Below are 57,671 nucleotides of genomic sequence, written 5' to 3' on the forward strand. Positions count from 1 at the left end.
CCTACCACCGCCGTCGACGCCAACGATCCCTGTCCCGGTTGACCCCTATCGAGTACGAGACCATCATGACCCCACCGGCCAGTCAGGCCGCGTGACTGAAACTGTCACCTATCGGTGCAGCAGACCCACCGACTCAAGGGCATGCTGACCGACCGCGACATCGTGGTGAAGGTGCTGGCCGAGGGGCGCGACCCGGCCAACGTGACAGCTGGTGAGCTGGCCCAGGGCGAGGTGGTGACCATCGGCGCGGACGACGACGCGGCCGAGATCCTGCGCACCATGGGCCAGTACAAGGTCCGCCGGCTGCCCGTGATCGACGGCCAGGAGCTGGTGGGCATCGTGGCGGTGGCCGACGTGGCCCGCTCCCTGCCGGAGCGCCCGGTCGGCGACCTCATCGAGGCCATCTCCGAGCGCGGCTGACTGTCGTGCCTGTCCCTGATCGCCGCCGCCGGTCCACCGGTCGGCGGCGATCGCGTTCTCGCGGCACGTTGCCGAGGTCAGACCGGCGGGGTGAGGGGCAGGGTTTCACCGCGAGCAATGGTGCGTACCTGCTTCACCCAGCCGCGCCGGCGGGCCTCCTCGACGAAGTGGGCCAGCGGGGAACGGAACACCCCGTAGTCGTCGTAGTGGATCGGCACGGTCAGCTTCGGTCGAACCAGCTCCACCAGGTCGGCGCCCTGCTGGGCGTCCATGGTGAGCAGGATCCCGGCGACCTTCGTGCCGCCGAGGTGGATCAGCATCGCGTCGATGTCCGGGTACCGCTCGGGGATGGCGGTGAGCAGCGGCCGGTTCAGCGTGTCACCTGTGACGTAGAGCCGGAACTCGCGCTGGCCGGCGCGTTCCACGTCGATCATCGTGCCCATCACGTCGGGCAGCAGCCGGTCCAGGGCGCCGGGGCCGTGTCTGCCCGGCATCGAGGTCAGCCGCACCGTCGTACCGTCGCGGTGCAGCTCTCGCGACGACCAGGTCGGCAGGCCCTCGGCGGCCCGGAAGCCCCAGCGGCGCAGCTTTCGCTCGGCGGCGGGCGTGGTGACGATGGGCAGTTCGCGGTCCAGTTCCCGGCGGGCGACCCGGTCGAAGTGGTCGCCGTGCAGGTGGGAGAGCACCACCGCGTCCAGCTCGGGAAGTTGGGCGACGCGCAGCGCCGGGTCCGTGCGTCGGCGCGACCACAGACCCTTGCCCAGGTACGCCCGCTGGCCCCGGTGCAGGAAGTTCGGGTCGGTCAGCAGGGTGAACCCGCCGAGCCGCAGCACGGTCGTCGCGGTGCCGACGAACGTCACCTGTGGTCGCTCAACCATCGTGGTCACCTCCTCTGGCTGCGGTACCCCGGCTGCCGGCGGCCAAGCGGAGGAGCGGTGGTCAGTTCGCGGAGTGCCCGGCGGCGGGCCGCGCCTGCGGCAGGTGCTCCACCAGCCTGGTGAGCGCGCCGTTGGCGAAGGTGGCACCGAGCGCCGATCCCGCCCCGATGGTCCAGCCGACCGGCCCGAGTGGGGTGCAGCCGAAGAACTGACTGACCCCCGGAGTCTGCACCACGACGACCAGCACGCCGAGTGACGCCGCCGTGGATGCCAGCACAGCCGGGCTGGTGCCGCCGGCCAGGATGGTCTGGCCGAGCTGGGTGCCGACCAGGGAGACCAGCGCGACGGTGCCGGCCCGTCGCCGCCGGCCGGTGTAGCGGGCCAGCGTCCAGCCCGTGGTCGCCCCCAGCGTTGTCGCGGCCGCCCGCAGGCTGATCTCCCGGGTGAGGGTTTCGCCCAGGGACACGTCCGGGCCCTCCAGCAGCAGGCGATCGGTGCGGTCCGACGCCGGTGGCCGGACGGCGATGGCCAGTGCCGGCGCCAGGTCGGTGAGCAGGTTGACCAGCAGGAGTTGCCGTCCGGTGAGCGCGGAACGGCCGGTCGCCGCCGCGCTGAGCACACTGAACGCGATCTCGCCGAGGTTGCCGCCGACCAGGATGCTGAGCGCGTGCCGCACCGACGACCACATCGCCCGGCCCTCGACCAGCGTGGCGATGATGGTCTCCAACCGGTCGTCGGTGACCACCAGGTCGGCGGCGGCGCGCGCCGCCGGGGTGCCCCGTTGACCGAGGGCGATGCCGACATCGGCCAGCCGGATCGCCGGGGCGTCGTTGGCGCCGTCACCGGTCATCGCCACGGTCCGTCCGCACTTCTGCAACGCCTGGATGATCCGTACCTTGTGGGCCGGGGTGCAGCGGGCCACCACGTCGGTGTTCGCCAGCCGCTCGGCGAGCGCCTCGTCGTCCAGTTGGTCCAGTTCGCCGGCGGTCACCACCCGCTGCTCGTCGTGTTCGCTGATGGTGGCCGCGATCGCCTCGGCCGTCGCCGGATGGTCCCCGGTGATCATGATGGTGTGCACGCCGGCCCGCCGGATCCGCCGTACCGCCGGCGCGGCGCTTTCCCGCACCCCGTCCGCGAGGGCCAGGAAACCCACGAAGGTCAGACCCCGCACGTCCCCGTCGGTCACCTTCGGGTCGTCCACCGGGCACTCGGCGACGGCCAGGATCCGGTGCCCCGCCCCGGCCCGGTCGGCGAGTGTCCGTTGCAGGTCCGCGCGGCCCGCGTCGTCCAGCGGCTCCTGGCGGCCGTCGGTGCGCCGGGCCGTGCACCGCGGCAACACCGTCTCCGGGGCACCCTTGACGCTCAACAGCAGGTGACCGTCGGACTCCCCGATGGTCGCGTGGTAGCCACGGGACGGCTCGAACGGCAGCCCTCCGGCGGCCCGCCAACCGGCCGCCCCGGTCTGCTCCACCACCCCGGCGGTGGCCGCGCCCCGGCGAACGGCACGGTCGGTCTGCAACGCCAACTGCTCCGGGTCGGCCGCTGCGGGAGTGGCCCGCAGCGCGGCGGCCAGCGTCAACCGCAGCCGGTCGTCGAGGCGGTCCGTCGGCGCGTACCGGTCGCCGACGCCGTCACCGACCCCGGCGAGCAGCAACGTGCCCTCGGTGAGGGTGCCGGTCTTGTCGAAGCAGAGCACGTCCACCCGGCCCAGCGCCTCGATGGTGCGCGGGTTGCGGACCAACGCGCCGTGCTCGGCGAGCCGCCGGGCCGCCGCCAGTTGCGCCGCGCTCACCAGGAACGGCAGCCCCTCCGGCACCGACGCCACGGCGAGGTTCGCGGCGGTCGCCGCCGTTTCGGCAAGGGGTACGCCCCGAAGCAGGCCCGCGCCGGCCACCGCCACCGCCGAACCGGCCGCCAACGGGATGGCGGCGCTTGTCAACGAGCCGAGCCGGGCCTCCACGCCGCTCGTCGGGGGTGCCTGCCGTACCAGCGCCAGACTGCGCCCAGCCTCGGTGTCCGCGCCGGTCGCCACGACCACGGCACTGCCGTGACCGGCGGCGACGGTGGTGCCCTCGTACAGCATCGAGTGCCGGTCGGCGACGGCGGCCGCGACCACCGGTCGGTCGGTCTTGGCTACCGGCAGCGATTCGCCGGTCAGCGATGACTCGTCCGCCTCCAGCCCCACCGATTCGAGCACCCGACAGTCGGCGGGCACCGAGTCGCCCGGCTCCAGCACGATGACGTCCCCCGCGGCCAGGTCCTCGGCGGCGACCACCCGTTCGGCCCCGTCCCGGCGGACCCGGGCGGTCACCGCCGAACGGGACAGCAGATCCGCCAGGGACCGTTCCGTGTTGCGCTCGTGCACCGCCCCGATCAGAGCGGATCCGCCGACCACACCACCCACCAGCGCGGCGTCGACAAGCGAGCCGAACGAGGCGGAGAGCACCGCCCCGGCGGCCAGCACCGGGGTCAGCGGGTTGGACAGCTCGTCCACGAACGCGCGCAGCAGGCCACCACGTCCGGGCGCGGCATCGCCGTTCCCGCCGGAATCGTGGTGCCGGCGCTGCGCCTCCGCGCTGGACAGACCGTCGCGCGTGGTCCGCAGATGGTCGAGGACGGTGGTGACGGGCATCAGATGCCAGGCGGTCGCCACCGGCGTCGGAGCCTCCGACCGGTCGTGCAGCCGGCGGGCCTGCCAGACCCCGTTCGCGAAGGCCAACCCGGCTGCACCGCTGCTCGCCACGAGCGACCGTTGGGGCAGTCGGGCCGGCGGCGCGGTGAGCGCGCCGAGCGCCCCCAGACCGGCGCCGGCCATGGCCAGCCGGATGTTCTGCTGGGCCGTTCGCCGGGCCACCCCGGTCGCCTCGATCACCAGGGCGACCAGCCGCAGGTCGGCGCCGACCAGCAGGTGCGCACCCCACGGCGGCAGGTCCTCCGGTGGGGCGAACCCGAGACCGCAGTCGGACGCACCGAGCGCCCTGCGATCCCCGGACACCAGCATGACCACCGCGCCGTCGCGCTGCAACGCGCGTACCGACTCGCACAGCCGGTCACCTCCGGGCAGGATCGCGTCGGCCAAGCCGTGCCGCTGCTCGTCGCCCCCGGCCACCACCAGCCGCAGGCCGGCCCGGCGGGCGGCGGTCGGCAGGCCGTCGACGCCCGGGGCGGGTTCCGGCTCGACCCGCAGCAGTGCGGCGAGCCGGCCGTCGTGGGACAGGCCGAGCAGCTGCCCACCGGCGGCGCGGAGCCGTTCCCCGTCGGGGATGTCGCCGGTCGGTGGATGGTCCAGCGGCTCCAGTCGCCAGCCTTCGGCCGACCGGGAGCCGGCCGGATCGTCCGGGTCGAACAGCGCGAACGCCCGCTCCGCCACTTGGTCGACGTCCGCTCCCGTCGCCGGGGCCAGATCGGCCAGTACGCCCCGGTCCGAGCCGAGCACCGCGGCGTCCAGCACGAGGGTGTCGATCCGGTCCAGTTCCCGCAGCACCCCGCGGTCCATCGCGATCACCCCGCGGCGGGCGAGGATCCGGCCGAGCTGCGCTGCGTACCCCTCTCGTCCGCTGCCCGGGGCCTTGGGCAGTGTGGACAGGCCCAGCGCGGCAGCCCGCTTGGGACCGGCGAACGGTATCGCCGCCGCTCCAGCCGCCACGCCCGCGGCGAGCGCCCGGTCGACGTACCGCTCGACCGGTCCCTGCGGCTTCGGCCGGGGACGGTCGGACACCGGCCACCTGGCGACAGCCCGCTCCGGGTCGCCGGTCAACCGTGGCTCGGCCTTCTCCCAGGCGGCAAGTTGGGCCCGGTCCTCGCCCCACTGCACGAGCCGCTGGGCGCTGTCGAGGACGAGGCCGGGCCAGCGGCCGGACAGGCCCTGCACCACCGCCTCGGCCAGAGGGAAGAGGACATCCGCGCGGGGGTCGGAACGCAGCGGTTTGCCGAGCAACGCGTGCAGCTTGGGCTGCAGGTCCACCGCCGCCAGCAGGCCGGCCACCTCACCGGGCAGCGGTGCGAACGGCAGGATCCGGGTGGCCGCCCAGAGGCTCAGGCCCAGCGCGTCCGAGGCGAGCGCGCCGAGGGTGCGGGGAGTGCGCGGCCCCTCCTCCGGCGGGTGCGGCGGCGGGATCTCCGGGTCCGGCTCGTGGTCGCAGGTGCGTTCGACACGGCTGATCGTGGCGATCAGGTCCCGCAGCTTCGGCTGCGGGGACTGCACAGCGACCACCACACGGCCGGACGGGGCGTTCACCCGGGCCCAGGCGACCCCGGGCATCCGCTCCAGCGCGCCCTCCACCTGACGGGCGAGCTGGTCGCCGCCGTCCTGGCAGACACCGTGCACCTCGATGTGGTGGCGACCCGGCCGTGACCAGACCCGGCGCCGGCTCAGCCCGACCTGCCGGGCGACCCGGGTCGCCGCCGCCCCGACGGTCCGGGACGCCTCGCCGACCAGGTGCGGCACACCGAGGGACGGCAGGATGCGTCCCGCTGCGCGACCCGCCGCCGTCATCGAGGCGTACGGCTGGACGGACGCCGGCCCGGCTCCCTGTTGCTGCTGGTGCTGACCTCGGCCATCTCGCCCTCCCACCGCCCTCACGTCCGGCGGCCTGGCTTCCCGACCTACCGTCCGTTATGCCCTTCCAGCAGCGGAAGTTTCCGGCGTCGTCGGCGCATGGACGAGGTGGGCTGTGGAATTCGGTGACTGTCACCGGACATGGGGAGGCCGGAATGAGCGCACTCAGCCGACACCTGAACGGGCCGCGCGAGAACGTCAGGATGTACAGCCGGCGGATGGACCTGCCGATGCTCGGCGAGGTGGCGGTGCCACCGCCGGACCGGATCGCCTACTACGCAGGGATCGGGGTGCTCGTCGCGCTCCAGGTCATCGAGTGGCCGCTCGCCCTGGCGATCACCGCTGGGCATCTCCTCACCGACCAGCACTTCTCCGGCCTCGTCGGCGGCATCGGCGAGGCGCTCGAGGAGGCCTGACGAGAGCTGGGTCACCGCCTGCTTGACCTGAATCCGGGTTGAGGTCGCAGGCTCGGTGCATGCCGAGTCCCGCCACCGTCGTCGCCGTACCGCCGTCCGCGCCCGGTCTGTTCGCACCCCGGCTGCGGGCGATGACCGTGGGCAGCGTCGCGTTGATCTCGCTGCTCGCGTTCGAGGCGTTGGCGGTCGGCACGGCGATGCCGACGGTCGCCCGCAGCCTGGACGGGCTGGCCCTGTACGGGATCGCGTTCGGTGGACCGTTCGCCACGAATGTGCTGGCCATGGTGGTGTCCGGCATCTGGTGCGACGCCCGCGGACCCCGGGGACCGATGTGGCACGGCGTCGCCTGGTTCGTGGTGGGACTCCTGATCGCCGGGACCGCGCCGGTGATGGGCGCGCTGGTCGTCGGCCGGGTGGTGCAGGGCTTCGGCTCCGGGCTCCTCGCGGTGGCGCTCTACGTGATCGTCGGACACGCGTACCCGCAGGACCTGCATCGGCGGATCTTCGCGGCGTTCGCGGCGGCGTGGGTCGTACCGTCGCTGGTCGGGCCGGCGGTGGCCGGCTTGATCGTCGAGCACCTGAGCTGGCGGTGGGTCTTCCTGGCGGTGCCGGCGGTGGCCGTGCCGGCTGTCCTGCTGATCCACCCCGGCCTGCGGTCGCTCGGTCAGTCGGCGCGGACCGGGGTGCCGGCGGGCGCGGCGGCGCGGATCGGTTGGGCGTGCGGGGCGGCGGCTAGCGCCGCACTGCTGCACATCGGGGGACAGCAGCGCGGCGCCACCGCCCTGGCGCTCGTCGCGGGGGCCGTGGCCGGCCTGCTGGTCTGCGCCCCACGTCTGCTGCCGGCCGGCTTCCTCCGGGCGGCCCGCGGCCTGCCCACCGTGATCGGGCTCCGAGGGCTGGCCGCGGCGGCGTTCGTCGGCGCCGAGGTGGTCATCCCGTTGATGCTCTCCCGGGAGCGGGGCCTGTCGCCGACCGGCGCCGGGCTGGTCCTCACGGTCGGCGCGCTTGCCTGGTCGGTGGGTTCGTGGATCCAGGGCAGGATTCCGGTGCCGGCGTCCCGAGCCAGCCTGCCCCGCGCCGGGTTGAGCTGCATCACCGTCGGCATCGTCACGGTGGCGCTGGCCGTACGGCCCGAGCTGCCGGTGGCCGTCGTCGTGCTGGGCTGGGCGGTCGCCGGTCTCGGCATGGGGCTGCTCTACCCGTCGTTGTCGGTGCTCACCCTCGAGTTGTCCGCTCCCGGCGAGCAGGGCCGCAACAGCTCGTCGTTGCAGCTGGGCGACTCGCTCTTCGCGGCGACCGTGCTGGCGCTCACCGGGGCGGTGCTGGCGGCCGGTAGCGCCCCTGGCCCCGCCAGCTACGCGTCGACGTTGGCGGTCGCCGCCGGCCTGGCGCTGCTCGGCGCGCTGCTGGCCGGGCGGGTGGTGGGCGGTAACGCGTCCCCGGCCGGGTGATCCCCCGGGTTCGGTGACGTCCGGGCCGGTCGGGCCGGGACGATGGCGGAGCGATGAACTTCCTGACCGTCCTGCCCCTGGCCGTGGTGATGGTCGCCGGGACCCAACTGGTCGTGGCGGTCTTCCTCGCCTCGTCGGATCGACCACGGGCGGCGTCGGTGGGTTTCCTTGCCGGCGCCGGACTGGTGGTCACCGCCGGGGTGACGGTGACCTGGCTGCTGACCCGTGTGGCGAGTGGCCTGGCCGCCGACGCCAGCAGGATCGCCGGGAAGGTCGATCGCGGTCCCGCCATCGACATCGTGGTGCTCGTCCTGCTGGTCAGCCTGGCGATCATCGTGTGGGTACGGCGGAACCGGTCCGGCCCGCCGAAGTGGCTGGGGAGCCTCGGGCACGCCGATCCACGTTGGGCGCTGCGCACCGGTGCGCTGCTCTTCGTGGTCACGCCCACCGACGACCTGACCATGGCCGCGGTGGGAGCGAGTGTGGCCCGTCACGACCTGCCGTGGTGGCACCTGGTGCCGTTCGTGCTGCTCACCGTGCTCCTGCTCGCCCTGCCCCTGCTGGCGTTGGTGCTGCTCGGAAGCAGGGCGGCGCGGGTACTGGCCCGGATGAGGGAATGGGCCGAGCGGCACGCCTGGATCGTCAACGAACTAATGATCGCGTTCTTCGCGCTGCTGACGGTGCTGGATCTGATCCGATCGGGGTGAGCCGGACGCACGCCCGGTCACAGCGGGCCTGGTCGTTTCGTCAACCACCGTCCGGCAGCGACGCGTCGCGGGTTCGCGACAGAACGGGAGGACGGATGAAGGTTCTGGTCACCGGGGCGGGCGGCCACCTGGGTGGTGCCGTGCTGGCCCGGCTGCGCGACGACGGAGTCGGCGTCCGGGCCGCCAGCAGGCGGCTACGCGACGGGTCGGACGTGGAGTGGGTGGTGACCGACCTGGCCACCGGGGACGGGGTGGTCGAGGCGGTGACCGGAGTGGACGCCGTGCTGCACCTCGCGTCCTCGCCGCGCGGCGGGCACACCCACCAGGTGGACGTGCTGGGCACCCGCCGGCTGGTGGTGGCCGCCGGGGCGGCAGGTGTGGGCCACATCGTCTACATCTCGATCGTCGGAGTGGACCGGGTGCCGATCCCGTACTACCGGCACAAGCTCGCCGCCGAGCAGGTGATCGCCGCGGGCCCGGTGCCGTGGTCGGTGCTGCGGGCCACCCAGTTCCCGCAGTTCCTGGACGACCTGCTGGCCAGCAGCGCGCGGTTGGGGCCGGTGATCGGTGACCGGGCGGTGCTCGCCCAACCGGTCGACCCGGACGAGGTGGCGGCCCGGCTGGCGGCCCGGCTGGTCGCCGGCCCGCTGGGCGGCATCGAGGAGTACGGGGGGCCGCAGGTGCTCCGCTTCGACGAGGCGGCCCGGGCCTGGCTCACGGCCCGGGGCTCGCGCCGGCCGCTGCTGCCGGTGCGGATTCCCGGTCGACTCGGACGGGAGTTGCGCGCCGGTGGGCTGGTCACCGAGGCCCTGCCCCGAGGCGTCCGGACCTGGGCCGACCACCTCGCCGACACGTACGGGGGAACCGGGCGGAGATGAGAGCGTCAACCGTTCACGTTCGTCTTACCGTGGCGGCATGTTCGTTGTCGTCACCACGGTGACCCTCTACGTCTTCGGCTTCGTCTTCCTCTACGGCGTGATCCGGTTGGGTGTCCGGCACGCGCTGGAGGATCTGGAGCTACAGCGGGCCAAGGCCCGGCGCGAAGAGGAACTGGCCGCTGCCCGCGACCGTTCCTTCATGCGCGACAACGCGTTCCTGGCGGGCAGTTGAGTCCCGGTACGGGGGTGACGTCCGAGGGTGGCACGGGAGTCGCCGGGCGGTCCGTCGCGGCGGATGCGAGGATCGCACCCGTGATGGGAACGCTGAAGACCGAACCGGCCCGCGCCCGCCTCGACCTGCTCGCCCCTCCCGTCGCGGAGGCCATCGCGCAGTGGCCCGCCGAGGCGCCGGTGGACGTCGACGACGTGCTGGCCGCGCCGATCGACGCCGAGTTGGCCGACACCGCCGCGTTCTGTGCCGCGTACGAGGTGGGGCTGGACGTGTCGGCCAACTGCGTCGTGGTGGCGGGCAAGCGCGAGGGCGTGGTCCGCTACGCGGCCTGCGTCGTCCTGGCCACCACCCGGGCCGACGTGAACGGGGTGGCCCGCCGCGCGCTGGACGTACGCAAGGCCAGCTTCGCCCCGATGGACGACGCGGTCGAGCTGACCGGCATGGAGTACGGAGGCATCACCCCGATCGGGCTGCCGGCGCAGTGGCCGATCCTCGTGGACTCGCGGGTGATCGCCACACCGCACGTGATCATCGGATCCGGCGTACGCCACAGCAAGATCGCCCTGCCGGGGCCGGCGCTTGGCGCGCTGCCCGGTGCGCAGGTGGTGGAAGGGCTGGCCCGACCGGCCTGACCAGGCATAGGCATCGATGCCGTTGCACGTGAAACATCGCGGCGGTCGATGTGATCAGTCGGTGGCGGCCTCACGCTGCTCGACCTCGGCGAGTGCGGCGAGCAGCGTCTGCGCCTCCTGCGCGCCGGACACCGCGTACTTCCCGGCCAGCACGAACGTCGGGACGCCGGTGATGCCCAGGTCCCGGGCGGTGGCCAGGTCTGCGGTGACGTCGGCGGTCCGCTCGTCCGAGTCGAGGAACCGGCGTGCGTCGGCGGCGTCCAGGCCGATCCCGCCGGCGACGGCGGCCAGCGCCTCCCGCGAGCCGAGGTCGACGCCCTGGGTGAAGTGCGCCTGGTAGAGCGCCTCCACCATCTCGCCAGCCCGACCGTGATCGGTGGCGTACGCGACCAGTCGGTGCGCGTCGAAGGTGTTGGCGATCACCGCCCGATCGAAGTCCAGCCGCAGCCCGTCACCCGCCGCGACCGCGGTTACGTGGTCGAACATCTGCCGGGCGCGCTCCGGCCCGCCGAACTTGGCGGACATCGCCGGCACCAGCGGAAGGGGCTCCGCCACCGGCGACGGGTCGAGCTGGAACGGCCGGTAGCGGACCGTCACCTCGCCGTCGTAGCTGGCGAGGGCCTGCTCCAGCCGGTGCTTGCCGATGTAGCACCAGGGGCAGACGAGGTCCGCGTAGATCTCGATCTCCATGACCGGTGGCAACTGCCAGGTCAGCCCAGTTGTTCCCGGACCTGCCGCTTGAGTCGGCCCAGGATCGCGGTGCCGCCGCGTACCCGCAGCGGACTGATCGCCTGCGCCAGGCCCATCCGCTGGTAGAGGTCGTCCGGCACGGCCAGCACCTCCTCGGCGCTCGCCCCGGCCAGCCCTTCGGCGAGGATGCCGGCGAACGCCCGGGTGGTGGGCGCCTCGGGTGGGCAGTCGAAGAGAGTCTCCACGGTGCCCTCCGGCGTCACCCGGGCGCGCAGGAAGAACGCCGTCTGGCACTCCGGCACCTGCTCCATGCCCTCGCGGTCGGCGGCGCCGTCGGGTAGCGGCGGAATGGCGTCGGAGTATTCCAGGAGCATCTCCAGCACCAGGTCGCGCGGCGCGGCGGCGAACTCGTCGACGATCTCGGCCAGTCGGGCCGGCATGTCAGCCATGCGTCGAGGCTACCGCCGGCCGTTCCTAGACCGTCGGGGACTGCTCGCTGATCTCGCTGAGGGCGCTTGTCGGGTCGAGCTGCATGGCCAGGTCGCCGAGCGAGACGATCCCGACGAGCTTGCGGTCGCTGTCACAGACCAGCACCCGCCGGATCCCCCGGTCGCGCATCAGCGCCGCCGCCTCGCCCGCCGTGCAGTGCTGCTCGATCATGACGACCTCGCGGGTGATGATCGAGCCGATCGTGGTGGCCGCCGGGGAGCTGTTCTCCGCCACGGCCCGCACGACGATGTCCCGGTCGGTGAGCATGCCGGCGAGACTGGCGCCGTCGGTGACCACCACGTCGCCGATGTCCGCCTCCTTCATCACCCTGGCCGCCTCGTCCAGAGTCGTCTCCGCCGGCAGGTACACCACCTGCTTGGTCATCACGTCGCTGACCCGGTAACCGGTCATGAGAGCCTCCGAAGCATTTGCACCCGATCGAACTGCACTACCCCGTGACGCGGCCGCTACACCAGGTTCGCACGCTCCCGGCGCACCTCGTCGACGATCCGCTCGACCAGACCTTCCACCGGCAACTCCGCGCGCCCGTCACCGGCCCGCTCGCGCAGCTCCACGTACCCCTCGGTGAGACGGCGGCCGACCACGACGGCGCGGGGGATGCCGATCAGCTCGGCGTCGGTGAACTTGACCCCGGCCGAGACGTGCGTCCGGTCGTCGACAAGCACCCGCAGACCGGCGGCGGCGAGGCGCCCGCCGAGCTCCAGCGCCGCGTCGAGTTGCGGCCCCTTGCCCGCCACCACCAGGTGTACGTCGCACGGCGCGACCGCCGCCGGCCAGACCAGCCCCCGGTCGTCGTGGTGCTGTTCGGCGATGGCCGCGACGGCCCGGGAGATCCCGATGCCGTAGCAACCCATGGTGGGCCGGACCGGTTTGCCGGCCGGACCGAGCACGTCGACCGCGAACGCGTCGGTGTACCGGCGGCCGAGCTGGAAGATGTGCCCGATCTCGATGCCCCGCCGGATGGTCAGCTCGCCGCCGCCGCAGGCGGGGCAGGGATCCCCGGCGCGCACCTCGGCCGCCTCGACCGTCCCGTCGGGCGTGAAGTCCCGCCCGCAGACCACGCCTGTCGCGTGCCGGCCGGGCTCGTTCGCGCCGGTCAGCCACGCGGAGCCGGGCACCACCCGGGGATCGACGAGGTAGCGGATGCCCAGCTTGTCGAGCACCTGCGGGCCGATGTACCCGCGTACCAGTTCCGGATGCGCGGCCCACTCGTCGAAGACGGCCGCCTGGGCCGGCTCCAGCGCGGCGCCGAGCCGCTTCAGGTCGACCTCCCGGTCACCGGGCAGCCCGACCACCAGAAGCTCGGCCCGTTCGGCACCCGGTTGGCGGACGGTCAACACGACGTTCTTCAGGGTGTCGGCGGCGGTCCAGCCGTCCCGACCGCCGAGCCGGCGGGCGTTGGCCAGCTCCACCAGGCTGGCGATCGTCGGGGTCTCGGGGGTGTCGTGCACCTCGACGGCCGGCTGCGCGGCCGGGTCGCCGGCGGCGGGCACCCGAGTGACCACGGCCTCGGTGTTCGCCGCGTAGTCGCAGGTGGTGCAGCCGACGAAGGTGTCCTCACCGACAGGCGTCGTGGCCAGGAACTCCTCCGACGCCGAGCCGCCCATCGCACCGGACATCGCGTGCACCACCGTGTGCTCCAGCCCCAGCCGGTCGAAGATCCGCTGGTACGCCACCCGGTGCCGCGCGTACGCGTCCCGCAACCCCGCCTCGTCCAGGTCGAACGAGTACGCGTCCTTCATCAGGAACTCCCGGCCGCGCAGCACACCGGCCCGGGGCCGCGCCTCGTCGCGGAACTTCGTCTGCACCTGGAACAGCGTCACCGGGAAATCCCGGTACGAGGTGAACAGGTCCTTGACCAGCAGCGCCGCCATCTCCTCGTGGGTGGGCGCCAACAGGTGCTCGGCGCCGCGCCGGTCGGCGAGGGTGAAGAGGAGGTCGCCGTACTCCGTCCACCGGCCGCTCGTCCGGTACGGCTCGGCGGGCAGCAGCGCCGGGAAGTGCACCTCCTGGTCGCCGATCGCGGTCAGTTCGGTGCGTACGACCTCGGTGATCCGGTCCAGCACCAGCTTGCCCAGCGGCAGCCACGTGTAGCCGCCCGGCGCGGCGCGACGGATGTAACCGGCGCGCAGGAGCAGCCGGTGACTCGGCACCTCCGCGTCGGCCGGGTCCTCGCGCAGGGTCCGCAGCAACAGGGTCGACATGCGTAGCAGCATCCGCGCAGCCTATGACTGGTGCGGCAGGATCAGCGATCCATTTCGGCCCGACCCGGGCCCGCCGGCGGCAACCATCGGTGTCCCTGCCGACGTCTGGATGGGCACCAAGCCCGCGCACCCCTGACCTGAAGGATCGGCCCGTGTGGACCCTCTGCTGAGTGAGTTCGACTCGTTCGTCCGTACCCGCACGCCGGCGCTGCTGCGCTCGGCCTACCTGCTCACCGGCGACCAGCACCTGGCCGAGGACCTCGTCCAGTCCGCGCTGGCCCGGACCCACCGCTCCTGGAACCGGCTGCACCACAGCGGCAACGCCGAGGCGTACACCCGCAAGACCATGTACCACCTGCAGGTGTCCTGGTGGCGCCGCCGTCGGGTACCCGAGTCGATGCCGGGCGACCTGCCCGAGCCACGCGGAGGCGACTCGGCCCCCGACCACGCCCACCAGACCAGCCTGCGGCTCACCCTGCGGGCGGCACTGGCGAAGCTCTCGCCGAAGCAACGAGCCGTGCTGGTGCTGCGGTTCTTCGAGGATCGCACCGAGGCGGAGGCCGCCGAACTGCTCGGGGTCGCGGTCGGCACTGTCAAGGATCGTTAGATACTAGGGTTGATGTTGCCAGGCAGGGGCGTCGATCTAGGGGGACGGTCTGATGGTACGGCGGAAGGCCCGATCGGGAAATCGGGGCCGGTTCGACAGCAAGGACGCGTTGTTGGCCGGTGGCGCGGATGTGCGGGCGTTGCGATATCAGCGTGCGAGTCAGGACAAGAAGGAGCAGGGCAAGAGTGTTCACGACCAGGGAGTTCTTAACCTGGCGGAGATCACGAAGCGGTCCTGGGCTGACGCGGGGTCGTTCACGGACAACCACCGCTCGGCGAGCCGGCGTGCGACGAAGGAGCGTGAGCAGTTCGAGTTGTTGATCGAGCAGATCCTCGCCGGCAAGGGTGACGTGCTGGTGGTCTGGGAGATCTCCCGCAAGGAACGTGACCTCGCGGTGTTCGTGAAGATCCGGGACATGTGCCACGAGGTCGGTCTCAACTTCTGGCTGGTCGGTGGGGTGCTGTATGACCTGCGGGACAAGAACGACCGGATGATGCTCGGTTTCCAGGCAGTGCAGGCCGAGTGGATGGCCGACTCGATCCGCGACAACGTGCTGCGCGGCATCGTCGGCGCTGCCGAAGCCGGCCGCCCGCACGGCAAGGTCACCTACGGGTACCGGCGGATTTACGACCAGCGCACCAGAGCTCTCCTGCGCCAGGAGCCCGACACTGAGATCCGTACGGCCGTGGCGGCGGATGGGACGGTGACGGAGTATTCCCACGCGCAGGTGGTGCGGGACAACTTCCGCAATATCTCCGAAGGCACGCCGCTGACCGCTATCGAGGCCGAACTCAACCGGCTCGGCATCCCCGCCTCCGAGGGCGGACTTTGGCGGCGCGGCATCCTGCGCAAGCAGGTGATGAACCCGGCCTACATCGGCAAGCGGGTGCTGCGAGGCGAGATCGTCGGCGACGGGATCTGGCCCGCCCTCGTCGACGAGGAGACGTACTGGTCGGTGGTACGGATGCTGGGCGACCCGTCGCGCACCACGACCCGGCCCGCCCGAGCGGTGCATCTGCTGTCGTACCTGGTGCGCTGCGGAGTCTGCGACGGGCCGCTGTCATCGCAGAAGGTGAACCGGCACGGCTGGACGGGGCAGGTGTACTCCTGCCTGCACAAGCGGTGCGCCGCGGTGAAAGCCGAGTTCCTCGACGAGTACGTGCAGCGCACGGTAGTGGCGTGGCTGTCGCGCCCCGACGTTTACGACATCCTCACCGCCGCCAGCGCCACGGACGAGGAAGTCGCCCACGCCCGCGCCGAAGCCCAACGGCTGCGCGGGGAGTTGGAGGACTGGCGCAAACTCGGGGAGGAAGGCGAGGTCACAGCGATCGCCTACGCCCGAGCGGAGAAGGGCCTCACGGCGCAGATCGCCGAGTACGAGCAACGCGCCGCCGACGCCGGGATCCCCGCCGTGCTGCGCGGGCGCATCGGGGACCAGGCGGTGCAGGCGTGGCAGGAACTGGGCGACGACATTCCGGTCAAGCGGGAGATCATCCGCCTCGTCGCCGACATCAAACTCCTGCGCGCCGGCTTCAAGGGCGAACGCCGCACCTTCGGCCGCCACCGCCTTGACTGGCGGTGGAAGTTCGGTCCGCAGGACGACCAGTAATCGGCCTGAGTCGCGGCGGCCGACAGGTGTAGGGGTCGGTGGACGACTTGATCTTTCGGCCGGCGTGAGCGTCGATCGTGTCCACCGCCTGTGCTCTGACCTGCTGGGGCCGGGTGGTGTGACCCTTCGACGGAAGGTGGACGCCGTGTTTCGCGAGCGGCTCAGCGCCCTGGCCGTGGTTCCGGATGACTTGACCGATCCGCTGCTATGGCGGCTCGCGCTCGACGTCGCCGCCGCACATCAACCCAACGAGCGCGGTGACTGCCGGAACCTGCAGTGCGCCGGCCAGCGGGACAAGTGCGCTGCGGCGTGTGACGCCCGCCGCGCCATGACGCTGGCGCGTCGGCCCCGCCCGGTCGTCGCGAGGCAGACCCCGATGGCGTTGCGGGACCACCGCCGCGCCGTGGCCGATGTCGGGGCTCCCACGTCGTTTCGCGGCTGGTTCACCCCGATGAACTGCCGAACGGCCACCAAAGGTCGAGGGCGGCTGGCGGCATCGCAGCCTCCGCCGCTTGGGGCGGTTGGGTAGAGGCCGTCGGCTGCAGTGGGGTCATGCGCTCCCGGGGGAATGCCTGCCCCGCGTGCCGTTGCGGAAAGAGCCAGTTGGTGATCCGGCCGAGACGGGGTGCCGGTAAGAAGCGTGTCATCAGTAGCAAACGAGATGTCCACGCTGGTGCCCCAGATCGTGCTGGCCATGACCTCGCGCCTGTTGGTGTCCGGGCATCGTACCCGGACGCCTCGATGCCGTTGCTTCGCGGCGATCCGCGCTCAAGCGCGCGTCTTGATCGGGAAAGTTGTCATACAGTGCGCCTACCCTGGCAGCCGTGGTTTCTGACTTCACCGCAGCGTGGGTGCCGTATCAGCCGGGCCGGGAGTTCGCCGCCGCTGCGGTAGCGGCGATGCGCTGGGCCGAGGATCAGGCCGCGCGGCGCGGCCTACCCGCGGTGCTGGTCACCGACCGCAAGGGTGAGTACCACGGCGAGGCGCTGTTCGAGCCGTACCTGAACGGCCGGCACGCCTCGCCGCGCTCCCCGCGCGTCAACGTGCGTCCGGGGGCGGTGATCGCCCACGTACCCACTCCCGGAGCGCTCGAGGTGGCCACCCGGCTGGCTCGTGGCAACGCCTTGGTCGTCGTCGAGCATCCCAGCCCATGGCGGCTGGCTGGCTGGGCCGGCGTCGTCGGCGCGCTCGACCTCGACACCGGCGAGCCCACCACACTGGACCCACGGCTGCACAAGCACCTGGACGAGTTGGTGCGCTACGGCAACAACGGCTACGCCCGCGGGTACGGCCGCGACGGCGCCCACCGGGTGCTTGCCGAGATGGCCGGCGCGGGCCTGCTCGATCGCGACGTCGTGCTCAGCGCGCTGAGCGCCTACGACGTCTCCCCGGCCGCCCAGCTGGTCGTCAACAGCCTGATCGACAAGGTCGCTCCGCTATTGAACCGCCGCTGACCTGCACAAACGCTCGCCCTAAAAATCTTGGAAAAAGAGTGGCGGGTAATTGGGGCGGCCGCACATAGGAGAGGACGTCCGGTGGGTCCCTTCAGCGGACACACCGAACCGAGAAGAGCCTCATGCACCCGGAAGCCGAGGAGCCGACGGACGAAGTGGCGGGATCGGGACTACAACGGGAACCGACCCGCCGCGACGTCGCTGTCCCCGTTTCCTGGCTCGCCGACTTCGCCGGCACCCGTGAAGATCACGACTTGGACGAGACTGTCCGCGCGCTGCGCCGGCGCGAGCGCCTCGCCGAGGACGCCGACCTGGTCGACTGGCTGCGTCGGTCCGACTTCTCCGGCAACGACTATGAAATGTTCGCCACCGAGCTGGCCCGCTACGGCTACGCCGTCACGGTGGCCTGGATCCGCAAGGGCGCCATTTTCGGCAAGTGCCGCGAACGCGGCGCGGGGCTGCCCGAGCCGCCGCCCGGAGCGCTCAACCGTCCCGATGTCGCCGAGGAACTCGCCAACGAGACCGTGGCCACCGCGCTGAGGTCCTTCCGCAACACTGTGCTGATCCCTGGCCGCTGGAACCCCACCCGCGGCGCTTCACTGAAGACGTTCTTCATTGGCCAGTGCCTGTTCCGCTTCCCGAACATCTACCGCGCCTGGCTACGTACCGAAGTGCATCACCAGGAGCTGCTCGTCGATGAAGTCGCCGTCTTCGATCGGCCCGTCACCGGCGGCGGGCCCGTGGACCCGGCCCAGCTCGTCGCGCTGCGCCAAGAGGTCGGCGTCCTGCTCGCCGACGCTCCGCCGCGCACCCGCAGCATGATGGCGCTCATCTGGGCCGGCTACACCCAGGCCGAGGTCGCCGACCTGCTGAACCTCACAGAGAATGCCGTCCAGAAGGCACTGTCCTACTACCGCACCCGACTGACCCGCCTGCCCGACCGCCAACCCGCTCAGACTCGAAGGGGGGCATGACCGCCCATGCCACAGCCCGCCCCGGACCATCCGCAATCATCCTCAGCAACCGCCAGGTCGGCGAAATCGACCATCCAAACCAAGATCGAGCGCTCGTCGCTCGGCACCGCCGATGCCCGTGCAATGCGCGCCCGCACCTCCACCGCGACCGCCCGCGCCATCGTCGCCCGGGCGGCCGGCACCACGGCCCGGACCACCAACACCAGCCTCAGCCGAAAAGCCGGTAGAAAGAGTGGCGGGTAATCAGCCCACCAGCACATACGCCTACGGCAGGAGCGGTCCAACCGAGACCGCCGAACCGAAGGAGATGATCCACATGGCTCGAGGCGGCTCCCGCAGCGTGTCCCGCAGCGCCGGCACCGGCCGGTTCGTCAGCAGCCGCACCGCGGCCCGCTCGCCGCGGACCACCACAACTGAGCGCGTCGGTCGTGGTACCAGCAACAGCCAGACCGTCAACCGCAGCGCCAGCACCGGCCGGTTCGTCACTGCGGCTACTGCGGCCCGGCACCCGGGCACGACCATCACCCAGCGCGTCTGAGGCGAACCGACCGGCTGAGCCCTCTTCCCACCCGGGGAGAGGGCGCAGCCGGTCGGGGTTCGGTAGCTGGTAGCTGTTCAGCTCTCGTCACGGCGTCGGGCGGCGCGGCGGCGCAACGCGTGCGCGCCAGGACCGGTACCGACGTCCAGCGCCTCATGCCCGGTCCACGGTCCTCGGTGCCGCCCCAGCGCGTGCACCGCCACGCCGATTCGGCTGGCTCACCTCGAATTACTTTTTTTGCAGCGATTACCGGACGGCAAGGGACTGTGGAGTAACGCAGCGGACTCCATAGCACTGCATCGGACCGGCGGCAAGGCCCTGCGATCATTCCGTTACAAACTAGAGGTTGACTCCAACGGGTTTCCGGGGCGTAATGGAGTGACGTTCCCGCAGCGCCGGTTGGCGCGGTCGGCCACACACGCAGCGGGTAGGCATCCCGGACGGGGTGCCTGCCGTTGTTCGTGCCGACGCCGCGCGGGGGCGTGCAGAGATAGGAGGCCCCACATGAAGGATCGCCCGTCGGCGAAGTGAGCCGCCGCACCACCTGAACGCCTTCGTGGCGCTGGCGGTGGTGAGTTCCGATCTGTGGCTCGGCTTGGCCGTCTGCCCTATGCCCGCGCGTCGAAACGCAGCCCGCTGAGCGGGTTGTGGCGACGCCTGCTGCCTGGTGCCTGCCCCTGCGCGGGGTGGGGCGTGCTTGTTGACTCGACCATAGCGACTTGTTGCCGTCCCCTGCACACCTGAGGGGTCCGCCCGGCCGGGCGTCACCCGGCAGGGTCGCGCCTGCCCGGAAGCTGACCGAGTGGGCAGGCGTGACCCGCGGCCGATCCTTCCCATGCCCGCATCTGCAACCTACAACCTGATCGAGGAGCAGAACTTGATGTCGCACCACACCAACCTGTCCGAGACGAGGGCTAACGTCCCCGACCACCTTCACCCAACGCCTACCGCGGCCGTGCATGCGCCGCCAAAACCGAGGTGGTGGGCTGTTGGCGACACCTGACCAACGACACCCCGGCACGCCGACCCTGGTGGCTACGAGGCGGGGGCGGTGGGAGGACCGCGCCCAGGTGGCGATCATGCTGCTGATCGGCGGCGCAGCCGGCGCGGCGTCGTTCACCCACGTGCACGACGTCGCCGCCGCGCACGGCCAGCCGGGCTGGCTGGCCTGGGCCGACGCGATCGTGCTGGAGTTGATGTCGATCGCCGCCGGTCTGGAGCTGCGCCGCAAGCGGCGCCTCGGCACGTCGGTCGCCTTCCCCGCAGCGGTGTTCGTGGTAGCGGTGCTGCTGTCGCTGGCGGCGCAGGTGGTGGAGGCGGAGGCGTCGGTGATCGGCTGGATCGCTGCCGCCCTGCCGGCCCTGGGCTTCCTGGCGATGGTGAAGATCGCCCTCGCCCGCGCCGACTTCCACCCGGCCAACCAGACCACTCAGCTCGAGCGGACGAAGCCCGGACCGCCGCCCGTTGTCGACTCGTCGGCCCCGGACATCCACCCGCCGGTCCCCGTCACCGCCACCGCGGTCCCGGACTCCATGACTGCGGTCCCCGCCGTCACGGACCAACCGTCGGCGGTCCCGGACCGCCGGGACACCGAGGCCCCCACAGATGACGACGGACCAGAGGTCGCCGCGCTGGTCCCGGCCGCCCGGACCGCCGCCCGCACCCTCAATGCCAAGGGGGCACCGCTGTCCCGCAAGGCCCTCGCCCACCAACTACGCGCGGACGGGCACCAGCTGTCCAACGCCACCGCCTCCGCGCTCGTGCGCGCCCTGCGAGCCGAGACCACCCCGCCCACACCGGATCTGTCAGCGCGGGAGGCCGCGTGACAGAGCCTCGACTCACGTCTTCTGTCAGAGCAGGCCAGCGCTGTCAGACCCGCATTCACATCTGCCAGGAGACCCGGCAGCTGACACCACCTGACCAAACCTGTCAGCGCGCTCCCGCCCGCCGCAGCGGTCGGCCCACGCATTGCACTCCCACCACATCTTCGACCTTGGAGCAACAACGATGACGACCCAACCTGACGACCTCCACGGGCGTCGCCGACAGGATGCATGCCAACTCTCACGGCACCGTCGCACGGCACCCGTTGTGCCCGGCGGTTCAGCAGTCAGTACCGATCTCCGTTCTACCGTCCGCCTTGATCCTGACCCCCAACCCGACCCCTCACAGCCGCTCACAGCCCAGGTCAACCCCGCTCCCAGCAGTTTGGGACCGCTCCAGACAGACCCTCCAGTCTCGGGTCTCCCCCCAGCGGCTTCTGCCCATGGGTAAACACCTACCGACCGCGGATCCGCTGCTGCGCCTGCAGGCCAGCATCACCGCCCGCGACGACCGGCTCCTCGGTTGGCTCTACGACCACGGCGTGCTCACCACCGACCAGATCGCCGCCGCCCTGTTCCCATCCCTGGACTTCACCCAACGCCGCCTACGCCGCCTCACGGCGCTGCGGGCGTTGGACCGGTTCCGACCCAACAAAGCCGACGGCGGCTCCCACCCCTACCACTACGTCCTCGACCAACTCGGCTACGACCACGTCCACGCCCAACGCGGACTCCCACGAGGCCGCCGCGACCAAGCCCGCCGCCGCAAACACTCCCTCACCAACCGACCGGACCTGCCGCACCTGCTCGGCGGCAACCAGGTCTTCATCGACCTCGCCGCCCACGCCCGCACCCACCCCGACGGCGACCTGGTCCGCTGGGAGCCCGCGTCGGCCTACCACGAACCCGGCACCCTCTACCGCGAAGGCGCCAACCCGAACATCATCCTCGCCGGAGCGACCGGCTTCCCCCGCCCGGACGGCGCCGGGGTGTGGACCGAGCACGAACGGTCCGTGCCGTTCTTCCTCGAGTACGACACCGGAGGCGAACACCTGCAGATCCTCATCGACAAGGTCATCAAGTACGAGCGGCTGTACAGGATGAGCACCTGGGCATGGCCGGTGCTCTTCCACGTTCCCTCCGCACGGAGGGAGGCGAACCTGCGCCACCGCCTCGCCGCCGCTCCCGACCTGGCCATGCTCCTCGCCACCACCACCGCCGAACTGCGCACCGCACTCGCGGCCAGCCCCGCTCACCAGGTTTGGCAACTCGCCGGCCGCGCCGGTCGTCACCGCCTCATCGACCTGCCCTACATCGACGCCGACCACGACGACGAATACCCCACCCACGACCAGCCCGGATGAGCGGCCCGCCTGATGAGTGGAAGCGGGACACGTGGCGTGTGCGGCCTGAAGGCCGCACACGCCACCGAACCCCGCCCGCACGCGCAAACTCCGCGCCGGGCGGTGCCGTCGCCACCGCGAGGGCATGCACCGAGGCGACCGGAGCGGACTGCGCGCGCGTCGGACGGGAGCTGTCAGAGTCTGTCAGCCGCGCCGTGCGTCGCAGCGTTCGCACTCGCACTCACACCAGCGGCCCGCCGCTGTGAGTCGCGGTGAGTGGCGAACATCTTCACTTCCGTGGCCACCAGAGGTACCGTCCGCAGCCCTACACACACGTCGGAGCCACCGCCGACTCCGGCCGACGGAATCCGGCGATCGATCCCCAGCGAGTCCTAAAGCTAAACCGAAGGAGATGCCCATGGCCCCACACGTTGACCTCACGCCACGAGCCGTCCTGGGAGGGACATGGCCGCACGCCGTGACCAGAGATCACGCGCGAACACACTCCACCCGTCGCCGCCGACCCCGCCGACCCCGCCCACGCGGACAGCCGACGGCGAGGCCCCGACCGCGAACCCCGACTCCGAACCTGCCGTTCTCCCGGGGACGCTGTCGATGGCCCGCTACCTGACCGATCCCGACACCGAAACGGAGATTCAAGCACTGGCCGCCGAAGCCGGCCTTCCCACCGTCGACCAAGCCGCCACACTCGCCCGCCTGCTGCGCCTGCACCAACCTGCACCGCCACGCGCCGCGTGAGCTGTGCCCGCCCCCGTAGGGGCGGGCGCAGCTCGTCTCACCCTGAACGCTGGTCCCGTCTACATTGCGCGGCAGAGGGTGACCCCCGCTGCGCGGCCACACCACTATGCGAGTCCTGGACGCCCCAGGCCGACGCGAGAACGCCTACTACCTGTCGCCCAAGCTGCGTGACCAGAAGACCGCGCCGGAGCAAGTCTTCGGCCAGCCCCGCCCCGGCTGCAACATCGTCAACCTCCACACTGCCAGCGGCGACCAGCTAGCGCGGCAGGCGCTGGAGATCGGCCTCAGCATCCAAGATCGATGGTCGCGTACGGCTCCCACACGTACATCCCCTCGTCGCGGTTGAGGACGATGAGCTGGCAGGAGTTGATCATTGCGTTCGCGCTGAGGTTTGGAGCGGAGGAGAGAGCCTCGATGAGCGGTGCCGCAGGGCCGTCAGTGTTGGTGTAGGCCAGGCTGAGGTGAGGGTTGTAAGGCTCGGCCGGCTCGGGTACTCGATCCTGTCCCCAGACGTCCGCGATGGCGGCACGGATGGCGGCGCGTAGCTGCCGCACGGGCTCGACCGGGTCGACGGCGATCTGGATGGACTCGGGATCTACGTGGGGGGTGCCGATGGTGATCTTGAAGGGTGCCAGGGGCGCGCAGCGATTCTTGGCGGCAGCAACGATGGCGTCGACGTCATCGATAGCGACGTCTTGAACGAAGCCGATGCCCTGCATGGTGAGGTGCAGCCATCGGTTCGGGATGACATCAAGGCTGGGCTGCGAGGACAGCAGGGACCGGTACTGGTCGGCGAGTTCCTCGACCTCGGGTTGCCCATCAAAGGTGATGTGCCAGGTGTAGAAGCGGGAGCCGATTCCCCAACCCGGTCGCCAGTACCAGTGATTACGGACGTCGGTAGCGTGCGGGACTGCCATGGGTTCTCCAGGTATCACGGAAGTTGGCGGGCGGCGCCGGTGGCGCAGAACTCGGTGATGGCTGCTTGGACACTGCGGGCCTCGACGCTCGTGCGCAGCGACGGGTCGCCGGCGAGACTTCGGCCGACGCCGCGCAGGCGGTGCACCAGCGGGTCGAGTCGCTGTTCGGGTGGCAGAGCGAGCACCGGAGACAGGACCGACACCGCGCCGTCGAGGCTGCCGGCTTTGAGGTGCGCTGCGGCGGCCCAGATGCGGATTTGCGCCAGTGTGCCGTACGCGACCGAGGGATCTGCGGCGGCTTCCGTGAGGGCGTGCAGGGCGTGCTCGATGGCGTTGGCGGCATCGCCGATGCGAAGCAGCACTGAACCGGCGTAGTTGTGTTGGCGCACCGTGCCGCAAGCTAGGAGGCCACCTACCGGGTCACGGCTGGCATGTTGGCGGGCCTCCTCAGCCCGTTGCAGTGCCGCTCGGGCCGGCTCGGCAGCGCCGATCTCCGCCCACGCGTCGGCTTCCTGGCAAGCCAGCATGATCGCCGCGCTTCCCTCGGCGGCGTGGCCGTAGCCGCGTACGGCGGCGTTGGCCGCGTCCTCGAACCGCTGCTCCCACAGGTGAATCTTGCTGATTGTCGACAGGACCCAGGCGCGGAGCGTGTTGTCGCGGACGGTTTCAGCGCACATCCAGGCGGTGCGGGCCTGGGACTCGGCGGCGGCTGGGTGACCGAGGTCGCCGGCCATCCAGGCGAGCAATGTGCACAGGTAACCCGCCCAGGTGTAGAGCTCCCGAGTCTGGTCGGGATCCTGACGTCCGGTCTGCAAGAGACGAAACACGCGATCCGCCAAGAGGCCGGCTCGGGCGTAGACGATGACGGGTGGCTCATTCAGATAGTCGACAGCGATTCTGCGGGTGGAGGCGGCGACATCGTCAAGGGTGAAGGGCCCGACGTTGGAGGCTTGCGCCCATTCTCCGAAGCTGGCCGTACGTTCTGACACCGCTATCACCAATTCCGTCTCGTCCTGCAGAGCGCCGAGGTCCCACCGCAGAGGCTCAGTCATCGCGCCACGTGCTGCTGAGGCTGCGACGGTTCGATTGGGCATCGGGGCGGCGTTCCGGCCGCTCAGAACCTCTCGGTCCGCGTCCGGCATAGCGGCCAAGTCGTCGAGGTCGACCAGACAGCTCGGTTCGGTCCCGAAGACATGCGCCAGGGCGTTCAAGGCGGCCAAGGTGGGTCGACGACCGCCGAAGGGCCACCGCTCGTAATCGCTGATCCGTGCCCCGGTGAACGTCGCCGAACCGGTTCCATTGGTGTTCAGCTTCTCTGCCACCGCGTCCTGGGTCCAACCGTGAGCCTGTCGAAAGGCATCCCGAGGACGCAGTCCAAAGCGTCGCTGCAGCTCGGCCGCGATGGCGGTCGGCGTCGCGCCGAATCCGGCCAGTGTCTGGCGGACGTGATCGCGCTGTGCCTTGGTGCCAGTCGTCCTCGCCATCGTCGGACACCTCCTCCGTGTGGCCTCCCGTCGCACGGTATCGCCGCTCTGGCCAGGTCCGGTACGGGTCCTGGCGAGGCCAACGGCCCTCGGCTGGGTAAATCCACCTCAGTTGATCAATATTCGTGCAGGTCACAGGCGCGGCCGGGTGGGGGAAATTCTCGCCACTCGTGGGGATCCATCTGCATGGATGCGCTTGGCAAGCTTGCCGCACCGGATCACCGTCGGTCCGGATGTAGCCACCACCGGTGACTACATCAAGTCGCTGCCAAGCACTGTCAATCGGAGCGCCGCTGCCGTCAGGTTTCTCTCGGCCACCCGGCAGACCTCTCCCCGCTCGTGCTTCTCACCCTCGTGAGGATCCTCATGACAACTTCGAATGATCTGACCCGCTACGGCTATCGACAGGAACTCAGCCGCCAACTGCGATCGCGGGACCTGGTCGCGTACGGACTGGTGTACATGGTGCCGATCGCGCCGATGGCGATCTTCGGCAGCGTCTACGCCGGCTCCGGGGGCATGGTCACTCTTGCGTACGCCGTCGGTGTGGTGGCGTTGGTGTTCACCGCCTTCTCCTACGCACAGATGGTGAAAGCGTTCCCGATGTCGGGCAGCGTCTACAACTACGCCGGTCGGGGCATCAGCCCACCGGTTGGTTTCCTGGCCGGCTGGGTGATCCTGCTCGACTACGTGCTCGTACCCGGCCTGCTGTACCTGGTGGCGTCGGTGGCGATGCACTCCACCGTGCCGGCGGTGCCGGTATGGCTGTGGCTGCTCGGGTTCGTCGCGGTCAACACGATCATCAACTCGGTCGGGATCCGGCTGACCGCGATGGTGACCCGGGTGATGCTGGTCGGCGAGTTGATCGTCCTGGCGGTCTTCCTCGCTGTCGCCGGCTGGGCTCTTGCCTCCGGCAAAGGCAGGTTCAGCTGGGACGCCTTCTACAACTCCGACACCTTTACCTGGTCTCTCGTCGCGGGGGCGGTGTCGATCGCGGTGCTGTCGTTCCTCGGCTTCGACGGCATCAGCATGCTGGCCGAGGAGGCCAAGGGCGGGTCCCGGCAGGTGGGTCGTGCGATGGCCGGCGTCCTGATCCTGGCCGGGGTGCTGTTCATCGCGCAGACCTGGCTCGCGGCGATGCTCGTCCCCGCCCCCGACGCGCTGCTAGCTGAGGGCGATGTGAACGGCACTGCCTTCTACGACGCCGCCGCGGTAGCCGGCGGAGGGTGGCTGGCCACCTTGTGCGCTGTTGCGACGGCGATCGCGTGGGGGTTGCCGAACTCGATGGTCGCGCAGGTCGCCACGTCCAGGCTGTTGTACGCGATGGCCCGCGACCGACAACTCCCGGCCTTTCTGGCGAAGGTGTCGGTGCGCCGCAGCGTGCCGATCAACGCCACTCTGCTGACCGGCGCCGTGTCCCTCGCCCTCGGCCTGTACATGGCGACCCGGGCGGACGGGATCACGCTGCTGTCGTCGCTGATCAACTTCGGGGCGATGGTCGCCTTCCTCGTCCTGCACGTCTCCGTGGTCGTGCACCATCTGATCCGCCAGCGCAGCGGCAACTGGTGGGCGCACCTGGTCATGCCCGGCATCGGGTTCGCCATCTTGGCGTACGTGGTGGTGAACGCCAACATCGCCGCCCAGCGTCTCGGCTTGGCCTGGCTCGCCCTCGGCGTGCTGGTCCTCGCCGGCCTCTACCTGACCGGTCGGCGACCCGTGCTATCCGGCATGGCAGCCACTGAGGCCGCCGGGCGCGACATGGCGCGGGTGTGATCGCGATGGACCAGTTCACCTACCGGCCCGCCCGCGACGAGCTGGCCTACACCTTCGGCGGGCGTCTCCCGGTCGCGCACGTCCGCTCCGGGGACATCCTGCGGGTGCACACCGAGGACTGCTTCGGCGGCCTCGTACGGGGACCTGCGGACCTGCCATCGCAGGTGTGCCGCATGCCATACCTGAACCCGGTGTCGGGGCCGTTCTTCGTCGAGGACGCCGAACCCGGCGACACCCTCGCCGTGCACATCGCCTCCATCGTCCCCGCGAGGGACTGGGGCGTGTCGGCGACGTTCCCCTACTTCGGGGCGCTGACCTCGACTTCGCACACGGCCACCCTGCAACCGCCGCTCGATGAGCGGGTGTGGGTGTACGACATCGACCGTGCTGCGGGGGTGGTCCGCTATCACGCCACCGAGAGCGAGCACACTGTCGACCTGCCGCTGGATCCAATGATCGGCACCATCGGCGTCGCCCCAGGTGGCATGGAGTCCCGGTCCACGATCGTCCCCGACCACCACGGCGGGAACCTCGACACCCCCGAACTCCGTGCAGGCACCACCCTGTACCTCGGGGTCAACGTGCACGGCGCGATGCTGGCCCTCGGCGACGGACACGCCCGACAGGGTCAGGGAGAGGCGTGCGGCGTCGGCGTGGAGATCGCCACCATGACGACCCTGGCGGTCGAGGTCATCAAAGGTGCCGACACCGCCTGGCCACGTTTGGAAACGGACACAGCGATCATGTCGGTCGGCTGCGCGAGGCCCCTGGAGGACGCCTACCGCATCGCCCACCAGGACCTCACCGCCTGGACCGTCGACCTGTGCGGCCTACAGACCCTGGACGCCTACCAACTCATCTCCCAAGCCGGGCAGGCACCCATCGGCAACGTCTGCGACCCCAACTACACCGTCCTCGCCGCCGTCGACAAAGCCCTGATCCCGCAATCGCTGCCCGCCTACCGCGACGCACACGCCCGGCTGCGGAACCTTGCCGGCGCTCGGGAGTAGGGACATCTGATGACCGCCTCGATACCCCAACTGCCGCTGCGGGATGAGCTGTTCCTACTCGGACACCACGACGACACCGGCCAACCCCACCTCCACCGCCAAGCGCTGGCCCTGGGCATGGCCGGCGGCGTTCTGATCGACCTGTTCCTCGCCGGGCGTATCACCCTCGATTCCTACGCCGACCGCCCGGCCGCGGACCGGTGGCTACGCCTCAACTCCGAGCAGCCGGTCGGCGACCTGATCGCCGACACCGCCCTCGCCGCAATCCACTACTCGCGCGCCACCCCGACCATGAAGGCGTTCCTGCGCAGCTTCGCCGACGACCTGTACGAGCGCACCCGCGCCGGACTCGTTGCCGCCGGGATCCTGCACCACACCGCCCGCCGCCGCCTCGGCGGCCTGGTCCGCGCCGACGCCTACCTCGCCACCGACACCAAGTGGGCCGTCGTCGCCCGCTCCCGGCTGCGCTACCTCGCCGCCGGCCGTGAACAACCGAACAACCACACCGCCGCGCTCGCCGGACTCTTCGCCGTCCTCGGCCTCGCCGATCACCTCTACCTCGACGACGACGCCGCTACCCTCACCGCCCACCTGAAGACCATCGCCGCCCAACACCACCGACCCATCCGGGAAATCACCGCCGCCGTCGACGCAGCAGTCGGTGACCTCGCCACCGCCACCTACCGATGACCGCCGAGGAGACAACACCACCGTGGACCCCAGCCTTCGTATCCGTGCCGCCCGCTGGCCAGACAGGCAGACCGTCGCCGCACTGATCGCCGACGCCCTGCACCCCAGCCCGCTCGCCGCCTGGCTGGTCCCCGACACGGTGCAGCGCCGCCAGGTGCTGACCGACGTCCTGGCGGTGTGGGTGGAGCACGCGATGTTCTTCGGCGACGTACACCTCGCCGACGACCTCACCGCCGCCATCGTCGGCTTTCACCGCTACCGACCGATCCCGCCACCGGCCAACTACACGACCCGCCTCGTGAAGGCCGCCGGATCACATGCTGACCGCTTCATCGCCCTTGAGGGCCTACTCGCGCAGCAGCAGCCCACCGAGCCGCACTACCACTTGGCGTTCCTCGCCGCATCCCCAACCCATCAGCAGACCGGTCGCGGCGGTGCCCTACTCGCTCACCACCGCGCCCGCCTCGACCGCATCGGCCTGCCGTCCTGGACCGCCGTTCCCGCGGCGGCGGAGCACCTGCTCACCCGCTACGGATACACGCCCCGCCCGCCCCTCACCATGCCGGACGGGCCGAGCCTGCGCCCCATGCGCCGGAACCTTCACCGAGCCAGCGGCCCGACGCCGATCAATCCCACGCGACCGGTGGGCAACCGCTGGCAAGACCAGCACGCCTAACCCGTCCACCCCTCAACGGACAGAGGCTCAACCATGTCCCTCCATTCCGTCGGTGACTTACCAATTGCCCCTGACCAGCAGTGTTGTCCAATGCTGCCCGGCTCAGACCTGATCATCAGTACGTTCGATGGCCACCCAGAGGTTCCGCCAAAGGGTTGGGCGGTACCCCTCCATGTGGCATCCCGGCTCGCCTCGCACCATCGCGAACAATGGGCGGCGGAGACGATCTCCCGCGACCCATCCGCTGACGATCACGCAGTGGCTGACGCCAAGAGGTCGATCGACCGCCTCAACGCCACCCGCGTCGCTCTCATTGGTGAGATCGACTCATGGGTCGAGCAGGTGATCCGGCCTCCGCGCGGGGCACCGTTGCACACCGAGACGATCGGCTCCGTGATCGACCGCCTGGCCATCGCCTGGGTTCGGTGGAGGAGATTCACGGAGACCGCCCACCTGGGCCTGCGCGACGTCGATCCTCCGCTGGCGCTCCAGCAGTTCACCGAACTCACCGAAGCCTTCGACACCCTTGTGCTCGACATCCATGAAGGCCGCCGCCGAGTTCCTCCCTGGCGCACGCTGAAGAGCTATCGGGAGCCGCGATGAGGATCGCCGTCACCCTCAACGGCGCCGACAACGTCGGCAAGACCACGAATGCCCGCTGGTTAGCCTCGTCGATGCCGGACGTCGAGTTCACCGGGACAGTCGATCGGTGGGACCGGCGATGGGCCGAGGTGTCCCGACGAGACTTCAGTCAGTGGTGGTTCGTCGACAGCACCACCGACGAACACATCGACCTCGTGTTCAGCTCCCATGCCGCGCGGTGCGCCGGTGGTGGTCCCTTGGCGTTGGAGGACCGCGGCTGGCCGATGCTTGTGGCGACCTGCGCCGCGACAGCGGCCGTCAAGGACGGCATCTCCACCGCCGAGGCGCTCGCGCAGGTCGCGACCAAAGCACGTCGCTACGCCCCTACGCCGCGCCGTGAGCTGCACCTGCTGCTGCGCCACAGCAACCAGCCGGCGGCCGAGGCGCACCACGCCATTGCGCGTGAGGTTGTGCCGACCACCGAGCGCTACGTCGAGTATCAGCGGCGGCTGGCCGAGGCGATTGATCTTCAAGTCGATGGCGGGGAGTACCAGGCCATCGTGGTGCGCGGGGACCGCCCGCTCCTTGATGTGCAGCGTGAGATCCGCGAAGCCGTGGCGCAACTCGACGTGCCCGTCGCCCCGCTCCCACCGGACCGGATCGAGCACCTATGGGTGCTCGCTGGCATGTCCGAGAGCGGCAAGAGCACTGTCGGCGAGTTGCTCCGCACGGAGCACACAGCCACCCGCCTGAAGATCGGCTACCTCATGCAGCTTGCCGCCGATCGGCTCGGTACGGCAGATCCGTATCGCGAATGGGACGAGCTGACCCAGGCGCAGATGCTCACAGAAGAGATCCTGCGGTTCGCCGCGCTGAACTCGGGTTCACACCGGATCAGTCTGGAGAGTGCCCACCGCTTCGACGCCACCGCACACCTCCGCAGGATCTGGGGCCAGCGCTGCGAGATCCTGTTCCTTCGCCTTCCGGACGGGCTTCGCGCGCAGCGCGCCACCGAGACCATGGAATCGCTCTCCGCCCGCGACGCGATCAAGCAAAGCCGGGGCGGAGACCGGATCGCGTTGATCGCCGACACGGTCATCGACAACGGTCGCAGCCTGGCCGCGCTGAAGAGGGTGGTCACGGAAGTTGTTCACCGCAGGTCCGGGACCAAGGTTCCGCCGCACACTGACACGGCCATCCCTGAGTCCCTGCAACCGGTGCTCGCGGACTGCGTCGCCAGACTGACCGATTCTGAGACCGCGCTCGTCGCCGCCACCGGGAGCCTCGCCCATCAGGGCTGGCAGCCGGGATGGAGCGATATCGATCTTCTTGTCGTACGCGACACGCTGCCGCTGCACTGGCTCCAGACCAGGCGTATACCCCAGAGCGGACCGGCGGGGGAGAAGATCGCGCTGTCGTCGTTCACCACCCGGGAAATGCTCACCGGGTCGGTCCCACCCCGAGTACTACACGCGCTGCGACAGATAGCCCACGACGGCTACGGCGTGCTCTACCGCCGAAGTGACCTCGTACTCAACGCCTTCGACGCACCAACCGACGACCGCGCCTCACGCAACGAACTGCCGCTCGTGACGATGGTGCTGCGGCGACTCGCCGCGAACCCCGAGCCCGATGTCCGCGCTGTCTACAAGCACGTCGTACTGACCATGAAGATCATCCTGCGCGCCGACGGGGTGGACCTCGACGGCAGCGAGGAGGTTCGCCTCGCCTTCACCACCAGCCATCCGGACGCCGATGTCGACCTCCCGGCAGTGGCCGAGGTCAGCGGCGACCGCTGGCGACAGGACGAAACCCTGTCCCATCGGGTCCGCGGAGCCGCCGCCCAAATCCTCGCCTACCACGACAAGCTCGGCCGCACGGCCGCCTCTGACACCCCCAAGACGGAAGGATCAGATCTTCCATGACTACTGCCTTTGATGAGGTTCTTCACGCCGAGCGAGTGACCCGGCTCGGGGTGGGAGACACCACTCGTCCGGTCCGCGTCGTCCACGGTCTCGATGGCATCCGCACGGACGTGGCCGCGGAACAGGTACTTGCGACGGGGCGCAGCTTGTGGCAGCGATGGTGCGAGCACCCGGCGTACCGGCCGCACGATCTTCTCCTGGGCCTCGACGCCGGCGGCATCGTGCCAACGATCGCGCTGGCCTGGGCCAGCGGTAGCCAGTATCGGCTTGCCTGGAAAGTCAACCTCGACCTACCCAGGAAGCTCGTGTTCCACGAGCCGCATGCCCGGCGTCTTGAGGTCTTCGCCTACGGCGACTTCACAGGACTGCGCGTCCTCATCGTGGACGACGAGATCACCACCGGACTCACTCTGGCCAACCTCGTCGAGGCGCTTCGCGCGGCCGGCGCCGACATCACCGGCGCGCTCTGCCTCGTCGAAGACACCGCCGGAGAGGGCCGACAGCTACTCGAGCGCAACGGGGTCCCGCTGTGCGTACTGACAACGCTGTGACCCTCGCCGAGGAACCGGTGCGCCACCGCGGCGGGCGGTACCTCGTCCGACGTGAACAGGCACCGCTCGGCTGGCTCCTGCCGTATCGCCGGGCCAACGGAGAGACCCCGCCCCGACGGGCACGCCTCGACGCGGTACGTGAGACCGGGTGGCGCGTCGACTTCGGCTCTCGCGGACTCGGCGACCTGCTGCTCGGCCTCGCCATGGCACAGGCGCTTCACGACGCCACTCACGATCAGTTCGGAACCCTGGAGTACGCCGGCAGCCGGGCGGACCTGATCGCCCGGTGCACCCTTCCAGTCACGGTCACGGACGGCAACGGGCAGCAACTGGGCACGCTCGGCAGCGACAACGTCTTGAAGTTCGACGCGGTCCCGGAAGCACCGCCGACGCTGCTCGACCTCATCGACGCTGACATTGTCGAGGTCCATGCCGCGTTGCCGATGCGCTACTACCTCGACATCGAGCAAGCCCTCGGCGTCAGGCTCCCCGCATCCGACGACCCATGCCCCAGGTTCCGGTCGACCGTCACAGCGCCACAGCCACTGCACGTGGTCTTCGTGGCCACGACAAGTCGCCCCGACCGCAAGGACTACGGCATCGATAACTTCAGCGCCGTCGCCGAACACCTGATGACCCGCCACTCGGGCGCCTGGCGCTTCAGCCTGGTGACACCACCGGGCCACCAACCTGCGGCATCCGTAGGGCAGATCGAAGTACTTCACGGACCAAAGGCGGTCGACTGCATTGACCTCTTCGCCACCGCCGAGCTGGTCATCGGCAACGACACCGGCCTGACTCATCTCGCCGCGCTCACCATCCGACCGAACGGCACCCAGCCGCACGTGGTCGGCCTCTACGGACGACACGGCTACGCCAAGTGGATCACCGGATCGCCACACCACCACGCGGTGGCCACCCCGTTCTCGCACCTGATGTCGCTCGCCGACGCGTGTCCCGTGCGGGACCGCTACGACGACACCGTCTGGTCCACCGCGAGCGACCTTCGGGCCATTCCCGCCAAGGACATTGCCGACTTCGCGGGGCAGTGCGCCGGGTGGTGGCAACGATGATCCGGGTCGCCCGCTACCGCCGCTTCACCATGAACCGCACGTTCAACCTGGACATCGGCTCACACCGCCTTTTCGCCAAAGTGAACCCGAACCCGGTGGAGGCCGCCGCCGAAGCCGCCGGATACCAACGAATCCGCCACCACTACCGGGTACCAGGGCTGCATTCCCAACACCGCATCGGGCACTGGACCCTCACCCTCTACGACCGCCACCAACCAGATCTTCCGGACACCGGCCTGCTCCTCGACGCTCTCACATCGACCGACGCAGACAGCACGGCCAACCTCGATCGCGGGCTAGACGCGATCTTCCAGCACTACCGCCGAACCATCGACGCGACAATCTGCCGCGTCCCCGCCTCGCGCACCAACGGCAAGCTCTACCGCGACCGGGTCCAGCCCCGCGGCAGGCTGGACCACTACTACGGCCACGACCCGATCGTGCTCAAACTGGCCGACGCCGACGGTCTCCGACCCTCCGAGCTGCGAGAGACCACCCTCATGGTCAACGGACAGCCCCGACGGCTCGACTTTCCTGCCCTTGTCAGCGAGCTACGCGACGCCTTCCACCCCGACGAGCAGGTCTGGGCCGCGATGACCCAGGGCGACCCCACCGACTTCAACATCGGCCTCGACGCCGACAACCAGCCCGTCTGGTTCGACTACGACACCGCAGGCCTCAACGCGCTGCCCGGCGAGATCGCCTGCTTCCTCTGGTACCAGAGACTGCACGGCGCCTGGCTCGTCCCTCACTACAACACCGATGCCTACGCCGACCACCCGAAGGCACTCGCCGAAGCTGTCGAACCCACCGTACGGCTCAAGAGACTCTTCGACCGATCGGTCGGCATCGACTACCAGCACCAACCATCGCCGGCCCGGCAGCAAGCCATCACCCGATACCTCACGACGCTCGCCCGGCCACTCGCACTCTCCGCCGCCACGGATCTGCTCACCTGGATACGTTCGTACCTCGCCATGCGGATCCTCGCCGTCTACCCACTACAGCTCCTGGAACCTCGCGACGCCGCTCTGTCGCTGGGCCTGCTCGCCGACCTCTACGCGCCCGACGCCGACCTGGAGCAGATCCTCGGACTCACCACTCAGACGCTAGCGGAGCCGCCAACATGAGCCGCCCCATCGCCGTCATTACCGGAGCAGGCACCGGCATCGGAGCGGCCATCGCCGCCCGGCTGTCAGCCGCCTTCGACCTCGTCCTGACTCACCTGCACGACGACGCCGACCTCGCTGCGGTCGTCGAGGCCGCCCGCCGCCACGGCGCGCAGACCCACACCATCACTGGAGACCTGACCGCCGCCGACACCCAGACCGCACTCCGCGCCGCGATCGAGCAACACGCCACCCGACTCACGGCCCTGATCAGCAACGCTGGCGCGTACCCCCGCATCCCGTGGAGCCAGACGGACCCCGACGCCCTTCGCGACCAGCTCGAACTCAACCTCGTCACGCACGCCGCTGTCATCCGCGCCGTCACGGCCGCCTTCATCAACAACAAATACGGGCGCGTCGTCGCCGTCTCCTCAGTCATGACCCAGCTCGGACGCGTCGACCTCGCCGGCTACATCGCCGCGAAAAGCGGCCTGGAAGGACTCGTCCGCGCGCTCGCCCGCGAACTCGGCCCCCACAACATCACCGTCAACACCGTGCGGCCCGGTTCAATCGAGGTCCCCGCAGAACATCACGTCGTACCCGACCACGACGCCATGGTCCGACGCCAGCTCGACCGACAGTGCATCAAACGACGGGGCCAACCCTCGGACGTCGCCGCCGCCATCGCCTTCCTGGCCACTCCGCAAGCCGGATTCATCACCGGTCAAGCGATCAACGTCGACGGCGGCTGGCACCTGTCATGACCACCCTCTGGATCCGCCATGGAACCAGCCTCGACGGAATCACCCGACCCCACGCCCATGCCCGACCCGACAAGCCGCTCACCGCGCGCGGCGCGGCACAGATTGCCGCCACCGCCCACGCACTTCGTGACCGCGGTGTCCGGCCTGCGATCGTGTTGACCAGCCCGCATCCGCGCGCCACCACGAGCGCGCATATCGTGGCTGCGCTGCTCGGCGTACCGCTCGCCGCGCCGAACCCGCTGTACGCCGAGTGGCGTCCACCCAATTGCGTCCTCGGCAAAGGACCTGACGAGTACCCACTCGAGTACCAGACCTGGCGCAGGGACCGGTTCCGCGACCCGGACTCGGCCCTGGCCGGGGGCGAAAGCCTCACAGCGCTTTACGAACGGGCGACGGCTGCTTCGGCGATCCTCGGACACCCGGTCGAAGGACACAACGCCTTGATCGTCTCGCACCGAGTACTCATTGGTGCCGTCGCGGCGATCGCCGCTGGCGCGAGTTGCCCCGAGGACGTGTTCCAAGCCGCGCGCCGGTTCACGCTCGCACCGGCAGGGATCTGGCCCGATTCAGGTCAACTCCGATAGCAACGCGTCAGTGTTCGCGAGGATGAACTCTTTCAGGGCCTCAGGCTTCAGATCCACCTCAGGGAGGCGGTCGACAGCCACCCGATCCAGGGCATAGCCACCCCGCCCTGGATCAGTGAACTCCGGACCCGTACGGGCACTCTCGTCAACCCGTCTGAGCCGGCAGGAGACGAAGTGTTGTACGGACACCCCCTCGCCCGACGGCGAGCTGAACAAGAACACCTGGCTGAGCTGCTCTGCCTCGGCGCCCAGCTCCTCCTGCAGCTCACGGCGCAGGGCTGCATCGAGGGATGCGTCCGTCGGCTCAAGACCGCCACCGGGCGCAGTCCAGTACGGGGCTTGGCCGGGCTTCGTTCTCTTGATCAACACGAGCTGATCGCGTTCGTCCCACAGGATCGCTCGTACCGACCGACGCAGAATCTCACGCATGTAGACCCCTATCAACAGCTACCACGGCCTAGGCGAGTCGAAGTTACACCGTGAGGCCTTGCCAAGGACGAAGCCCTGGCTTATGCCGAAGCGTGCTTTAGCTCCGACTTGGGCGCTGGTCCCCGCCGCCTTTCTGACCTGCGTGGTACCTCCTGCGGGTCGAACTACGAGGTTGTCGGCTCCGCCTGAAACTGGATTTGAGCCAGAGTTGGAGGGGCGTCCGCTCCGTCCGCCACCGGCCCACCGGCCCGGCTCCACAAAGCCCGACGTTTCCCCGCTGCTTCACCGTCAGGTAGCGAACCCATCCGGCAGACGATGCTGATGACGCAGGGGCAAGGGCGTTCCGCAAACGATTCCGGGGCGTTCCACACCTTGACGGTGCTTCTCGAAGTCCGCACGGCAACTCATAGTCGGTCACTAGGAGGATGCGGAGAGTAGGCTTGATCGACTAGCCTCTCTGGGTTGTGGGGGCAATGTCTAGCGATGTCCGGCTTCAAGCAGAGCAGCGGGCCCGGGTCCTGATCGATCGGCAGCTTCGAGATGCCGGCTGGCTCGTGCAAGACCGCTCCGAAACGAACCTCTTCGCGGGCGCGGGTGTGGCCGTTCGTGAGGCGATCATGGCGAAGGGCCATGGCCGGGTCGACTACCTCCTGTATGTCGACCAGCGGGTCGCCGGGGTGATCGAGGCCAAGCCGGAGGGAACCCCGCTGTCAGGGGTGGAGTGGCAGTCGGCCATGTACGCCGAGGGCCTTCCTCCCCCGGTGCGGCTGAAGGCGCTGACCCGCGACGGACGGCTGCCGTTCGTGTTCGAAGCCAGTGGCTCGGAAACCCACTTCACCAACGGCTACGACCCCCAGCCCCGGGCCCGCCGTGTCTTTGCCTTCCCGCAGCCCGGCACCCTCGCCAGGATCGTCCGTAATGCGGAAGCCGACCCGAAGCAACCGACGTGGCGAGCTAAGGTCCGTCACCTGCCACCCCTGGATACAGCTCCACTGCGCCCAGCGCAGATCACTGCGATCGAAGGCATCGAGCGGTCGCTGACCGAGCAGCGGTTCGACCGGTCGCTGGTGCAGATGGCCACCGGCGCGGGCAAGACCTTCACGGCCGTGACCGAGTGCTACCGGCTGCTCAAGCACGGCGGCTTCACCAGGGTGCTCTTCCTGGTCGACCGCAACAACCTGGCGGACCAAACCTTCGCCGAGTTCCAGAACTACCGCACGCCGGGTGACGGGCGGCGGTTCACCGAGTTGTACAACGTCGACAAGCTCACCAGCGCCGGCATGCTGGGCAGCTCCAGCGTAGTGATCTCCACGATCCAGCGGGTCTTCAAGGTCCTCGCTGGCGACACCGCTCCCGAGGGCGACGACCCGGGCCTCGACGGCTTCGTGCCTGACGCCCCGGTCAGCGTTGTCTACAACGCTGGGATGCCCCCGGAGATGTTTGACCTGGTGATCGTGGACGAGGCGCACCGCTCGATCTACGGGGTTTGGCGAAGGGTGCTGGAGTACTTCGACGCGCACATCGTCGGCCTGACCGCCACCCCCGGTAAACAGACCTTCGGGTTCTTCCGGCAGAACCTCGTGTCGGAGTACACCTATCCGCAGTCGGTGGCCGACAACGTCAACGTCGACTTCGACCTGTACCGGATCAAGACCCAGATCAGCAGCCAGGGCTCGAAGATCGACGCCGGCACAGTGGTGCCGAAGGTCGACCGTCGCACCCGCGTCCAGCGGCTGGAAACCCTCGACGAGGACCTGGAGTACACCCACAAGCAACTCGACCGGGCGGTCACCGCCACCTCGCAGATCCGCCTGGTGCTGGAAACGTTCCGTGACAAGCTGTTCACCGAGATCTTCCCTGGCCGGCACACCGTCCCCAAGACGCTGATCTTCTGCAAGGACGACGCCCACGCCGAGGAAGTCGTCACCACCGTCCGCGAGGTGTTCGGCAAGGGCAACGACTTCGCCGCGAAGATCACCTACAGTGCTCGCGACCCCAAGGGCCAGTTGCAGGCGTTCCGCACCTCGGCGAGCCTGCGCATCGCGGTCACCGTCGACATGATCGCCACCGGCACCGACGTCAAGCCGCTGGAATGCGTGTTCTTCATGCGCGACGTGCGCTCCGCAGCGTACTTCGAACAGATGAAGGGCCGCGGCGCCCGCACCATCGCCCCGGCAGACTTCCAGGCCGTCACCCCAGACGCCACCCAAAAGACCCGGTTCGTCATCGTCGACGCCGTCGGCGTCACCGAGCACGACTTCGTCGACCCACCCCTAAACCGGGACAAGGGCGTCTCCCTCAAGCAACTGCTCGACAAGGCCGCCACCCTCACCCTCACCGAGGCCGAAACCGCCACCCTTGCCTCCCGCCTGGCCGCACTGGAACTGCAACTCACGCCCGACGAGCGCACGGAACTTGACGCCGTCGCCGGCGGCTCAGTGCGCGACATCGTCCGCGGCCTGGTCGACGCCGTCGACCCCGACACCCAAGCCCGCGCTACCGCCAACGCCACCGACCCCGCAGCCGCCGTCCAAGCCCTGCTCGACACCGCGGTACGCCCCATCGCGGCGAACCCACAGCTGCGGCAGCGGATCTTGGAGCTACGCCGCGCCCACGACCGGGTCATCGACGAGGTCAGCGTCGACGTGCTCCAAGACGCCTACGGCGTGGTCGACACCTCCCGCGCCCGGTCGATAGTCGAGTCCTGGCGGGCGTACCTGGACGAGCACCGCGACGAGATCACCGCGATCCAACTGCTGGCCGAGGCGCGCGAGCGGAGGATCTCCTTCGCCGACATCAAGGAACTCGCCGAGCGCATCCAGCGCCCGCCCCGCAACTGGACCATTGACCTCATCTGGGCTGCCCACAAAGCCATCGAAGCTGACCTCGTCCGGCACAGCGACCGGCACACCCTCACCGACCTGGTGTCGCTGATTCGGTACACGATCGGGCAAGATAACGAACTCGTGCCGTACGCGGAGAAGGTCCGCGAGCGGTACGCCGGCTGGCTTCGCCAGCAGGAGCAGGCCGGGGTGACGTTCACCGACGCGGAGAGGTGGTGGCTGGACCGCATGGTCGAAGTAATCGCCGTGTCGGCTGGCATCAGCCCCGACGACCTGGACAACGCCCCCTTCACCGAACGCGGCGGCATCGACGGTGCCATACGCGAACTCGGCCCCCGCACCGCCACTCTCATCGACCAACTCAACACGGAACTGACCGCGTGAGCCAGCCTCCGTCGCACTGGAAACCCACGACACTCGGAGAAATCATCGAGCGAATTGAGGCGGGTCGCTCATTTGCTGGCGAATCGAGGCCAGCGAACCTTGACGAGTGGGGCATTATCAAGGTCAGTGCCATGACGTACGGCACGTTCCGTGAGAACGAAAATAAGGCGGTCCCGGCCGACGCCGACTTCTCCCCGGTTGTTGAAATACAACCCGGGGACCTGCTCATCAGTCGAGCCAACACTCGTAACTACGTTGGCGCCTCGGTCCTCGTGGGCAATTGCCGCCCACGCCTGTTGCTCAGCGATAAAAGCCTGCGGCTTCACCTCATTGGCGCAGTGGATCGGCGCTGGCTTTGGTACGCACTTAACACGCCGAGTGCTCGAAGATATCTGAGTGATGCCTCGACTGGCGTTAAGTCTGGAATGCGCAACATTTCGCAAACCTCGCTGCGGGCAATGCCTCTTATGCTGCCGCCGCTCGATGAGCAGTGGCAGATCGTCGAGATCCTTGAAGACTACCTCTCCCGTCTCGACGCTGCTGAAGGGTTGGTATCCACGGGAAGGCGGAAGCTCCTCGCCCTGCGTCGGTCAATTTTAAGGGCGGTGATTAATCCGGCTGATCGGCCGATGGTGCCACTGCGGCAGCTTGTGGAGCGGATTGAAGCCGGCAAGTCCTTTGGTGGTGCGGCTGGTCCGGCAGCACCGGAGCAGTGGGGGATTATCAAGGTAAGTGCTATGACGTGGGGAGAATTTCGGCCGGAGGAGAATAAGGTGGTCCCGGCGGCAGCCGTTAATCCTCAGCATGAGATTCGTGCTGGCGACCTACTCGTTAGCCGCGCCAATACCGGTGACTATGTGGGCGCTTCTGTCCTGGTCGGTCAGGTCCGTCCCCGGCTGCTGCTTAGTGACAAGAGTCTCCGAGTGGTGCCTTTTGGCAGTGTTGATCTACGTTGGCTTTGGTTCGCGCTTTCTTCTCCTCATTCTCGCTCGCAAATATCGGCCAAGGCGACGGGCATCAAAGATTCCATGCGAAACATTTCACAGGCAAGCCTACTGTCAGTTGAGGTCCCGGATGCGCCGCCGGCCGAGCAAGCAGCGGATGTTGCCAAGCTGACGACGCATTTCGATGCAATCAAGGGTCTTGCGGACTCGTTGGCCGGTGCAGCCCGGAGGCAACGGGCACTGAAACGTGCGTTGCTTGATGCTGCGTTCTCCGGGCGGTTAACAGGGCGGGCTAGCGACATGGACATCGTTGAGGAGATGGCGGGTGTCTGACGCACGGCGGTTGGTCGACAAGCTGTGGTCGTACTGCAATGTGCTGCGCGACGACGGGGTCGGCACGATCGAGTACACCGAGCAACTCACGTACCTGCTGTTCCTGAAGATGGCGCACGAGCGCGAGACCCGGCCGCTGAAGCCGGAGCAGGTCGTGCCACCGCACTGCTCGTGGCAGCGGCTGCTGGACGCCGAGGGCGACGACTTGGAGTTCACCTACCGGCGCACCCTCGAAGACCTCGCCCGCCAGCCCGGCACACTCGGCACGATTTACCGTAAGGCGCAAAACCGCGTTCAGGATCCGGCCAAGCTCAAGCGGCTGATCGTCGACCTGATTGACAAGGAGAACTGGTCGGCCGCCGGCACCGACATCAAGGGCGACGCGTACGAGGAACTGCTGTCCAAAGGTGCGGAGGACATCAAGTCCGGCGCCGGCCAGTACTTCACACCTCGTCCGGTGATCCAGGCGGTGGTCGACTGTATTCAGCCGACCGTCTGCGACACCGTGATCGACCCGGCCGCCGGCACCGGCGGCTTCCTCCTCGCCGCACATGAGTATGCCTCCCGCCACGCCGAGACGCTGACCCCGGCCGAACGCGCCCACCTGCGCGACACCTTCGTCCACGGCGTCGAGTTGGTCGATGGGACCGCGAGGCTCGCCGCGATGAACCTGCTGCTGCACGGCATCGGCACCCCGACCGGTGAAAGCCTCATCGAGGTCAAGGACACGCTGATCGCCGACCCGGGCCAGCGGTATTCGGTAGTGCTGTCCAACCCGCCGTTCGGCCGTAAATCTTCCCTCACCATGTTCGGCGCGGACGGCCGGGAGGCACGCGAGGAACGGGAGATCGAGCGGCAGGACTTCGTCGTTACCACCGCCAACAAGCAGCTCAACTTCGTCCAGCACATCGCCACGATCCTCGACATCAACGGCCGCGCCGCCGTCGTCTTGCCAGACAACGTGCTGTTCGAGGGCGGAGCGGGAGAGACTCTGCGGAAGCGGCTGCTGCGCGACTTCGACCTGCACACCATGCTGCGCCTGCCTACCGGCATCTTCTACGCCCAGGGTGTCAAGGCCAACGTGCTGTTCTTTGACAAGAAGCCCGCTGCGGAGCGTCCGTGGACCAACCGGCTGTGGATCTACGACCTGCGGACCAACCAGCACTTCACGCTTAAGCAAAACCCGCTACGCCGCCACCACCTCGACGACTTCGTCGCCTGCTACCTGCCCGGCAAGCCGCGATCCGAGCGAGTCGAGACCGAGCGGTTCAAGTCCTTTACGTACGACGAGCTGCTCGGCCGGGACAAGGTCAACCTCGACATCACCTGGCTGCGAGACGACTCCCTGGAGGACATGGAGAACCTCCCAGCACCCGAGGTCATCGCCCGAGAGATCGCCGAGGACCTCACCGCGGCCCTTGCCGAGTTCGAGGCGGTCGCCGCAGCGCTGGAGGCCGCCGCGTCCGAGAAGGCGCGACTCCATTAGCAGCAAATGATCTTCCGTCGCTCTCGGCACCGCTGTGAGCAGTCGGTGGGACCGAGGGTGTTGATCCCCGTCTCCTGTCCGCCAGCGAATTGGACATTGGCCAAGGCCTGGGGACGGTGAGAAAGGTGTCGAGGCAAACGTGACGGCGTGGCCCGAGCGCGAACTGGCATCCGATCGCTAGCGTTCCCTCATGCCCATTCGCTGGAGCGCCCATCCATCAACAGCCACAACTTGGAGTTTAACTCTGGTGGGTCAGAGCAACTCGCGCTGCGGTGAACCGGTCCGCCTGTGAAGCGAACTGGACTAGACTCATAAGCAGCGGTGTGGCAAGGGCGTGACCATGCTGGGCGACAAGGCCGCGATAGGTATCAGCCAGCACGGGTTCCACCGGATCGGTAGTATCGGAACGTTCTTTCATGGCGGCTCTGATCCCGCGGAGCACAACCGGCAATCGGTCCGGACGCATCCAGGATTTAGTTAGGCAGAGCCCCAGCAAGATTCGCAGGTTCATGCTTGCCGCGGCCTCGTTTGGTGCGCAGCGGACCAAGCCAACGGCTGCGGCCGAGATCCAGCCCTCGACGTCGTCGAGCGCTATGTCGGCGCGTTGCTGCACTGCGGCGAAGGTGAATTCGAGGACGTCGTTGGGGTCGGCCCATGCGGCGGCGCGGCTGATGGCGAATGCGGCACCCCGCGGCCTCCACGCGTCCATCGTGGCAGCGAGGTCGAACGCAGCACGGCTGAAGCCGAGGTCGGCGTAGTAGTTGTAGATGAGGGTTGCTTCGATCACTGGCAGTAGGTCGCGTTGCAAGCGTCCCTGGTTGGCGAGGTGTCGCAGCAAGTCGACTGTGCCGAAGGTGAGTACTCCGAGGTCTGCAGCGACGGTGCGAAGCACCGTGTCGTCGCACCAGAACGGGACGCCATCGGTAGCCGCCATGTCGAGCGATGCCAGCCAATCAGATTGACCCGGCATCTCCTTGAGGGTTTTCAGCTGCGGCCACGGTCGCCGCACGGCGTCGCGCAGGATATTGCACACCTGTTCGGCCTGATCGGCTAGGCCATCCGCTTCGGACTCCTCGATCGTGACGACTCTGGGCTGGCCAGCAGCGGGATCCCAAGTTATCGACGTCGTGGACCGTAAGCCCAAAGATTCGTGCCCGTGTAAGGCATCACGGTAGGCCGGGTCGGCCGCTAGAACCTGCCCGAACACGGCTAGGAGACGGGAGCGAGTACCGGCATCCAGCAGGGCCAATGTGTGTGCTGCGGTGGTGTCGAGAACCACGGGGTGATCTAGCGCGACCGCCACGGCCGCTCGGCATGGCGCCTCGTGGACGGGGCTGTGGGAGCGGACAAAGCCCGCCCCGCGTTGCAGGGATACCTCGGCATAGCTGGCGCCGGTCGCTTCCGCCAGCAGACCCACGGGCAATTCCGCGTTGTGGACCTTCGCGAAAATGTCCTCTAGGGCTTCATGCCGAGCGCGAAGATCCGGGATAAGGGCGGTTAGTGGGCGATCTTTAGGGATTTGAACCGCTTTGAACACGGTACTGTCGGGGAAACGCTGTGTGTAGCCGGCGGTCGCTGCGTGTAGCGCAGCTAGGTCCTCCGTCGACGGCGTGAGTTCCTGTCGTCGCAAGCCGGCGTAGAGCTGGGCGATGAAGACGCCGACCAATTGCTCGTCATCAGGCCATCGGCCCATCGTCGACAAGGCGCGCGGCACGAACTGGGGACTGGCGTCGTACCTAGCCGCGAGACTGATCGAGGTCATCGCGTCGTGGCGGTCACGGGGCGGCACTGGGTCGCCGTTGGGCGTGAGGGCGCTCCAGGCCGCTGGGAGGTCGTTTCGGCGGACTAGTGAGTGCACCAGGGCCCAGCGGGCATTTGAGTCGTAGGGATCGAGCGTCACCAGGGCACGCGCTTGTTGGGTGGCCTGCTCCCAGTCACCGGACTCGTCATGGATTTCGAACAGAAGGGCTCGGGCACTGAACTGTCCCGCCCATCCCGGACCGCCCATAGTCAGAGCGGACTCCGCAGTCCGGCGTGCCGCCTCCAGGTCACCCGCATCTCTGAACTCGCGGGCAGCCATCAGCATCATTCGGGGCTCCGTCCAGCGCTCGGCACCGGCTTTTAGGACTTCGGCGGCTAGCCGCGGTTCGTCTCGATCTCGGTGTCGTTCGGCTAGGGCAATGGTCAAGGTGGGGCTTTTCCCGGCCCCGGTCCGGAGCGCCTCCATGCTCCCCCCGTCTGCGCTCATGGCCTGCTGAATGACCCTTATCTCGTGAACTAGGTCCGGATGAGTCCTTTCGAGGCCACCGAGATCGGGTACTGACGCACCAAGCTCAGCCAAGCTTCTGGCCGCGATGAGGATTTCCGCATCGTCATTGGCCCTGCTCAGCGCAGTCTCCCAGGCTGTGATCGCCTCGGACGTATTATTCTGGGCGGCAAGTTCGAGGGCGAGAATTTCAGCTTCAGTAAATGGGTCGTCAAGGCCCTCAGATGCTGCGCGAGCCTGATCGAATCTTCCGGTCCATGCGGCGAGTTGCGCGGCCTCGCGTCGCAGCCGTGGATCGGCTGCCTCGGCATCGCTTGCGTCGCCATCAGGCAGTGGTTGAGTTAGTTTCCATGCTTCGACGTGGTTGCCCCCCAACGCCGCCGCCTTCACAGCGACCAGTATCGCTGCGACGCTATCGCCTTGCCATGTGCGACGGGCATTGCGTGCCCGGATGGCCAAGTCCCCTGCCTGCAATGCATCAGCCAGGCGATGGACCGTCTGCCCGTAACGCCCCCGCGATAGCAGCAACTCCGCCGCCAGGAGAGCACTTCCACTGGCACCCTCGATTTCGGCGGCCTCCAGCGCCAGCGTCACACCACCATTTAGGTCCCCGACCCGGACCGTCAACCGTGTCAACAGTTGTAGTTTCAGGGCCCGATCACCTGGTGACTCGACGTTCCAGGCCGATATCGCCCTGATGGCTTCCTGCCATTCCTCCCGATGCGTGGCGAGCAGACAACTTGCCAGGGGGTGCTGTGCCGTTGCGGCCTCCAGAATGCGTTCCGCTTCCGGCGGGTCAACCTCGGACAGGCACATCGCGCGACGTGCCTGCCAGTAACCGGCGGGGAACGCACCTCTATCCAATCCGGCGGCAAGGTAGCGAGCCGCTGCTGTCGGCCGTCCGTAATCAACGGCCAGCTCGCCCAGCCAGCAGACCACGTCAGCGGGAGCATCGGCGTACCAGCTTGGTGGCACCTCCGCCCACTGCCTGAGCAGAGCACCCCGGTCACTGGCCGATGTAACGGCCTGCACCACCTGCTCGGTGAGCGGCCACGAGCCGCGCAACTCCAACGCACGGTCGCGGCGCCACGGGTGTAGCTTCCTCACCTGCTCCATGAACATTTCAGACTCAGAGAGGCGGTCCAGGATAGACCGCGCGGTGGTCGCTACCGCCTCGCGCGTCGCGGACCCTTCCGCTCGAAGGTGCTCGACCTCCCAGTCATGGGCGACTGCGGTCGCGGCCGCAGGGTCCTGGGCACGCAGGAATGCGGCCAGGACCAACATCAAGACCACCTCGGCGTCGCGGCTGCGTTGTTGCTCGTCCCCTGGAAGCAGCAATGCCAGGCTTTCGACAGCGGTGGACAGGCTCTTCGCGCTGCCCGTCCGGAGCTGATCTTGTGCTTCCGGCCGCGCTAGCCAACTACGCAGTTCCGACCATTTCAACCTGACGCCGCGCTTGCGGGCCTGCCTGGCAACACTCCATGCGACACGCAAGCGGACGGTTGCTCGGCTGGCCTGTCGCGCAAGGGGCCCGGACGCCAAGCCGCCAGCGGCCTTCAGCATGGCTCCTGAAACGACGGGTTCCATGGATTCTCCCGATGTTGGGCCCAGTCGTACACCTTCGCCCATGGGGCGCGCGATCACCCTAGTCGGGGCCACCGACAAGTCTCTGTGCACGACAGGCGCGGGCGAACCCGGGGCCAAGCCCAGACAAAGTGCTATCGCCCTCTTGCCATGCTCGCGGTTCCCGAAGAGTCGGCTTTTATCAGCTCTTGATTACCGGGAAGGTACACCATCCGAATAGGTCTACTCCTACCTAATCTCGGCAACGGTGTCGATACCGCCCTGGCCTAATCGAGCAGCCCGCGTATGGCGCTCGCGAGGTTGGCAAGCCTTTCGTCTGCGCGGTCGCGTCGGTGTTTGACCCATTCCTTGCCTTCGGCGGCGATGCCTTCGAGGACGTGCAGGGTGTGACTGAGCCCGGCAGCGTCTAGCGACAGCTCAGCGATCTTGGTTGGGTTCTCGTCGTGCTGGAGCGTCCCGTTGTCAGGATCGCTCACTTGGATTGAAATGGGTTCTCCGTTGAACAGAGTCAGCTCGAAGGCCTGCTGTCGGGTGGCGATGCCGTCGATCCGTACGGCGGCGACGGCGTCGAAACGGTAGTTGAGCCGTTGGGTGGTGCGGCTTGCGGAGGTTTCGAAGTCGAGATCGATGTTGACCTGCCGGACACCGTCGTCGGTGAGAAGAAACAGCAGCAGGCGATACCGGGAGTACCGCCACGGTCCCTGCGGGTAGCGGGCCTTCTTGCAGGAGGGTGCCGGCGCCTCGATGAAGGCGTGGGCGATTACCTGGCTGGGGCGGAGTCGGTACTGCTGCATGGCCTGGTCGACCAGGACCTTGCGGTCGCCTTCCAACCAGGTGGCCATCTCGGTGTCCGACGGCTGGTCGGACAGCTTGTGGCACCACCGGTGGTATGCCGCCCAGCGGGCCGTGTCCTTGTCGTTGCGTTCCGCTTGGTCGTCGGCGACCCTGCGATGCTCGGCGACGATCCGGAACGACGATCGCACCGCCGGCACCGCGGACGCCACCGCGAGCACGAACCAGCACGTGCCGGACAAGGGGGCGCTGGTCACGACGGCAGGAACGGCCCAGAGGCTCCCCGCGGCAAGGAGGGCCAGTCCCCCGACGTGGAGGGCCGTGGTCCTGGCGGGGTTACGCAGCTGCTGACGGTACGACGTCAGCGTGTCTCGTTCCCATTGCCCTCGGACATCTCCCACCAGGTGTCGGACGAGCCAGGCGACCCGTTCGGCGTCGATGCGCTGTTCCCGGTAGAGCTCGACCACCTCGTCGCGGAGGTGCCGCCGGATCCCCGCCGTCTGGTCGAGCCAGTAGGCCCGGTCGGTTCCTTCGGGCACGTACCGGCGGAAGTAGCGGTCGAAGAGCCGGTCCACCTTGCGGGCGAAGCCTCCCGGTGGCGCCTCTCGTCGCCGCTGCTGGGGCGGACGGATCTGGGCTTCCTTCGCGCGCAGCCGTGTTCCGCGGTAGTACCGGTCCGCCCCACCGACGCAAAACGCGGCCAGTCCGACCAGGGCGGCGAGTAGACCGAGGAACGGGTCGAGCGTGCCGCGGGCCGCCACCAGCACGATCATCTGCACCACCGCGAGAGTGAACACGGCCGCGCCGGCGCCGGCGCGTAGCCAGTCGCGCAGCGCAACAGCAGCGGGTTGCACCGGTAGGGTCCGAGGCTGCGCGGGTGTGGGATGAAAGAACTTCCAGACGCGGTTGAATCGGTCCTCCGCCGTGCGCTGCGAGTCCGCCAGGGCGACGGACTTTCGCCACATCTCTTCTTGCATCGCGCCTTCGAGCAGCGCCTCGAGGTGGCCGTAGATCGCGTCGCGTTGACGCCGGTTCAGCGCATCGATTTCCTTAACCACGAGGTCTGTCTCAGCGGCGCTGACCGGGGCCAGGAGGTGGATGATTGCCTTCAGCCCCGCGGTCCACTCGTCATGGTCGTCGAGATGGGGCAGGCTGGCGCAGATGGCGGTGAGGCGATCCAGCTCTTCGGAGGCGAGTTGGCGCAGGGTACGTCCGCTCAACAGGGCGATCAGCCGGTAGAACTGGACCTCCGTGGTCACATACCCGCCGGCGACCGCCTTCTCGATGAGCTCGCACGCCTGATCACGAACTCGCGCGTCGAGATACTTCAGCGCGAAGGCGAACTGCTCCTCCGGACTCGGGTTTGGCGGCAGCCGGTAGAAGTTGATGTCACCGTGGACTACGCCTGCCTGTACGTCGACGTGCGCATCTCCTTGGGCAACGTTGGTCGCGGTCGGGGTCGTCATCACATGCCCCGCACCACGGCGATGATCGCCGCCAGCCGCGCCGCCAGCTCAGACACGTCGGCGACCAGGCCCCGCAACCGCTTGAGCGCCACCATCAGGCCACTCTTCTTCTCGGCTGTGCCCGCCGAGACGCATGCCGTCGCCGCCTCCAGTTCCGACTCGGCTGCGGCGTAGGTCTCTTCGTCCAACTGTCCGTCGAGGTGGGCCTGCTTGAGGTGGGTTCGCAGGTCTGCGATGCTCGCTGTCAGATCGATCGGCTGATTGGCGCCAGCACCGACGGTGACGTTGCCGTAGATCTGCCCGGCCTGCACCCCGACGTGGGCGTTCCCGGTGGCGATGTTGCGGTTGGCCATTGGCATCGTGGGGCTCCCGTCCCGGTCCGCGCCGCCTCGGCTGGCCGGCCCGTCGATGATCAGTTCTCGCGCCAGTGCGGCGGCGAACGCGGCGGCGTGACGTGCAGCCTTCGGTTGCCAGTTCTGCCCGTCGCTGGTCGATTTGCTGCCGTCGGCGTGGTCGCTGATGCCGCGCACGACCACCACGGGCAGGGCACGGTTGAGATGGCCCGCCTGGGCCACACCGGCCGCTTCCATCTCGATCGCTACCGCGTCGTTGTAGTGCTGGCGGATCCAGCGGGCCTGTTCGGAGATTCCCGAGTCCTGCACCACTTCCCCTGCCGCAATCGGCCCGAAGTGGACTTTGGGCGCTGCGCCTGCGGGAAGACCCTGGCGCCACGCGGCGGACCTGTCGACGTGGTGGGCGATCTGGTCGGCCTCGTGGGGGATCTCCCACGCCTTCGGCCGGGCCTTCAAACCGTCGTCCTCGCTGGTACCGCCGTGGTAGGCGTAAATTTTACTGGCGACGACGACATCACCGAGTCGGATGTTGGGCCAAAGGCCACCGGCGACTCCCACGAACAGCACAGCGGCCGGGGAGAACTCGGCCATCGCCCGCTCGGCGAGCACCGCGGCCGGATGATTGCCCTTACCGACCAGCCCTAAGGCGACCCGGCAGTCGCTCTGACTGATCCGGCCGACCTCGAAGCGGGTGCCGGCGGGGTGCCGCCTTACACGTAGGTCGGTCAGTTGGTCCCGGACCGCTGCGTATTCAAGGTCCAGCGCCGTGAGGATCACGACAAAACCGCTGTTCGTGCTCACGCTGTCTCCCTGTCTGCCTCGCTGAGGGGTCGCATCATCGGAGGGTGAAGAGTCGTGCGGGGCCCGGGACGGAATAGCCGAGCGGGACGCCCGCCATCGGTCTTGCGACTCGGCCCGGCGGGGACGATGAAGCCGTCCACGCTCTGCACTTTCCGGTAGAAGTTCCGCGCATCGAGCGGCACGCCCCACACCGCCTCGTAGACGTCCTGAAGCTCGGAGATCGTGAAGGTCGGACCACAAAAGGCGGTGGCGAGCGCCGAGCGCTCCAACTTCTCCCGCGCACGGTCGACCCCATCTGTCAGGATCTGCTCATGGTCGAAGGCGAGTTGCGAGTCAACGGACAACGCTTGCTCCACAGGGGTCCAACACGCCTGGGATGCGTCGGTGCCGGCGACCGGCTCGGGTAGACGAGGGGCAATGGCCAGGTAAGCCACGGAGACCACCCGCCCGCGGGGGTCACGATCCGGCGCACCGTAGACGCCAAGTTGTTCGAGGTGCAACTGATCCGGCCCCAAGCCAGCCTCCTCGGCAAGCTCCCGATGGGCAGCCATCATCAGGTCTTCCTTCTCGTGGCCGAGGAAACCGCCAGGCAGAGCCAAGGCGCCCTGATGGGGCTCGATCCCACGCTCGATCAGCAGCGCATGAAGGCAGGACTCCCGCAAGGTGAGGATGACGAGGTCAACCGTCAGTAGAACCGGTGGTGGCACCCAGTGATCGCCAGACATGGCCCGACCATAGACTTACTGTCACTCTGACAGGAAGACCGCTGAGTGTCGGATTTCAGCGCCAGTGCATATGGGTTGGCTTCTATCAACGCTTGACTACCGTGAAGAGCCAGACAGCCAAGTCACTGGCCAGGTTGCGCGCCGTGGCACCCGAGCTCGCCGAGCTGTACGTCCTGGAAGGAAGCACCCGATGAACGACCAGCGCCTCCGGCTCGACCTGGCCGCCCTGGCCGACGAGGTCACCTCGGTCGACCTACGGGACCGTACGCTGCGCACGTCCCGCCGGCTCGGCATCCAGCGGACGGTGGCCACCTCCGCCGCCGCGCTGGTGCTGATCGCGGCGGCGACCGGCACCGCGTTCGCCATCCGACCGAACCAGTCCCCGAATCCGTTGCCCGCCGACACCCCGTCGGTCACGGCGACGCCGACGCCGTCACCCACCCCGACGCCGTCCGCCACCGCCGGTGACACGCCGGGCGCCCCGCCCAGCAGCGAATCCAGCACGAACACGCCAGCCGTGCAGTTCGGAAAGCTCTTCTACGGCCCGGTCGAATTGGCCCGGCAGGGGACGACGTGGGACCTGCGGTCCTGGCGCCCCGGCGGTAGCCCCGTCCGGTTGCTGACGCTGCCCGACATCGCGGTGAGGGGCAACATGGGCATCTCCTCGGACGGCCACCGGGCGGCTTGGGTGGACGCCGACAACGAACTCTTCGTCGCCGACGCCGACGGCTCGGACAAGCAAATGGTGCGTACGAATGTCGATCCCTATTGCGTGGGCGCGGCCTGGTCGCCGGACGGGCGGCAGTTGCTGTTCCGCGAGTTGCAGGAGCCGGGCGGCCCGGGCCGGTTCGGGCTGTTGGATACGCGTTCGCCGGGAAAGACTGTGCGCTGGTGGACCACGAAAACTGAGGCTTGCGACGCCCTTTGGTCGGCGGACGGCCAGACCATCGCCATGACGCGCTATGACGGCGTATCCGGGGTCACGCTCTACGGCAAGGACGGTACGAAGAAGCGAGATGTCCCTGGCTTCTTCCCGGATGGTTGGAGCGCTGTCGACCTTGTCAGTCTCTCCCCGGACGGGTCACTGATCGCCCTGTCGCGGCAGAAGGAGCGTGGGGACCGCGGCGATGGCGTTCGTGACCTCAGTGTGAACGCGTTGCTGGACACCCGAACGGGCGAGCAGGTTTCGTTGCCGCTGGGCGGCCGGAAGCTGCGGCAGGTGTATTTCCAGGCCGACGGTTCGATGGTCGTACGGGTGCAGGACGGCAGTGGGTACGCGGTGCTGTTGGTGGACGAGGACGGCGAAAAGGTGTCCGAGACCGCCGAGCCGGCGAGCCTGAAGGACATGCAGGTCCTGGCCGTCACCGACTGACGACTGGTACGGGCAAAAGGGCGGGTCACCCTCGGGTGGCCCGCCCTTTGCGCTGTCCGCAGGACCTCCCCGAAGAAGGTTGCCGCCGCGAACGGATTCGACTGTCGGATAGCAGCGCGCGGCGACGGCAACTCGCCACAGCCGGGGGCTCGTCTTGGGTGGTGTAAAGCTCGATCACCCTCCACAAAGGATGGAAACGATGAACGTCGGCCCGTCCGGCCACCGCCTCCGCCCAGTGGCCGCAGTTGACCTGGTACACCGCCGAGGAACACGGCCAGGCGCAGAACGACCCGGCCCGCATCTGGCGGCGTACCCCTGCCGGAAGCTGGCAGGTGGTGCGCGAGGGTCGCCCCGGTGCCGACAAGGACCTCAGCCCGATCACCGTCTCGCCGGACGGCCGGCGGGCCGCCTGGGTGGAGGCGTCCGCCGCTCGACTGGTGATCAGCGCCTTCGACGGCACGAAGCGGCACACCATCCCGACCCAGGGCCAGCGGACCTGCAAGCCGGAGTGGCTCGACTCCGGCCGGGTGCTCTACGGCCTGGGCCGGGACAAGGACTGGACGATCGTCGCCGTCAACGCCGACGGCACCGGCCGGAAGGTGCTCGCCAGCCACCAGGCGAAATGCCCGGCGGTGTCCAATGGCTGGATCGCCCAGCTCACCGACCGGACGGTGAGCATCCGCAACGAGGGTGGCGCCAAGCGCTCGATCAGCCCGCGCGTTCCGACCGGGTTGGCCATCGGCGGGGTGGCGGCGATCTCCGGCAGCGGCCGCACCCTGGTCATCAGCACCTACACGCCCACCCCCGGTGGATGCGGCTGTGGCTCGCGGTTCCGCAACTACCGGGTCGACGTCGCCAGCGGAGCCGCCACCGAGCTGGTGCCGCTCGACCGGGCCTGGACCAGGCCGACCGGGCACGGCGAGGCCGTCGACGCGGTGATCCTGGGCGACGGCGGCCTGGTGGTGCAGGTCAACGCCGACACGCCGGCCGGTTCCGCGCCGGACTACCGGCTGGTCCGGTACGCCGCCAACGGCCGGGTGTTGGCCGACGCCGCGGTGCCCGCCGGCCAGCCGTGGGGCGGCCTGCTGGGCTGAGCCACCGGTGGCCCCGCCACCGGCTACGACGAGAGGACCGGCCGCTCACGGGGGTGGCCGGTCCTCCGCGCACGGTCAGCCCGCGCCGGGGAGGCGGCCCTCGCAGCGCGCGTCCGGCTCGACGATCGGCCGCCGGGGCATCATCCAGTCCAGGGCGGTCTCCTCGACCGGCCAGCCGCGTACCGACACGAGGCTGTACGGCACCTGCGCCGCCTGCGGGCAGAGGACCTGCGACTCGACCTGGCCGTTCGGCAGGAACCGCACACCGGCGGCCTGGTCCAGCACGATCGTCGAGGTGTCGGTGACCGTGATGAGTGCGCCGAGGACCACCTCCGGGCCGGCCGCGTCGGTCGGCGGGGCCCCGGCGGCAGCCTTCTTCGGGGCGACCTCGATCGCGGCGGTGGGCAGCAACGGCACCCGGAGGAAGACCGCTCCCATCACCACCGGGAGCACGGCGGCGACCGTGAACGCCAGACCGTGGGTCAGCGCCGGGGCGATCCGGCCGGGGACCGGGCCGGTGAGGAGCAGGGTGGCGGCGGGTGGCACGGCCAGCAGCGCGGCCGTCGAAAGCTCACCCTCCTGAAGGGCCGTCCAGATCGCCGGAGTCAGGATGCCGTACGCGAGCACCGCCGCCGCCACCGGCAGCGCGACGGTGACCACCAGGGTCCGGGTCGGTTGATGCGGATGCAGGTAGCGGGTACGCAGCGCGAGCAGCCACAGGCCGAGCATCAGCAGCGACGGCAGGAAGCGGAGCTGCCACGTGAGCGCCCCCAACGCGACCGCCGCGGTGAGCACCCAGCCGGGGGTACGCGCGGTCCCCGAGGCAAGCAGCGACCGTTCCGGGTCGAAGCGGTCAGGGGCGCTGAGCCGGAGCAGCCGACCGAGCACGCCGAACGCGAGCACCACGACGGGGAACGCCCACACCAGGGCGATCAGCAGGGCGCTCAGCAGGCCGAGCGGGCTGACGTACTGCACCAGCAGCAGCATCGTCGACATGTCCTGTCGGCTGAGCTGCCACAGCCGCAGCACCAGGAGTAGGACGGGGAACGCGGGCAGGAGGGTCAGCAGCCACTGCTGCGCCTGCCGCGCCCCCGCCATGCGGCGCGGTTTGCCGTCACCGAGGTCGGTGGCGATCCGGGGTGCGCCGGCGCTGGTAGCGCGATCCTCTCCCACGGCCACTGCCGCACCTCCACCTTCCTCGCCTCGGGTTGCTCCTGCTCCGCGACCGGCTGCCCGGGGTTGTACTGCTGCTGCCAGCGGAGGTTGGCGTTGTACGCGTTCTCCCAGGTCGAGTCCTCCTCGTCGTTGGCCGACGTGTACAGCGCGAGGTCGACCAGGTCGCGGAGCGCCCGGTTGGGGCCGGTGTTGACGCCCCACCTCTCCTGGGGGGACGAGCCGATGTCCCAGTGCCGCAGCGGCTTGGTGTTCCTGAGGGTGACCGGGAAGCGCTGACCGTCGTCGCCCGGCCGGTCGGCGGTGACGAAGCCGGCGAGGATCGCCGCGTCGGTCGTCACGGCCTCCACCTCGCCGTCGTACAGCTCCTGGATGCATTCACTGATCCGGTTGCGGCCCCTCGGCGTCGCACCGGCCTCGGTCAGGCGCTCGATCGAGGTCGAGGTGGTGAGCGAGCAGACCGACCGCCCGGCGAGATCCTGGAGGCTGCTCACCGGCCCCTTGAAGCTCTGCAGGGTCACCACCGACTGCTCGGTGTGCAGATAGGCCGAGGAGAAGACCGCGCCCTCCTCCTCACGCTTCTTGTTGATGCTGTACGAGGCGATGACGAGGTCGACGGTGACGAACCCGTCTCCGTCGCTGGCCTGTCGCCGGGCCCGGTCCTCGCTCTCGATGGGCAGGAAGCGCACCTGGGAGCGGTCGAAGCCGAGGAAGCTGGCGATCATGTAGGCGATGTCGACGTCGAAGCCCTTCCAGACGTTGTTGGAGAACCGCTGGGAGATGCCGGGCTGGTCGTCCTTCACCCCGATGACGAGTTGCTGCTTTCCCTTCATGCCGGCCTGCTCCAGCAGCTCGTCGCGGGTCGGGGGACCCACGGCGAGCACGATCGGGACCAGGGCCGCCGCCAGGACGGCCAACGCGACGACAAGTCCCACCACTCGGATCTGACGGGTGCGTGTGGTGCGCGTGGGTGTGGCCGGCCCGGCGGGGCTCGGCTCGCTTGCCTGACTCAACTCGGCCTCCCCGCTCGCCTGGCCCCGGTGACCGGCCCTCCATTGTGGGGTCTGCGAGCGACCCGCGGCGACCCGCCGCGCGTACTCCAGCGGAGCGCATGATCAACACGGTCTGGTGCCTCTCTGCATGGTGCCGATCGGTCGGCCGTCCGGGCGCGTCCGCGGCTCGACCGGGGGAAGGTGCTGGCGGATGACCTCCGCCACTCATCGGATCGGAGGCACCGCGCGTCGCGGCCCCGGTGACAGACTGGTCGCCGCAGGCAACGGGTGTCGTGAGGGGGCGCGGGTGGGCTGGCGCAGTTTTGTCGCGGTCGGGGACAGCTTCACCGAGGGCATGGACGACGCCTACCCGGACGGCTCGTACCGGGGCTGGGCTGATCTGGTCGCGACCCGGCTCGCCGCCGAGGCGGGCCCCGACTTCCGGTACGCGAACCTCGCCATCCGGGGCAGGCTCTTCCCCAGCGTGGTGGCCGAGCAGGTGCCCTCCGCCGTGGCGATGAAGCCGGATCTGATCAGTTTCGCGGCCGGCGGCAACGACGTGCTGCGCCGCACCTTCGACCCGGACACGCTTGTCGCCCGCTTCGACGAGGTGGTCCGGCAGTTGCGTTCGGGCGGCGCGGACGTGCTGCTCTTCCGTTTTGCCGACGTGATGGCCCGGCTGCCCGGTCAGCGCCTCGTCGCCCCCCGCGTGCGGTTGCTCAACCAGGCGGTCGGCGAGACCGCCGAGCGGCACGGCGCGATCATGGTCGACCTGTACGCCGACGACACCTTCCTCAATCCGATGCTCTGGAGCACGGACCGACTGCACCTCTCCGCGGCCGGGCACCGACGGGTCGCCGCGCAGGTGCTGAACGCGCTCGGGGTGGGCTGCGACGAGGAGTGGCTGATGGTCCCGCCGCATCCGGCGCCGTCGCCGTGGCTGGCCGCCCGCGCCGCCGACCTGCGCTGGGCCGGGCAGCACCTCGCCCCGTGGATCAAGCGGCGGATCACCGGCCGGTCGTCCGGCGACACGGTGACCGCCAAGCGTCCGTTGCTCGGGCCGATCGTCGACTGACGGTGCGCACCCTGCACACCGCGCCACTGCTGCGGCGCGCCCCCGACGGCGAGCCGGTGCCGGAGCACGCCGTACTGGTCGACGGCGACCGCGTCCAGGCCGTCGGCCCGTTGGCGGAACTGAGCGAGGCGTACGAGGGTGTGCGGCTCCGCCGTTGGCCGGGCACGCTGGGGCCGGGGCGGCTGCACGAAGGTCCGCTGCCGGCGGCACCCACCCCACGCGAGCGGGTGCACGCGCTGCTGCGGCACGGAGTGACGGCGGTGCTGGCGGAACACCTCGCCGATCCGGCGCTGCGGGCCGCCGTCGACCGGAGCGACCTGCTGGTGCTGCCCGCACCCGTGGCGGTGACCCTGCGTCCGGGCGGGCGGGCCGACCTCGCGGTGCACGGCGCCGACGACGCCTGCCTGGTGACAGTGGTCGCCGGCCGGATCGCCCACCGCCGGGCCTGACCCGACATCACGTGGGCCGCGTCGCACCCGATGGTCGGTCGACGGGCGGAGTTGCGGCGTAGTTTGGGGATCATGTCTGTGCCCAACGATCCTGATCCCCGCCTCCAGTCGTACGCGGACCCGCAGCGGCTGGTCACCACCGAGTGGCTGGCCGAGCACCTCGGCGACGAGGGCCTCGTGGTGGTCGAGTCCGACGAGGACGTGCTGCTCTACGAATCCGGTCACATCCCGGGTGCCGTCAAGGTCGACTGGCACCTGGAGCTGAACGACCAGGTGACCCGGGACTACCTGGACGCGAAGAGCTTCGCCGAGCTGTGTGCCGCGAAGGGCATCGGCCGGGGCGACACAGTCGTCTTCTACGGCGACAACTTCAACTGGTGGGCCGCGTACGCCCTCTGGGTGTTCTCGCTCTTCGGCCACGCCGACGTGCGGCTGCTCGACGGCGGCCGGCAGAAGTGGATCGCCGAGGGCCGCGAGTTGACCCGCGACAAGCCGGCCCGCCCCCGCGCCGACTATCCGGTGCCGCTGCGTGACGACGCGCCGCTGCGGGCGTACCGCGAGCAGGTCATGGCCCACGTCGCCGCCGGTCGGCCGCTTGTCGACGTCCGGTCGCCGGGCGAGTACACCGGCGAGATGCTGCACATGCCGGACTACCCGCAGGAGGGCGCGGTGCGCGGCGGGCACATCCCGGGTGCGGTGAGCAAGCCGTGGAAGTCCGCCGCCAACGAGGACGGCACGTTCAAGTCCGCCGACGAGCTGAAGGCGATCTACGCCGACCAGCTCGGGTTGAGCCCGGACGACGACGTGATCGCGTACTGCCGGATCGGTGAGCGGTCCAGCCACACCTGGTTCGTACTGCGGTACCTGCTGGGCTACCCGCAGGTGCGGAACTACGACGGTTCGTGGACCGAGTGGGGCAACCTGGTCCGGGCGCCAGTGGTCAGGGGCGACCAGCCCGGCGGCCTCGCCAACTGACTGATCCCACAGTCCCCGCGCGACCGCGACGGCCGCGCGGGGACCGGTGGTCAGCCCGCGAGGGCGACCACGCCGCGCAGGTCGCGGACGATGCCGGTGATCTCGCCGGTCTCCGGGTTCCAGCGGGCCAGTCCGGCCGGTTCCAGGCGGAGCAGCACGGCGCCCTTGTTGTCCCAGCCCAGCACCGGGCAGCAGCCCTTGGCGCGGTCCCGGCCCAGGTCGAGCAGGTGGGTCACGGCACCTGTGCGGGCGTCCAGCACGGCTGCCCCCTCCGCGCCGTCGATCTCGCTGCTGACGATCCACGCCCCGCTGGC

At 69.1% G+C, this 57,671-nt stretch carries 51 protein-coding genes and 1 pseudogene (1 of these 52 running past the window's edge); 35 read left to right on the forward strand and 17 right to left on the reverse strand.

Annotation, left to right across the window (positions count from 1 at the left end):
• Window positions 1-114 precede the first annotated feature (114 nt).
• Window positions 115-420, forward strand: coding sequence for a CBS domain-containing protein (locus tag FHG89_RS17840; protein WP_244295582.1), 306 nt, complete (start codon window positions 115-117; stop codon window positions 418-420).
• A gap of 77 nt (window positions 421-497) precedes the next feature.
• Here FHG89_RS17840 and FHG89_RS17845 read toward each other — a convergent pair whose 3' ends face one another.
• Together FHG89_RS17845 and FHG89_RS17850 are read right to left on the reverse strand one after the other, a co-directional pair.
• Complete coding sequence (locus tag FHG89_RS17845; RefSeq protein ID WP_139585521.1) at window positions 498-1,298, reverse strand: MBL fold metallo-hydrolase; 801 nt, start codon at window positions 1,296-1,298, stop codon at window positions 498-500.
• Between the two features lie 61 nt (window positions 1,299-1,359).
• Entirely contained in the window at window positions 1,360-5,793 is a 4,434-nt protein-coding gene (locus FHG89_RS17850) for a cation-translocating P-type ATPase (protein ID WP_139585522.1), read from the reverse strand.
• Between the two features lie 218 nt (window positions 5,794-6,011).
• On the opposite strand from FHG89_RS17850, the gene FHG89_RS17855 reads away from it, so the two are divergent.
• The 6 genes from FHG89_RS17855 (at window position 6,012) to FHG89_RS17880 (ending at window position 10,172) form a co-directional block, all read left to right on the forward strand.
• A complete protein-coding gene (locus FHG89_RS17855) occupies window positions 6,012-6,272 on the forward strand; it encodes a hypothetical protein (RefSeq protein ID WP_139585523.1) in 261 nt (86 codons plus the stop codon).
• Between the two features lie 59 nt (window positions 6,273-6,331).
• Window positions 6,332-7,723: an MFS transporter gene (locus FHG89_RS17860; protein WP_139585524.1), complete on the forward strand. Its 1,392-nt coding sequence runs from the start codon at window positions 6,332-6,334 to the stop codon at window positions 7,721-7,723.
• Window positions 7,724-7,776: 53 nt separating this feature from the next.
• Window positions 7,777-8,430 (forward strand): GAP family protein, encoded by a 654-nt coding sequence (locus FHG89_RS17865; protein ID WP_139585525.1) that lies wholly within the window; start codon window positions 7,777-7,779, stop codon window positions 8,428-8,430.
• Window positions 8,431-8,525: 95 nt separating this feature from the next.
• Window positions 8,526-9,308: an SDR family oxidoreductase gene (locus FHG89_RS17870; protein ID WP_139585526.1), complete on the forward strand. Its 783-nt coding sequence runs from the start codon at window positions 8,526-8,528 to the stop codon at window positions 9,306-9,308.
• Window positions 9,309-9,345: 37 nt separating this feature from the next.
• Complete coding sequence (locus FHG89_RS17875; RefSeq protein WP_139585527.1) at window positions 9,346-9,540, forward strand: hypothetical protein; 195 nt, start codon at window positions 9,346-9,348, stop codon at window positions 9,538-9,540.
• An 83-nt stretch (window positions 9,541-9,623) separates the two neighbouring features.
• The gene (locus tag FHG89_RS17880; RefSeq protein WP_139585528.1) at window positions 9,624-10,172 is read left to right on the forward strand and encodes a YbaK/EbsC family protein; all 549 of its coding nucleotides are present in this window, start codon (window positions 9,624-9,626) and stop codon (window positions 10,170-10,172) included.
• Window positions 10,173-10,226: 54 nt separating this feature from the next.
• On the opposite strand, the gene FHG89_RS17885 is transcribed toward FHG89_RS17880, so the two are convergent.
• From FHG89_RS17885 to FHG89_RS17900, 4 genes are read right to left on the reverse strand one after another with little or no spacing between them, the layout of a single operon-like run.
• Window positions 10,227-10,862 carry a DsbA family oxidoreductase gene (locus FHG89_RS17885; RefSeq protein WP_139585529.1) on the reverse strand — a complete coding sequence of 212 codons (636 nt, stop codon included), beginning with the start codon at window positions 10,860-10,862 and terminating at the stop codon, window positions 10,227-10,229.
• Between the two features lie 20 nt (window positions 10,863-10,882).
• Window positions 10,883-11,311, reverse strand: a complete 429-nt coding sequence (locus FHG89_RS17890; protein ID WP_139585530.1) for a SufE family protein — start codon at window positions 11,309-11,311, stop codon at window positions 10,883-10,885.
• A 25-nt stretch (window positions 11,312-11,336) separates the two neighbouring features.
• Window positions 11,337-11,762, reverse strand: coding sequence for a CBS domain-containing protein (locus tag FHG89_RS17895; protein WP_139585531.1), 426 nt, complete (start codon window positions 11,760-11,762; stop codon window positions 11,337-11,339).
• Window positions 11,763-11,818: 56 nt separating this feature from the next.
• Window positions 11,819-13,588: a proline--tRNA ligase gene (locus FHG89_RS17900; protein ID WP_139585532.1), complete on the reverse strand. Its 1,770-nt coding sequence runs from the start codon at window positions 13,586-13,588 to the stop codon at window positions 11,819-11,821.
• Window positions 13,589-13,730: 142 nt separating this feature from the next.
• Here FHG89_RS17900 and FHG89_RS17905 point away from each other — a divergent pair, with 142 nt between their 5' ends.
• The 5 genes from FHG89_RS17905 to FHG89_RS17925 all read left to right on the forward strand — a co-directional run bounded on the left by FHG89_RS17905 (window position 13,731) and on the right by FHG89_RS17925 (window position 18,220).
• Window positions 13,731-14,183, forward strand: a complete 453-nt coding sequence (locus tag FHG89_RS17905) for a SigE family RNA polymerase sigma factor (RefSeq protein ID WP_139585533.1) — start codon at window positions 13,731-13,733, stop codon at window positions 14,181-14,183.
• Window positions 14,184-14,235: 52 nt separating this feature from the next.
• Complete coding sequence (locus tag FHG89_RS17910) at window positions 14,236-15,792, forward strand: recombinase family protein (protein WP_139585534.1); 1,557 nt, start codon at window positions 14,236-14,238, stop codon at window positions 15,790-15,792.
• 145 nt (window positions 15,793-15,937) lie between these two features.
• Window positions 15,938-16,321: a hypothetical protein gene (locus FHG89_RS33840; RefSeq protein ID WP_244295584.1), complete on the forward strand. Its 384-nt coding sequence runs from the start codon at window positions 15,938-15,940 to the stop codon at window positions 16,319-16,321.
• A gap of 295 nt (window positions 16,322-16,616) precedes the next feature.
• Window positions 16,617-17,246 (forward strand): hypothetical protein, encoded by a 630-nt coding sequence (locus FHG89_RS17920; protein ID WP_139585535.1) that lies wholly within the window; start codon window positions 16,617-16,619, stop codon window positions 17,244-17,246.
• 122 nt (window positions 17,247-17,368) lie between these two features.
• The gene (locus tag FHG89_RS17925; protein WP_139585536.1) at window positions 17,369-18,220 is read left to right on the forward strand and encodes an RNA polymerase sigma factor; all 852 of its coding nucleotides are present in this window, start codon (window positions 17,369-17,371) and stop codon (window positions 18,218-18,220) included.
• A gap of 264 nt (window positions 18,221-18,484) precedes the next feature.
• Here FHG89_RS17925 and FHG89_RS33360 read toward each other — a convergent pair whose 3' ends face one another.
• The gene (locus FHG89_RS33360) at window positions 18,485-18,706 is read right to left on the reverse strand and encodes a hypothetical protein (RefSeq protein WP_208761008.1); all 222 of its coding nucleotides are present in this window, start codon (window positions 18,704-18,706) and stop codon (window positions 18,485-18,487) included.
• Between the two features lie 1,131 nt (window positions 18,707-19,837).
• On the opposite strand from FHG89_RS33360, the gene FHG89_RS17935 reads away from it, so the two are divergent.
• The 3 genes from FHG89_RS17935 to FHG89_RS33845 all read left to right on the forward strand — a co-directional run bounded on the left by FHG89_RS17935 (window position 19,838) and on the right by FHG89_RS33845 (window position 22,683).
• Window positions 19,838-20,584, forward strand: a complete 747-nt coding sequence (locus FHG89_RS17935) for a DUF2637 domain-containing protein (RefSeq protein ID WP_244295590.1) — start codon at window positions 19,838-19,840, stop codon at window positions 20,582-20,584.
• 440 nt (window positions 20,585-21,024) lie between these two features.
• On the forward strand, window positions 21,025-21,945 hold the full coding sequence (locus FHG89_RS17940; protein WP_139585539.1) for a replication-relaxation family protein: 921 nt from the start codon (window positions 21,025-21,027) through the stop codon (window positions 21,943-21,945).
• A gap of 594 nt (window positions 21,946-22,539) precedes the next feature.
• Entirely contained in the window at window positions 22,540-22,683 is a 144-nt protein-coding gene (locus FHG89_RS33845) for a hypothetical protein (protein WP_238432884.1), read from the forward strand.
• A gap of 284 nt (window positions 22,684-22,967) precedes the next feature.
• Here the strand turns inward: FHG89_RS33845 and FHG89_RS17950 are convergent, their stop codons facing one another.
• Entirely contained in the window at window positions 22,968-23,600 is a 633-nt protein-coding gene (locus tag FHG89_RS17950; protein WP_139585541.1) for a 2'-5' RNA ligase family protein, read from the reverse strand.
• Between the two features lie 14 nt (window positions 23,601-23,614).
• A complete protein-coding gene (locus tag FHG89_RS17955; RefSeq protein WP_139585542.1) occupies window positions 23,615-25,084 on the reverse strand; it encodes a helix-turn-helix domain-containing protein in 1,470 nt (489 codons plus the stop codon).
• Between the two features lie 366 nt (window positions 25,085-25,450).
• Between FHG89_RS17955 and FHG89_RS17960 the strand changes: the two genes are divergently transcribed.
• The 11 genes from FHG89_RS17960 to FHG89_RS18010 all read left to right on the forward strand — a co-directional run bounded on the left by FHG89_RS17960 (window position 25,451) and on the right by FHG89_RS18010 (window position 35,821).
• Window positions 25,451-26,857: an APC family permease gene (locus FHG89_RS17960; RefSeq protein WP_139585543.1), complete on the forward strand. Its 1,407-nt coding sequence runs from the start codon at window positions 25,451-25,453 to the stop codon at window positions 26,855-26,857.
• Window positions 26,858-26,862: 5 nt separating this feature from the next.
• A complete protein-coding gene (locus tag FHG89_RS17965) occupies window positions 26,863-27,867 on the forward strand; it encodes an acetamidase/formamidase family protein (protein ID WP_425280188.1) in 1,005 nt (334 codons plus the stop codon).
• A gap of 9 nt (window positions 27,868-27,876) precedes the next feature.
• A complete protein-coding gene (locus FHG89_RS17970; protein WP_139585545.1) occupies window positions 27,877-28,557 on the forward strand; it encodes a GOLPH3/VPS74 family protein in 681 nt (226 codons plus the stop codon).
• A 22-nt stretch (window positions 28,558-28,579) separates the two neighbouring features.
• Window positions 28,580-29,233, forward strand: a complete 654-nt coding sequence (locus tag FHG89_RS17975) for a GNAT family N-acetyltransferase (RefSeq protein WP_139585546.1) — start codon at window positions 28,580-28,582, stop codon at window positions 29,231-29,233.
• A 90-nt stretch (window positions 29,234-29,323) separates the two neighbouring features.
• Window positions 29,324-29,836 carry a DUF4254 domain-containing protein gene (locus tag FHG89_RS17980; RefSeq protein WP_167517456.1) on the forward strand — a complete coding sequence of 171 codons (513 nt, stop codon included), beginning with the start codon at window positions 29,324-29,326 and terminating at the stop codon, window positions 29,834-29,836.
• Complete coding sequence (locus FHG89_RS17985) at window positions 29,833-31,740, forward strand: hypothetical protein (protein WP_139585548.1); 1,908 nt, start codon at window positions 29,833-29,835, stop codon at window positions 31,738-31,740. The genes FHG89_RS17980 and FHG89_RS17985 overlap by 4 nt, the downstream gene beginning before the upstream one ends.
• Window positions 31,737-32,291 (forward strand): phosphoribosyltransferase, encoded by a 555-nt coding sequence (locus FHG89_RS17990; RefSeq protein WP_139585549.1) that lies wholly within the window; start codon window positions 31,737-31,739, stop codon window positions 32,289-32,291. Before FHG89_RS17985 ends, FHG89_RS17990 begins: the two co-directional genes overlap by 4 nt.
• Window positions 32,288-33,364 carry a glycosyltransferase family 9 protein gene (locus tag FHG89_RS17995; RefSeq protein WP_139585550.1) on the forward strand — a complete coding sequence of 359 codons (1,077 nt, stop codon included), beginning with the start codon at window positions 32,288-32,290 and terminating at the stop codon, window positions 33,362-33,364. Before FHG89_RS17990 ends, FHG89_RS17995 begins: the two co-directional genes overlap by 4 nt.
• A complete protein-coding gene (locus tag FHG89_RS18000) occupies window positions 33,361-34,494 on the forward strand; it encodes a hypothetical protein (RefSeq protein ID WP_139585551.1) in 1,134 nt (377 codons plus the stop codon). Before FHG89_RS17995 ends, FHG89_RS18000 begins: the two co-directional genes overlap by 4 nt.
• Window positions 34,491-35,237 (forward strand): SDR family NAD(P)-dependent oxidoreductase, encoded by a 747-nt coding sequence (locus tag FHG89_RS18005; RefSeq protein WP_139585552.1) that lies wholly within the window; start codon window positions 34,491-34,493, stop codon window positions 35,235-35,237. The genes FHG89_RS18000 and FHG89_RS18005 overlap by 4 nt, the downstream gene beginning before the upstream one ends.
• Entirely contained in the window at window positions 35,234-35,821 is a 588-nt protein-coding gene (locus FHG89_RS18010; protein ID WP_139585553.1) for a histidine phosphatase family protein, read from the forward strand. The genes FHG89_RS18005 and FHG89_RS18010 overlap by 4 nt, the downstream gene beginning before the upstream one ends.
• On the opposite strand, the gene FHG89_RS18015 is transcribed toward FHG89_RS18010, so the two are convergent.
• A complete protein-coding gene (locus FHG89_RS18015) occupies window positions 35,804-36,250 on the reverse strand; it encodes an NUDIX hydrolase (protein ID WP_139585554.1) in 447 nt (148 codons plus the stop codon). The two genes, FHG89_RS18010 and FHG89_RS18015, sit on opposite strands and share 18 nt — an antisense overlap.
• Window positions 36,251-36,867: 617 nt before the next feature.
• Here FHG89_RS18015 and FHG89_RS18020 point away from each other — a divergent pair.
• The 3 genes from FHG89_RS18020 to FHG89_RS18035 are packed head-to-tail and all read left to right on the forward strand — an operon-like array spanning window position 36,868 to window position 42,240.
• Window positions 36,868-39,477 carry a type I restriction endonuclease subunit R gene (locus FHG89_RS18020; RefSeq protein WP_244295586.1) on the forward strand — a complete coding sequence of 870 codons (2,610 nt, stop codon included), beginning with the start codon at window positions 36,868-36,870 and terminating at the stop codon, window positions 39,475-39,477.
• Complete coding sequence (locus FHG89_RS18030) at window positions 39,474-40,754, forward strand: restriction endonuclease subunit S (RefSeq protein WP_139585556.1); 1,281 nt, start codon at window positions 39,474-39,476, stop codon at window positions 40,752-40,754. The genes FHG89_RS18020 and FHG89_RS18030 overlap by 4 nt, the downstream gene beginning before the upstream one ends.
• Window positions 40,747-42,240: a class I SAM-dependent DNA methyltransferase gene (locus tag FHG89_RS18035; RefSeq protein ID WP_139585557.1), complete on the forward strand. Its 1,494-nt coding sequence runs from the start codon at window positions 40,747-40,749 to the stop codon at window positions 42,238-42,240. The genes FHG89_RS18030 and FHG89_RS18035 overlap by 8 nt, the downstream gene beginning before the upstream one ends.
• A gap of 238 nt (window positions 42,241-42,478) precedes the next feature.
• On the opposite strand, the gene FHG89_RS18040 is transcribed toward FHG89_RS18035, so the two are convergent.
• The 4 genes from FHG89_RS18040 to FHG89_RS18055 form a co-directional block, all read right to left on the reverse strand.
• Window positions 42,479-46,000, reverse strand: a complete 3,522-nt coding sequence (locus tag FHG89_RS18040; protein ID WP_139585558.1) for a PIN domain-containing protein — start codon at window positions 45,998-46,000, stop codon at window positions 42,479-42,481.
• 356 nt (window positions 46,001-46,356) lie between these two features.
• Window positions 46,357-48,348 carry a hypothetical protein gene (locus FHG89_RS18045; protein WP_139585559.1) on the reverse strand — a complete coding sequence of 664 codons (1,992 nt, stop codon included), beginning with the start codon at window positions 48,346-48,348 and terminating at the stop codon, window positions 46,357-46,359.
• Window positions 48,348-49,502, reverse strand: coding sequence for a 5'-methylthioadenosine/S-adenosylhomocysteine nucleosidase family protein (locus tag FHG89_RS18050; RefSeq protein ID WP_139585560.1), 1,155 nt, complete (start codon window positions 49,500-49,502; stop codon window positions 48,348-48,350). The genes FHG89_RS18045 and FHG89_RS18050 overlap by 1 nt, the downstream gene beginning before the upstream one ends.
• Complete coding sequence (locus FHG89_RS18055; protein ID WP_139585561.1) at window positions 49,499-50,227, reverse strand: NUDIX hydrolase; 729 nt, start codon at window positions 50,225-50,227, stop codon at window positions 49,499-49,501. Before FHG89_RS18055 ends, FHG89_RS18050 begins: the two co-directional genes overlap by 4 nt.
• Before the next feature lie 98 nt (window positions 50,228-50,325).
• Here FHG89_RS18055 and FHG89_RS18060 point away from each other — a divergent pair.
• The 3 genes and pseudogenes from FHG89_RS18060 to FHG89_RS18070 all read left to right on the forward strand — a co-directional run.
• A pseudogene (locus FHG89_RS18060) lies at window positions 50,326-50,421 on the forward strand (SigE family RNA polymerase sigma factor); the annotation flags it as partial.
• Between the two features lie 110 nt (window positions 50,422-50,531).
• Window positions 50,532-51,599: a WD40 repeat domain-containing protein gene (locus FHG89_RS18065; protein ID WP_139585562.1), complete on the forward strand. Its 1,068-nt coding sequence runs from the start codon at window positions 50,532-50,534 to the stop codon at window positions 51,597-51,599.
• 245 nt (window positions 51,600-51,844) lie between these two features.
• Window positions 51,845-52,693: a hypothetical protein gene (locus FHG89_RS18070; protein ID WP_139585563.1), complete on the forward strand. Its 849-nt coding sequence runs from the start codon at window positions 51,845-51,847 to the stop codon at window positions 52,691-52,693.
• 75 nt (window positions 52,694-52,768) lie between these two features.
• Here the strand turns inward: FHG89_RS18070 and FHG89_RS18075 are convergent, their stop codons facing one another.
• Window positions 52,769-53,791 carry a hypothetical protein gene (locus FHG89_RS18075; protein ID WP_139585564.1) on the reverse strand — a complete coding sequence of 341 codons (1,023 nt, stop codon included), beginning with the start codon at window positions 53,789-53,791 and terminating at the stop codon, window positions 52,769-52,771.
• Window positions 53,755-54,801, reverse strand: coding sequence for a transporter substrate-binding domain-containing protein (locus FHG89_RS18080; protein WP_244295588.1), 1,047 nt, complete (start codon window positions 54,799-54,801; stop codon window positions 53,755-53,757). The genes FHG89_RS18075 and FHG89_RS18080 overlap by 37 nt, the downstream gene beginning before the upstream one ends.
• A 364-nt stretch (window positions 54,802-55,165) precedes the next feature.
• Between FHG89_RS18080 and FHG89_RS18085 the strand changes: the two genes are divergently transcribed.
• The 3 genes from FHG89_RS18085 to FHG89_RS18095 all read left to right on the forward strand — a co-directional run bounded on the left by FHG89_RS18085 (window position 55,166) and on the right by FHG89_RS18095 (window position 57,357).
• On the forward strand, window positions 55,166-55,933 hold the full coding sequence (locus FHG89_RS18085) for an SGNH/GDSL hydrolase family protein (protein WP_139585570.1): 768 nt from the start codon (window positions 55,166-55,168) through the stop codon (window positions 55,931-55,933).
• A 2-nt stretch (window positions 55,934-55,935) separates the two neighbouring features.
• Complete coding sequence (locus FHG89_RS18090) at window positions 55,936-56,382, forward strand: imidazolonepropionase-like domain-containing protein (RefSeq protein ID WP_139585566.1); 447 nt, start codon at window positions 55,936-55,938, stop codon at window positions 56,380-56,382.
• A 72-nt stretch (window positions 56,383-56,454) separates the two neighbouring features.
• On the forward strand, window positions 56,455-57,357 hold the full coding sequence (locus tag FHG89_RS18095) for a sulfurtransferase (protein WP_139585567.1): 903 nt from the start codon (window positions 56,455-56,457) through the stop codon (window positions 57,355-57,357).
• A gap of 50 nt (window positions 57,358-57,407) precedes the next feature.
• Here the strand turns inward: FHG89_RS18095 and FHG89_RS18100 are convergent.
• Window positions 57,408-57,671 carry part of the coding region annotated (locus tag FHG89_RS18100; protein ID WP_139585568.1) for a hypothetical protein on the reverse strand (this coding region is incomplete at its 5' end). The annotated region continues 644 nt past the right edge of the window, so 264 of the 908 annotated nt are shown.

Origin of the sequence: Micromonospora orduensis, from assembly GCF_006228125.1 — a bacterium.
In the GTDB taxonomy this organism is placed as follows: Bacteria; Actinomycetota; Actinomycetes; order Mycobacteriales; family Micromonosporaceae; genus Micromonospora; species Micromonospora orduensis.

Coding starts and splice junctions, on each gene's coding strand:
- FHG89_RS17955 (WP_139585542.1), bottom strand. CDS start 25,084: ATGGCGAGGACGACTGGCACCAAGGCACAGCGCGATCACGTCCGCCAG.
- FHG89_RS17985 (WP_139585548.1), top strand. CDS start 29,833: ATGAGGATCGCCGTCACCCTCAACGGCGCCGACAACGTCGGCAAGACC.
- FHG89_RS17860 (WP_139585524.1), top strand. CDS start 6,332: ATGCCGAGTCCCGCCACCGTCGTCGCCGTACCGCCGTCCGCGCCCGGT.
- FHG89_RS18055 (WP_139585561.1), bottom strand. CDS start 50,227: ATGTCTGGCGATCACTGGGTGCCACCACCGGTTCTACTGACGGTTGAC.
- FHG89_RS17855 (WP_139585523.1), top strand. CDS start 6,012: ATGAGCGCACTCAGCCGACACCTGAACGGGCCGCGCGAGAACGTCAGG.
- FHG89_RS17960 (WP_139585543.1), top strand. CDS start 25,451: ATGACAACTTCGAATGATCTGACCCGCTACGGCTATCGACAGGAACTC.
- FHG89_RS17910 (WP_139585534.1), top strand. CDS start 14,236: ATGGTACGGCGGAAGGCCCGATCGGGAAATCGGGGCCGGTTCGACAGC.
- FHG89_RS17935 (WP_244295590.1), top strand. CDS start 19,838: ATGCTGCTGATCGGCGGCGCAGCCGGCGCGGCGTCGTTCACCCACGTG.
- FHG89_RS18015 (WP_139585554.1), bottom strand. CDS start 36,250: ATGCGTGAGATTCTGCGTCGGTCGGTACGAGCGATCCTGTGGGACGAA.
- FHG89_RS18045 (WP_139585559.1), bottom strand. CDS start 48,348: ATGACGACCCCGACCGCGACCAACGTTGCCCAAGGAGATGCGCACGTC.
- FHG89_RS17990 (WP_139585549.1), top strand. CDS start 31,737: ATGACTACTGCCTTTGATGAGGTTCTTCACGCCGAGCGAGTGACCCGG.
- FHG89_RS17890 (WP_139585530.1), bottom strand. CDS start 11,311: ATGGCTGACATGCCGGCCCGACTGGCCGAGATCGTCGACGAGTTCGCC.
- FHG89_RS17845 (WP_139585521.1), bottom strand. CDS start 1,298: ATGGTTGAGCGACCACAGGTGACGTTCGTCGGCACCGCGACGACCGTG.
- FHG89_RS17980 (WP_167517456.1), top strand. CDS start 29,324: ATGCTGCCCGGCTCAGACCTGATCATCAGTACGTTCGATGGCCACCCA.
- FHG89_RS17865 (WP_139585525.1), top strand. CDS start 7,777: ATGAACTTCCTGACCGTCCTGCCCCTGGCCGTGGTGATGGTCGCCGGG.
- FHG89_RS17965 (WP_425280188.1), top strand. CDS start 26,863: ATGGACCAGTTCACCTACCGGCCCGCCCGCGACGAGCTGGCCTACACC.
- FHG89_RS18095 (WP_139585567.1), top strand. CDS start 56,455: ATGTCTGTGCCCAACGATCCTGATCCCCGCCTCCAGTCGTACGCGGAC.
- FHG89_RS18010 (WP_139585553.1), top strand. CDS start 35,234: ATGACCACCCTCTGGATCCGCCATGGAACCAGCCTCGACGGAATCACC.
- FHG89_RS18005 (WP_139585552.1), top strand. CDS start 34,491: ATGAGCCGCCCCATCGCCGTCATTACCGGAGCAGGCACCGGCATCGGA.
- FHG89_RS33845 (WP_238432884.1), top strand. CDS start 22,540: ATGGCCCGCTACCTGACCGATCCCGACACCGAAACGGAGATTCAAGCA.
- FHG89_RS17885 (WP_139585529.1), bottom strand. CDS start 10,862: ATGGAGATCGAGATCTACGCGGACCTCGTCTGCCCCTGGTGCTACATC.
- FHG89_RS17880 (WP_139585528.1), top strand. CDS start 9,624: ATGGGAACGCTGAAGACCGAACCGGCCCGCGCCCGCCTCGACCTGCTC.
- FHG89_RS17970 (WP_139585545.1), top strand. CDS start 27,877: ATGACCGCCTCGATACCCCAACTGCCGCTGCGGGATGAGCTGTTCCTA.
- FHG89_RS17895 (WP_139585531.1), bottom strand. CDS start 11,762: ATGACCGGTTACCGGGTCAGCGACGTGATGACCAAGCAGGTGGTGTAC.
- FHG89_RS17875 (WP_139585527.1), top strand. CDS start 9,346: ATGTTCGTTGTCGTCACCACGGTGACCCTCTACGTCTTCGGCTTCGTC.
- FHG89_RS17870 (WP_139585526.1), top strand. CDS start 8,526: ATGAAGGTTCTGGTCACCGGGGCGGGCGGCCACCTGGGTGGTGCCGTG.
- FHG89_RS17940 (WP_139585539.1), top strand. CDS start 21,025: ATGGGTAAACACCTACCGACCGCGGATCCGCTGCTGCGCCTGCAGGCC.
- FHG89_RS17850 (WP_139585522.1), bottom strand. CDS start 5,793: ATGACGGCGGCGGGTCGCGCAGCGGGACGCATCCTGCCGTCCCTCGGT.
- FHG89_RS17900 (WP_139585532.1), bottom strand. CDS start 13,588: ATGCTGCTACGCATGTCGACCCTGTTGCTGCGGACCCTGCGCGAGGAC.
- FHG89_RS18075 (WP_139585564.1), bottom strand. CDS start 53,791: ATGGCGGGGGCGCGGCAGGCGCAGCAGTGGCTGCTGACCCTCCTGCCC.
- FHG89_RS18020 (WP_244295586.1), top strand. CDS start 36,868: ATGGCGAAGGGCCATGGCCGGGTCGACTACCTCCTGTATGTCGACCAG.
- FHG89_RS17950 (WP_139585541.1), bottom strand. CDS start 23,600: ATGGCAGTCCCGCACGCTACCGACGTCCGTAATCACTGGTACTGGCGA.
- FHG89_RS18000 (WP_139585551.1), top strand. CDS start 33,361: ATGATCCGGGTCGCCCGCTACCGCCGCTTCACCATGAACCGCACGTTC.
- FHG89_RS17925 (WP_139585536.1), top strand. CDS start 17,369: ATGCACCCGGAAGCCGAGGAGCCGACGGACGAAGTGGCGGGATCGGGA.